The 57,671-nt window shown below is 56.0% G+C and carries 48 protein-coding genes and 3 pseudogenes (1 of these 51 running past the window's edge); 31 read left to right on the top strand and 20 right to left on the bottom strand.

All coding sequences use genetic code 11. The annotated features are described in order from the left end of the window. Both rsmB and trkA read left to right on the top strand, forming a co-directional pair. A protein-coding gene (gene rsmB, locus AFK24_RS08215) for a 16S rRNA (cytosine(967)-C(5))-methyltransferase RsmB (protein ID WP_065832779.1) crosses the window boundary here: on the top strand, positions 1–343 show its end. The gene continues 974 nt to the left of window position 1, outside the view; the window shows 343 of its 1,317 coding nt (coding positions 975–1,317); its start codon lies beyond the left edge, outside the window; its stop codon occupies positions 341–343. Between the two features lie 153 nt (positions 344–496). Further along, entirely contained in the window at positions 497–1,870 is a 1,374-nt protein-coding gene (trkA, locus tag AFK24_RS08210) for a Trk system potassium transporter TrkA (RefSeq protein WP_065832778.1), read from the top strand. A gap of 139 nt (positions 1,871–2,009) precedes the next feature. On the opposite strand, the gene AFK24_RS08205 is transcribed toward trkA, so the two are convergent. Then, positions 2,010–2,897 (bottom strand): lysophospholipid acyltransferase, encoded by an 888-nt coding sequence (locus AFK24_RS08205; protein ID WP_065832777.1) that lies wholly within the window; start codon positions 2,895–2,897, stop codon positions 2,010–2,012. 38 nt (positions 2,898–2,935) lie between these two features. Beyond that, a complete protein-coding gene (locus AFK24_RS08200; RefSeq protein ID WP_065832776.1) occupies positions 2,936–3,487 on the bottom strand; it encodes a DNA-3-methyladenine glycosylase I in 552 nt (183 codons plus the stop codon). 80 nt (positions 3,488–3,567) lie between these two features. Between AFK24_RS08200 and glyQ the strand changes: the two genes are divergently transcribed. The 4 genes from glyQ to AFK24_RS08180 are packed head-to-tail and all read left to right on the top strand — an operon-like array spanning position 3,568 to position 7,960. Then, on the top strand, positions 3,568–4,521 hold the full coding sequence (gene glyQ / locus AFK24_RS08195; protein ID WP_065832775.1) for a glycine--tRNA ligase subunit alpha: 954 nt from the start codon (positions 3,568–3,570) through the stop codon (positions 4,519–4,521). Continuing rightward, positions 4,518–6,572 (top strand): glycine--tRNA ligase subunit beta, encoded by a 2,055-nt coding sequence (glyS, locus tag AFK24_RS08190; RefSeq protein WP_065832774.1) that lies wholly within the window; start codon positions 4,518–4,520, stop codon positions 6,570–6,572. Before glyQ ends, glyS begins: the two co-directional genes overlap by 4 nt. 17 nt (positions 6,573–6,589) lie before the next feature. After that, complete coding sequence (gene gmhB / locus AFK24_RS08185; protein WP_065832773.1) at positions 6,590–7,141, top strand: D-glycero-beta-D-manno-heptose 1,7-bisphosphate 7-phosphatase; 552 nt, start codon at positions 6,590–6,592, stop codon at positions 7,139–7,141. 48 nt (positions 7,142–7,189) lie between these two features. Continuing rightward, positions 7,190–7,960: a lysophospholipid acyltransferase family protein gene (locus tag AFK24_RS08180; protein WP_065832772.1), complete on the top strand. Its 771-nt coding sequence runs from the start codon at positions 7,190–7,192 to the stop codon at positions 7,958–7,960. 193 nt (positions 7,961–8,153) lie between these two features. Here the strand turns inward: AFK24_RS08180 and AFK24_RS08175 are convergent, their stop codons facing one another. The 5 genes from AFK24_RS08175 to dnaA form a co-directional block, all read right to left on the bottom strand. After that, positions 8,154–10,793, bottom strand: coding sequence for an MGH1-like glycoside hydrolase domain-containing protein (locus AFK24_RS08175; protein WP_065832771.1), 2,640 nt, complete (start codon positions 10,791–10,793; stop codon positions 8,154–8,156). A 165-nt stretch (positions 10,794–10,958) separates the two neighbouring features. Further along, on the bottom strand, positions 10,959–13,376 hold the full coding sequence (gene gyrB / locus AFK24_RS08170) for a DNA topoisomerase (ATP-hydrolyzing) subunit B (protein ID WP_065832770.1): 2,418 nt from the start codon (positions 13,374–13,376) through the stop codon (positions 10,959–10,961). 4 nt (positions 13,377–13,380) lie between these two features. After that, positions 13,381–14,484 carry a DNA replication/repair protein RecF gene (recF, locus tag AFK24_RS08165; RefSeq protein WP_065832769.1) on the bottom strand — a complete coding sequence of 368 codons (1,104 nt, stop codon included), beginning with the start codon at positions 14,482–14,484 and terminating at the stop codon, positions 13,381–13,383. 29 nt (positions 14,485–14,513) lie between these two features. Next, a complete protein-coding gene (gene dnaN, locus AFK24_RS08160) occupies positions 14,514–15,617 on the bottom strand; it encodes a DNA polymerase III subunit beta (protein ID WP_065832768.1) in 1,104 nt (367 codons plus the stop codon). 38 nt (positions 15,618–15,655) lie between these two features. Further along, positions 15,656–17,164, bottom strand: a complete 1,509-nt coding sequence (dnaA, locus tag AFK24_RS08155) for a chromosomal replication initiator protein DnaA (RefSeq protein ID WP_065832767.1) — start codon at positions 17,162–17,164, stop codon at positions 15,656–15,658. A 586-nt stretch (positions 17,165–17,750) separates the two neighbouring features. Between dnaA and rpmH the strand changes: the two genes are divergently transcribed. The 5 genes from rpmH (at position 17,751) to mnmE (ending at position 21,676) form a co-directional block, all read left to right on the top strand. Then, positions 17,751–17,885 (top strand): 50S ribosomal protein L34, encoded by a 135-nt coding sequence (gene rpmH / locus AFK24_RS08150; RefSeq protein ID WP_003213577.1) that lies wholly within the window; start codon positions 17,751–17,753, stop codon positions 17,883–17,885. A gap of 16 nt (positions 17,886–17,901) precedes the next feature. Then, complete coding sequence (gene rnpA, locus AFK24_RS08145; RefSeq protein WP_020292030.1) at positions 17,902–18,303, top strand: ribonuclease P protein component; 402 nt, start codon at positions 17,902–17,904, stop codon at positions 18,301–18,303. After that, a complete protein-coding gene (yidD, locus tag AFK24_RS08140) occupies positions 18,296–18,541 on the top strand; it encodes a membrane protein insertion efficiency factor YidD (protein ID WP_020292031.1) in 246 nt (81 codons plus the stop codon). Before rnpA ends, yidD begins: the two co-directional genes overlap by 8 nt. A gap of 2 nt (positions 18,542–18,543) precedes the next feature. Further along, the gene (yidC, locus tag AFK24_RS08135) at positions 18,544–20,226 is read left to right on the top strand and encodes a membrane protein insertase YidC (RefSeq protein ID WP_065832766.1); all 1,683 of its coding nucleotides are present in this window, start codon (positions 18,544–18,546) and stop codon (positions 20,224–20,226) included. A 79-nt stretch (positions 20,227–20,305) separates the two neighbouring features. Further along, a complete protein-coding gene (gene mnmE / locus AFK24_RS08130; RefSeq protein ID WP_065832765.1) occupies positions 20,306–21,676 on the top strand; it encodes a tRNA uridine-5-carboxymethylaminomethyl(34) synthesis GTPase MnmE in 1,371 nt (456 codons plus the stop codon). A 52-nt stretch (positions 21,677–21,728) separates the two neighbouring features. On the opposite strand, the gene AFK24_RS08125 is transcribed toward mnmE, so the two are convergent. The 3 genes from AFK24_RS08125 to AFK24_RS08115 all read right to left on the bottom strand — a co-directional run bounded on the left by AFK24_RS08125 (position 21,729) and on the right by AFK24_RS08115 (position 25,735). Then, entirely contained in the window at positions 21,729–24,104 is a 2,376-nt protein-coding gene (locus tag AFK24_RS08125) for a TonB-dependent siderophore receptor (RefSeq protein ID WP_139110470.1), read from the bottom strand. A 177-nt stretch (positions 24,105–24,281) separates the two neighbouring features. Beyond that, the gene (locus AFK24_RS08120) at positions 24,282–25,229 is read right to left on the bottom strand and encodes a FecR domain-containing protein (RefSeq protein ID WP_065832763.1); all 948 of its coding nucleotides are present in this window, start codon (positions 25,227–25,229) and stop codon (positions 24,282–24,284) included. Beyond that, on the bottom strand, positions 25,226–25,735 hold the full coding sequence (locus AFK24_RS08115; RefSeq protein WP_065832762.1) for a sigma-70 family RNA polymerase sigma factor: 510 nt from the start codon (positions 25,733–25,735) through the stop codon (positions 25,226–25,228). Before AFK24_RS08115 ends, AFK24_RS08120 begins: the two co-directional genes overlap by 4 nt. Before the next feature lie 556 nt (positions 25,736–26,291). On the opposite strand from AFK24_RS08115, the gene mnmG reads away from it, so the two are divergent. The 18 genes from mnmG (at position 26,292) to AFK24_RS08025 (ending at position 44,826) form a co-directional block, all read left to right on the top strand. After that, the gene (gene mnmG, locus AFK24_RS08110; protein WP_065832761.1) at positions 26,292–28,184 is read left to right on the top strand and encodes a tRNA uridine-5-carboxymethylaminomethyl(34) synthesis enzyme MnmG; all 1,893 of its coding nucleotides are present in this window, start codon (positions 26,292–26,294) and stop codon (positions 28,182–28,184) included. A 5-nt stretch (positions 28,185–28,189) separates the two neighbouring features. Beyond that, positions 28,190–28,825: a 16S rRNA (guanine(527)-N(7))-methyltransferase RsmG gene (gene rsmG, locus AFK24_RS08105; RefSeq protein ID WP_080482079.1), complete on the top strand. Its 636-nt coding sequence runs from the start codon at positions 28,190–28,192 to the stop codon at positions 28,823–28,825. 18 nt (positions 28,826–28,843) lie between these two features. Next, positions 28,844–29,635 carry a ParA family protein gene (locus AFK24_RS08100; RefSeq protein WP_020292039.1) on the top strand — a complete coding sequence of 264 codons (792 nt, stop codon included), beginning with the start codon at positions 28,844–28,846 and terminating at the stop codon, positions 29,633–29,635. 9 nt (positions 29,636–29,644) lie between these two features. Beyond that, entirely contained in the window at positions 29,645–30,517 is an 873-nt protein-coding gene (locus AFK24_RS08095) for a ParB/RepB/Spo0J family partition protein (RefSeq protein WP_020292040.1), read from the top strand. A gap of 146 nt (positions 30,518–30,663) precedes the next feature. Next, positions 30,664–31,071: a F0F1 ATP synthase subunit I gene (locus AFK24_RS08090; RefSeq protein ID WP_020292041.1), complete on the top strand. Its 408-nt coding sequence runs from the start codon at positions 30,664–30,666 to the stop codon at positions 31,069–31,071. A gap of 16 nt (positions 31,072–31,087) precedes the next feature. Beyond that, positions 31,088–31,957, top strand: coding sequence for a F0F1 ATP synthase subunit A (gene atpB / locus AFK24_RS08085; RefSeq protein WP_020292042.1), 870 nt, complete (start codon positions 31,088–31,090; stop codon positions 31,955–31,957). Between the two features lie 149 nt (positions 31,958–32,106). Then, the gene (gene atpE / locus AFK24_RS08080) at positions 32,107–32,364 is read left to right on the top strand and encodes a F0F1 ATP synthase subunit C (protein WP_002555987.1); all 258 of its coding nucleotides are present in this window, start codon (positions 32,107–32,109) and stop codon (positions 32,362–32,364) included. A 57-nt stretch (positions 32,365–32,421) separates the two neighbouring features. Next, a complete protein-coding gene (locus AFK24_RS08075; RefSeq protein WP_020292043.1) occupies positions 32,422–32,892 on the top strand; it encodes a F0F1 ATP synthase subunit B in 471 nt (156 codons plus the stop codon). A gap of 12 nt (positions 32,893–32,904) precedes the next feature. Beyond that, positions 32,905–33,441: a F0F1 ATP synthase subunit delta gene (locus AFK24_RS08070; protein ID WP_065832759.1), complete on the top strand. Its 537-nt coding sequence runs from the start codon at positions 32,905–32,907 to the stop codon at positions 33,439–33,441. A 21-nt stretch (positions 33,442–33,462) separates the two neighbouring features. Further along, complete coding sequence (gene atpA / locus AFK24_RS08065) at positions 33,463–35,007, top strand: F0F1 ATP synthase subunit alpha (RefSeq protein WP_065832758.1); 1,545 nt, start codon at positions 33,463–33,465, stop codon at positions 35,005–35,007. A gap of 50 nt (positions 35,008–35,057) precedes the next feature. Then, positions 35,058–35,918 (top strand): F0F1 ATP synthase subunit gamma, encoded by an 861-nt coding sequence (gene atpG, locus AFK24_RS08060; RefSeq protein ID WP_020292046.1) that lies wholly within the window; start codon positions 35,058–35,060, stop codon positions 35,916–35,918. A gap of 27 nt (positions 35,919–35,945) precedes the next feature. Next, on the top strand, positions 35,946–37,325 hold the full coding sequence (gene atpD, locus AFK24_RS08055; protein WP_065832757.1) for a F0F1 ATP synthase subunit beta: 1,380 nt from the start codon (positions 35,946–35,948) through the stop codon (positions 37,323–37,325). Between the two features lie 44 nt (positions 37,326–37,369). Further along, a complete protein-coding gene (locus tag AFK24_RS08050) occupies positions 37,370–37,795 on the top strand; it encodes a F0F1 ATP synthase subunit epsilon (protein ID WP_020292048.1) in 426 nt (141 codons plus the stop codon). A gap of 116 nt (positions 37,796–37,911) precedes the next feature. Then, the gene (glmU, locus tag AFK24_RS08045; protein WP_065832756.1) at positions 37,912–39,279 is read left to right on the top strand and encodes a bifunctional UDP-N-acetylglucosamine diphosphorylase/glucosamine-1-phosphate N-acetyltransferase GlmU; all 1,368 of its coding nucleotides are present in this window, start codon (positions 37,912–37,914) and stop codon (positions 39,277–39,279) included. 156 nt (positions 39,280–39,435) lie between these two features. Beyond that, the gene (locus tag AFK24_RS08040) at positions 39,436–40,203 is read left to right on the top strand and encodes a DeoR family transcriptional regulator (protein ID WP_065832859.1); all 768 of its coding nucleotides are present in this window, start codon (positions 39,436–39,438) and stop codon (positions 40,201–40,203) included. Positions 40,204–40,213: 10 nt separating this feature from the next. Continuing rightward, positions 40,214–42,049: a glutamine--fructose-6-phosphate transaminase (isomerizing) gene (gene glmS / locus AFK24_RS08035; RefSeq protein ID WP_065832755.1), complete on the top strand. Its 1,836-nt coding sequence runs from the start codon at positions 40,214–40,216 to the stop codon at positions 42,047–42,049. Between the two features lie 323 nt (positions 42,050–42,372). Then, a complete protein-coding gene (locus tag AFK24_RS08030) occupies positions 42,373–43,389 on the top strand; it encodes a TniQ family protein (RefSeq protein WP_065832754.1) in 1,017 nt (338 codons plus the stop codon). 459 nt (positions 43,390–43,848) lie between these two features. After that, the gene (locus tag AFK24_RS08025; protein WP_065832753.1) at positions 43,849–44,826 is read left to right on the top strand and encodes a hypothetical protein; all 978 of its coding nucleotides are present in this window, start codon (positions 43,849–43,851) and stop codon (positions 44,824–44,826) included. Between the two features lie 96 nt (positions 44,827–44,922). Here the strand turns inward: AFK24_RS08025 and AFK24_RS08020 are convergent. Further along, positions 44,923–45,822: pseudogene (locus AFK24_RS08020) on the bottom strand (IS3 family transposase); the annotation flags it as partial. A gap of 73 nt (positions 45,823–45,895) precedes the next feature. Here AFK24_RS08020 and AFK24_RS08015 point away from each other — a divergent pair. After that, on the top strand, positions 45,896–46,921 hold the full coding sequence (locus AFK24_RS08015; protein ID WP_065832751.1) for an IS110 family transposase: 1,026 nt from the start codon (positions 45,896–45,898) through the stop codon (positions 46,919–46,921). Between the two features lie 260 nt (positions 46,922–47,181). Here the strand turns inward: AFK24_RS08015 and AFK24_RS08010 are convergent. The 7 genes and pseudogenes from AFK24_RS08010 to AFK24_RS07980 all read right to left on the bottom strand — a co-directional run. Beyond that, positions 47,182–47,442, bottom strand: a pseudogene (locus AFK24_RS08010) (transposase); the annotation flags it as partial. A gap of 344 nt (positions 47,443–47,786) precedes the next feature. Beyond that, a complete protein-coding gene (locus tag AFK24_RS08005; protein WP_065832750.1) occupies positions 47,787–48,830 on the bottom strand; it encodes a hypothetical protein in 1,044 nt (347 codons plus the stop codon). Positions 48,831–49,060: 230 nt separating this feature from the next. Then, complete coding sequence (locus AFK24_RS08000; RefSeq protein WP_065832749.1) at positions 49,061–50,149, bottom strand: caspase family protein; 1,089 nt, start codon at positions 50,147–50,149, stop codon at positions 49,061–49,063. Between the two features lie 26 nt (positions 50,150–50,175). Next, on the bottom strand, positions 50,176–52,662 hold the full coding sequence (locus AFK24_RS07995) for an effector-associated domain EAD1-containing protein (RefSeq protein WP_065832748.1): 2,487 nt from the start codon (positions 52,660–52,662) through the stop codon (positions 50,176–50,178). A gap of 4 nt (positions 52,663–52,666) precedes the next feature. Beyond that, positions 52,667–53,503 (bottom strand): hypothetical protein, encoded by an 837-nt coding sequence (locus AFK24_RS07990; RefSeq protein ID WP_065832858.1) that lies wholly within the window; start codon positions 53,501–53,503, stop codon positions 52,667–52,669. 3 nt (positions 53,504–53,506) lie between these two features. Then, positions 53,507–54,292: a TRAFAC clade GTPase domain-containing protein gene (locus AFK24_RS07985; RefSeq protein WP_080482078.1), complete on the bottom strand. Its 786-nt coding sequence runs from the start codon at positions 54,290–54,292 to the stop codon at positions 53,507–53,509. Between the two features lie 172 nt (positions 54,293–54,464). Next, on the bottom strand, positions 54,465–55,781 hold the full coding sequence (locus tag AFK24_RS07980; protein ID WP_065832746.1) for a GTPase-associated system all-helical protein GASH: 1,317 nt from the start codon (positions 55,779–55,781) through the stop codon (positions 54,465–54,467). Positions 55,782–56,236: 455 nt separating this feature from the next. Between AFK24_RS07980 and AFK24_RS07975 the strand changes: the two genes are divergently transcribed. Beyond that, the gene (locus AFK24_RS07975) at positions 56,237–56,875 is read left to right on the top strand and encodes a LysE family translocator (protein ID WP_065832745.1); all 639 of its coding nucleotides are present in this window, start codon (positions 56,237–56,239) and stop codon (positions 56,873–56,875) included. 240 nt (positions 56,876–57,115) lie between these two features. Here the strand turns inward: AFK24_RS07975 and AFK24_RS29775 are convergent. Continuing rightward, positions 57,116–57,337: pseudogene (locus AFK24_RS29775) on the bottom strand (transposase domain-containing protein); the annotation flags it as partial. A 104-nt stretch (positions 57,338–57,441) separates the two neighbouring features. Continuing rightward, positions 57,442–57,671, bottom strand: a 230-nt coding sequence (locus AFK24_RS07970; RefSeq protein WP_139110465.1) for an HNH endonuclease signature motif containing protein, incomplete at its 5' end; no start/stop codon positions are given.

The following is a 57,671-nucleotide window of genomic DNA, read 5'->3' as shown; positions in this document are numbered from 1 at the left end:
TACTGGCGTGATTCGTCGCCATCCGGACATCAAGCTGACACGTCAGGCCGATGACATTCCGGCCCTTGCGACGCTGCAAGGCGAGCTGCTCGACACGCTGTGGCCGACGTTGCAGGTTGGCGGGGTACTTTTATATGCCACGTGTTCGACGCTGCCGATGGAAAATACCGAAGTTATCGCCGCTTTCCTCGCCCGAACTTCCGGCGCGCGGGAACTGGACATCGCCGGGCAACTCGGCCAACAGCCTCCCGGCCTGAAACAGCCCCACGGCCGCCAGCTATTGGCGCAGGAAGGCGGGCATGACGGGTTTTATTACGCCAAATTGATCAAGATTGCGGCGTGATGCTGCGCTAACAGGCTACGCATCATTTCCGTAGGAGCGGCTTTAGCCGCGAAGAGGCCGGCACATCCGCCGCATTGCGGTCATCTGGCTGCAGCCCTCCCGGCTAAAGCCGGTCCTACGGGTCTTGCGGTAACCGCTTCAAGGAGCAACTGATTGAAAATCATCATCCTCGGCGCAGGGCAGGTCGGCGGGACGCTGGCGGAACATCTGGCCGGTGAAGCCAACGACATCACGGTAGTCGACACCGACGGCGATCGGCTGCGTGATCTGGGCGACCGCCTGGATATCCGCACCGTGCAGGGCCGAGGCTCGTTCCCGACCGTATTGCGTCAGGCCGGCGCCGAGGATGCCGACATGCTGGTCGCCGTGACCAGCAGCGACGAAACCAACATGGTCGCCTGCCAGGTGGCGTACACGCTGTTTCACACGCCAACGAAAATCGCCCGGGTGCGCGAAGCGGCCTACCTGACTCGCGCCGGGCTGTTCGACAACGACGCGATTCCCGTCGACGTGCTGATCAGCCCCGAGCAAGTGGTCACCAATTACATCAAGCGCCTGATCGAATACCCCGGCTCCCTGCAGGTGATCGACTTCGCCGGTGGCAAGGCGCAGCTGGTGGCGGTGAAGGCGTATTACGGCGGGCCGTTGGTAGGTCAGCAACTGCGTCAACTGCGCGAACACATGCCCAACGTCGACATGCGCGTGGCGGCGATCTTTCGTCGCGACCGGCCGATCCTGCCTCAGGGCGATACCGTCATCGAAGCCGACGACGAAGTGTTCTTCATTGCCGCCAAGGCTGACATTCGTGCGGTGATGGGCGAGATGCGCCGGCTGGACGAGAACTACAAGCGCATCGTCATTGCTGGCGGCGGACACATCGGCGAGCGTCTGGCGGAAGCCATCGAAAGTCGCTATCAAGTCAAGATCATCGAGATGAACCCGGCGCGCTGCCGCTACCTGTCGGAAACCCTCAACAGCACCGTGGTCCTGCAAGGCAGCGCCTCTGACCGCGATCTGTTGATGGAAGAGAACATCGCCAACACCGATCTGTTCCTGGCGCTGACCAACGACGACGAAGCCAACATCATGTCGTCGCTGCTGGCCAAGCGCATGGGCGCGCGTAAGGTGATGACCATTATCAACAACCCGGCTTACGTCGATCTGGTACAGGGCGGGGAAATCGATATCGCCGTGAGCCCGCAACTGGCGACCATCGGCACTTTGCTGACCCACGTGCGCCGGGGCGACATCGTCAGCGTCCATTCGCTACGTCGGGGCGCAGCAGAAGCCATCGAGGCCGTGGCTCATGGTGACGCCAAATCCAGCAAGGTCATCGGCAAAGCCATCAAGGACATCGTGCTACCGTCGGGCACCACCATCGGCGCCATCATCCGCGCCGACGAAGTGATCATTGCCCACGACGCCACGGTGATCGCCTCGGGCGACCACGTGATCCTGTTCCTTGTGGATAAAAAATACATCCGCGATGTGGAGCGGCTGTTTCAGGTGGGGTTGAGTTTCTTTTAACGCCCCTGACTTCCGTAGGACCGGCTTTAGCCGGGAGAACGTCATCTGCATGAAGAAGATGCGCCTGATGTGCCGACCCTCTCCCGGCTAAAGCCGGTCCTACGGTTGCTGCGGGTCGCGTTGAGCCGGGCGGCGGCTTTCAATACCAGCGCTTTTCCCCGGCCGGACGCTTCTTGAAGCGTTTCATCGTCCACATGTATTGGCTCGGATACGCCCGCACGTATTTCTCGACGACTTTGCTCATGGCCGCAGCCGAGGTTGCGGCGTCGGTGCTGTACATCGCTTCCGGCGCGGCTTCGAGCACGACTTTGTAACCCGAACCGTCCGGCAGGCGCATGGCATGCAGGAATACGCCGACAGCTTTGCCGCCCGCCAGCATGTTGGGCACGAACTTGCTGGTCAGGGCCTGAGTGGCGAAGAATGGCACGAAGATGCCCGCCGATTCCGCAGGTTCCGGATCAGCCGGAATGCCCACCGAGCCGCCTTTGCGCACTTCCTTGATGACACTGAGAATGCCTTCCTTGGTGGACGCCGCGACGCGGTTGCCCAGTTGCACACGCTGTTTGCGCAGCAGGTCGTCCACCGCCTTGAGCTTTGGCGGCCGATAGAAAATGATCGGTTTGCATTGGCTGCAATAGAAGTGATTGAGCACTTCCCAGTTGCCCAGGTGGCTGGTGATGCCGACCACGCCCTTGCCGGACGCCAGCGCTTCCTTGAGTACGTCGAGACCTTCGACTTCGCGCACCAGATCGATGGATTTCTGAGCAGGCCAGATCCAGGCGCAGGCGCTTTCGGTCAAGGTCTTGCCGATGTCCATCAAACTCTGCCCGACCAGACGCTCGCGTTCGGCGGCGTCCATTTCCGGGAAGCACTTGGCCAGATTGATCCGCGCCACTTCACGGGAGCGGTTCGGCAACTTCCACATCAGCCAGCCGATGCCGGTGCCAACCCACTGCACAACGCGCCATGGCAGCAGGGCAAACAGGCGCAATGCGCCAACCATCAGGGCGCCTTTAAACTTTTCCACAGATCACTCCCTAAATCTCAAGGCGGCCATTGTAACCATCAGCGAGTCAAAACCGCGTAGCGATCACAGTCGATGGTGTGATCCATGACCATGCCGCTGGACTGCATGTAGGCGTAGCAAATGGTCGGTCCGACGAACGTGAAGCCGGCCTTCTTCAAGGCTTTGCTCATGGCTTCGGCCTCTGGCGTGATGGCCGGAACCTGGCTGCGATCCTTGAAGTGATTGACCTTCTGCTGCCCGCCAACGAAGGACCAGAGAAACTCCACCGGATTGTCCAAAGCCAACCAGGCTCTGGCGTTGCGGCGCGCGGCGTTCAGTTTGAGGCGGTTGCGAATAATGCCCGGTTCGAGCATCAGCGCCTCGATATCGGCGTCAGTCATGGCGGCGACACGTTGCACGTCAAAACCGAACATGACCTGACGATAACGCGGGCGTTTCTTCAGAACCGTGATCCATGAAAGGCCCGCCTGGAACCCTTCGAGCAAAAGCAACTCGAAGAGCTTCTGCGCATCGCGCAGCGGTACGCCCCACTCCAGATCGTGATAATCGATGTAAACAGGGTCATCGTTGCACCAAAAGCAGCGTGCCATAGGGCTCCCAAGGGTGGAGGCGCAGCCGAATCGGGTATACTCCCGCTCTTTAAATCGCAGCCCCAGTACAGGTGAATTTCGTGAGCCAGCCTACGCCAGCCGTGCGTACCTTCCAAGACTTGATCCTCGCCCTCCAGCAATACTGGGCCGAGCAAGGTTGTGTGGTACTTCAGCCCTACGATATGGAAGTAGGCGCCGGCACTTTCCACACTGCCACGTTTCTGCGCGCCGTCGGCCCGGAAACCTGGAACGCAGCCTACGTACAGCCAAGCCGTCGTCCTACAGATGGCCGTTATGGCGAAAACCCTAACCGCTTGCAGCATTACTACCAGTTCCAAGTGGTGCTCAAGCCGAACCCGGACAACTTTCAGGAGTTGTACCTGGGCTCGCTGAAGCATGTCGGCCTGGACCCGCTGGTCCACGACGTGCGTTTCGTCGAAGACAACTGGGAATCGCCGACACTCGGCGCCTGGGGTCTGGGCTGGGAAATCTGGCTCAACGGCATGGAAGTCTCGCAGTTCACCTACTTCCAGCAAGCGGGCGGCATCGAATGCTACCCGGTGACCGGCGAAATCACTTACGGCCTGGAACGCCTGGCCATGTACCTGCAGAACGTCGACTCGGTCTATGACCTGGTCTGGGCAGACGGTCCATTCGGTCGCGTGACGTATGGCGACGTGTTCCACCAGAACGAAGTCGAGCAATCGACCTACAACTTCGAGCACGCTAACGTCGAGAAGCTGTTCGAACTGTTCGATTTCTATGAAAGCGAAGCCAAGCGCCTGATCGAACTGGATCAGCCGTTGCCGCTGCCGAGCTATGAAATGGTCCTGAAGGCGTCGCACACCTTCAACCTGCTGGATGCGCGTCGGGCGATTTCCGTCACCGCACGTCAGCAATACATCCTGCGTGTGCGCACCCTGGCCCGTTCGGTTGCGCAAGCTTATCTGATGGCCCGCGCCAAGCTGGGCTTCCCGATGGCACCGCCTGATTTACGTGATGAAGTGTTGGCTAAGCTGGAGGCGCAACAATGAGTGCTCAAGATTTCCTGGTTGAACTGGGCACCGAAGAGCTGCCGCCGAAAGCGCTCAACACCTTGGCCGATGCCTTTCTGGCCGGTATCGAAAAAGGCTTGCTCGCTGCAGGTCTGACGTTCAGCGCCAAGCAGGTGTACGGCGCGCCGCGTCGTCTGGCTGTGCTGATCACCGATCTGTCGACCCAACAACCGGATCGCAGCGTCAATCTCGATGGCCCACCACGTCAGGCCGCCTTCGATGCTGAAGGTAATCCGACCCAGGCTGCATTGGGTTTCGCCAAGAAGTGCGGCGTCGATCTGAGTGAAATCGATCAGAGCGGCCCGAAGTTGCGCTACAGCCAGAGCATCGCTGGCAAAGCGACGGCAAGCCTGCTGCCGACTATCGTTGAAGATTCGCTGAACGACCTGCCGATTCCCAAGCGCATGCGCTGGGGTGCTCGCAAGGAGGAGTTCGTCCGTCCGACCCAATGGCTGGTCATGTTGTTCGGCGATCAAGTGATCGACTGCACGATCCTGGCGCAGACTTCCGGTCGCGAATCCCGTGGTCACCGCTTCCATCACCCGGAAAGCGTGCGTATCACTTCGCCAGCCAGCTACCTGAGCGACCTGCGCGCCGCCTATGTGTTGGCCGACTTCAATGAACGTCGCCTGATCATCACCAAGCGCGTCGAAGAACTGGCAACTCAACACGAAGGCACCGCCATCGTGCCGCCAGCCCTGTTGGACGAAGTGACCTCGCTGGTCGAATGGCCAGTGCCGCTGGTGTGTTCGTTCGAAGAGCGCTTCCTTGAAGTACCGCAGGAAGCCTTGATCACCACCATGCAGGACAACCAGAAGTATTTCTGCCTGCTGGATGCCGACGGTAAATTGCTGCCGCGCTTCATTACGGTCGCGAACATCGAAAGCAAGGATCCGCAGCAAATCGTCCTGGGTAACGAGAAAGTCGTTCGCCCACGCCTGACCGACGCCGAATTCTTCTTCAAGCAGGACAAGAAGCAGAAGCTGGAAACCTTCAACCAGCGCCTGCAAAACGTCGTGTTCCAGGCGCAGTTGGGCAGCGTCTTCGACAAGGCCGAGCGTGTTGCCAAACTGGCGGCATTCATTGCCCCACGCATTGGCGGCGACGCACAACGCGCCGCGCGCGCCGGGCTGCTGTCTAAGTGCGATCTGGCGACCGAAATGGTCGGCGAATTCCCTGAAATGCAGGGTATTGCCGGGTATTACTACGCCAAGGCCGACGGCGAAGCAGAAGACGTCGCTCTGGCGCTGAACGAGCAGTACATGCCGCGTGGCGCGGGTGCAGAGCTGCCGACCACGTTGACGGGCGCTGCGGTTGCCATCGCGGACAAGCTCGACACCCTGGTCGGGATTTTCGGGATCGGCATGTTGCCGACCGGCAGCAAAGACCCGTATGCACTGCGTCGTGCAGCGCTGGGCATCCTGCGCATCCTGATCGAGAAACAACTGGATCTGGATCTGATCGAAACCGTGAAATTCGCGGTTAATCAGTTCGGCACCAAGATCAAACCTGCTGGTCTAGCCGAGCAGGTGCTGGAGTTCATCTTCGACCGTCTGCGTGCCCGTTACGAAGACGAAGGTGTCGAGGTTGCGGTTTACCTGTCGGTGCGTGCCCTGCAACCGGGTTCGGCACTCGACTTCGATCAGCGCGTGCAAGCCGTTCAGGCGTTCCGCAAGTTGCCCGAAGCGGCAGCGTTGGCCTCGGTCAACAAGCGTGTGTCGAATCTGCTGAGCAAAGCCGAAGGCAAGATTGCCCAGACCGTTGAGCCCAAGTATTTCGACAATGCGCATGAGTTCTCCTTGTACTCGGCGATCCAGCAAGCGGACCAGGCCGTTGCGCCAATGGCTGCTGCTCGTCAGTACAGCGAAACCCTCGCGCGTCTGGCTGCCTTGCGTGAGCCGGTCGACGCGTTCTTCGAGGCCGTGATGGTCAACGCCGAAGACGCCAGCGTGCGGGCCAACCGCTATGCGTTGCTGGCACGTCTGCGCGGGCTGTTCCTGGGCGTTGCGGATATCTCGCTGCTGGGTTGATCGCTGAGGGGCGAATCGTGAAGCTGTTGATCCTTGATCGGGACGGAGTCATCAATCATGACTCCGACAGTTACATAAAGTCGGTGCAGGAGTGGATTCCGATCCCCGGATCGATCGAAGCGATTGCACAACTGAGCAAGGCCGGCTGGACGGTGGCAGTGGCCACTAACCAGTCCGGCATCGCCCGGGGCTATTACGACATTGCCACGCTTGAGGCCATGCATGCGCGCTTGCGCGAACTGGTGGCCGGGCAGGGCGGTGAAGTCGGTTTGATCGTTTATTGCCCACATGGTCCGGACGAAGGCTGCGCTTGCCGCAAGCCAAAGCCGGGCATGTTGCAGACCATCGCAAATCACTACGCTGTGGATCTGGCGGGTATATGGTTTGTAGGTGACAGCAGTGGTGACCTGCAGGCCGCGCTGGCCGTCGACTCTCAACCGGTTTTGGTAAAGACCGGCAAGGGCAGTAAGACGCTGGCTGGAACGCTGCCCACGGGTACTTTGGTTTTTGACGATCTGGCGGCAGTTGCCGCAGAACTTATCCACAAGAGCGCTCCGCAGAATCAATAGCGGTACGCTTCATTGAGCGGGCATAAGTCCCGTACGGTAAAAGTAGCTATGTCGATCATGCAGGCAATCAGAACCTTTGTCTTTTACCTGCTGCTGGGCACCAGTTCGCTGCTGTGGTGCACCTTGAGTTTCTTTATCGCGCCGTTCCTGCCGTTTCGCGCACGCTATCGTTTCATCAATGTGTACTGGTGCCGCTGCGCATTGTGGCTCACGCGGGTATTTCTCAACATTCGCGTCGAAGTGATCGGCCAGGAAAACGTCCCGACGACGCCCTGCGTGATCATTTCCAACCACCAGAGCACCTGGGAAACGTTCTTCCTTTCCGCACATTTCGAGCCTCTGAGCCAGGTGCTCAAGCGTGAATTGCTCTACGTACCGTTCTTTGGCTGGGCCATGGCCATGCTGCGACCTATCGCAATTGATCGTGAGAATCCCAAGGCGGCGCTGAAGGAAATCGCGAAGAAGGGTCATGAGCTGCTCAAGGATGGCGTCTGGGTATTGATCTTCCCTGAAGGCACACGTGTGCCGTTTGGTCAGGTCGGCAAGTTCTCCCGAGGCGGCACCGCCTTGGCGGTCAACGCCGATCTGCCGGTGCTGCCAATTGCGCATAACGCCGGCAGGTATTGGCCGAAGGAAGGCTGGGCGAAAAAACCCGGCACGATCCAGGTTGTCATCGGCGCACCGATGTATGCCGAAGGCACAGGGCCGCGTGCCATTGCTGCATTGAATGACCGTGTTCAGGCCTGGAATGAAGCGACACAGGTGGCGATGGGTTCAGTGGCTGCACCGACGACGAGCAACGAAAAAGCGGCGGTGTGATTTTGTGGATAACCTGTGCACCGTTTTCGCAAAAACTGCAAAAAACGCTGGCAACCCCTTAATTTTGCTGCTTATTTCGATTGCTCATTAATGAGCCAAAAACGTGCATAAGTTTTTCTGAGCAGAAAAAACCGACTTCATTAAAGTCGGTTTTTTTATGGCTATTCGGTCAGCTCATAAGCGTCATGCTCAGCTACTTCTTGGGCTGTAAAAGCAGCGCAACCAACGCGCTCCATCCGGTCTGATGGGACGCGCCCAAACCACGTCCGGTTTCGCCATGGAAATATTCGTGGAACAACAGCAGATCGCTGCTTTGCGGATCGGCTTGCAGCTGCGGATAGCCCACCATCGAAGGTCGACTGCCGTTGCTATCCTTGAGAAACAAGCGAGTCAGGCGCGCGCTGAGTTCATCGGCCACTTCATCAAGCGACGCCAGATAGCCTGAATGGGTCGGAAACTCGATGGAGAAGTTCTCGTCGTAATAGCGATGAAATTCACGCAGCGACTCGATCAGCATGTAGTTAATCGGCATCCACAGCGGCCCACGCCAATTGGAATTGCCACCGAACAGCCGCGAGGGTGATTCGGCGGGCTGGTAATCGGCGCACAGCGAGTCGCCATTCATACGCATCTTGAACGGATTGGCGGCATAGGCTTTGGAAACGGAACGCACACCGAACTCGGACAGGAACTCTGACTCGTCGAGCATTCGCTTGAGCAGATCTTTGGTGCGCTGGCCCCTGAGCAACGCCAGCAGCAGGCGATTACCCTTGCCCGGCTCTGTCCAGCGCGAAACCAGCCGGGCGAGGTCCGGACGGTGTTTCAGGAACGCCAGAAGCCGGTCGCGCAGCCCCGGCAAACCTTCATGCTCGCGTTGCTCCAGAACCTGCACTGCGAACAACGGCATCAAGCCAACGATGGAACGAAAGCGCACGGGTTGGCGTTCGCCATTCGGGCAGCGCAACATGTCGTAGAAGAACCCGTCCTGCTCGTCCCAAAGACCTTCGGCATCATCGTCAACCGAGTTGATCGCACCCGCGATATACAGAAAGTGTTCGAAAAACTTCACTGAGATATCCACATACGCCGCGTTGCGCTTGGCCAACTCCAGCGCGATGCGCATCAAGTCCAGCGCATAAGCGGCGATCCACGCGGTACCATCGGCCTGATCCAGCTGGTAGCCCGGCGGCAGCTCGGCAGAGCGGTCGAACAGCGCGATGTTATCCAGCCCAAGAAAACCTCCCTGGAAAAGATTACGGCCTTCGGCGTCTTTTCGGTTCACCCACCAGGAGAAATTCAGCAGCAGCTTGTGGAAAATTCGCTCCAGGAAGTCCGCATCGCCTTCGCCCTTCAACGCTTGTTCCATCTTGTAAACCCGCCAGGTCGCCCAGGCATGCACCGGTGGGTTAGCGTCATCGAAGCGCCATTCATAAGCGGGCAGCTGACCGTTGGGGTGCATGAAACGATCCTGAACCAGCATCAGCAATTGCTGCTTGGCGAACTCGGTATCGATCAGCGCAACAGCAACCGCTTGAAACGCTTGGTCCCAAGAGGCATACCACGGATATTCCCACTTGTCCGGCATGCACACGATGTCGAAATTCGACAGGTGTCGCCAATGCTTGTTGCGCACGTTGACGCGTTCGGGGGAGGGCGGTGATTGCGTGGGATCGCCATTGAGCCAGCAATTCACATCGAAAGAGTACAGCTGCTTTGACCAGAGCAATCCCGCCAAGGCCTGACGCTGCACATTGCGCGCATCGGCATCAGCCAGTTCATGTTGCAGCGCCGCGTAGAAGCTATCCGCCTCGGATTTACGTTGGGTGAATAACGCTTCTGCATCAACCGCATGTGCATCAGTCGGACAGAAACGCAGGTAGATGACCTGACTGGCGTGGCCTTCCACGTCGAGTAAGAAGTGGGCTGCGGCGCGGGTGCCGGTATTGCGGTCGATGGCCTGCTCGTCGCCCGCCAGCAGGTAATCGTTGATCCCGTCCTTGAATGGCCCGGGAGTTGGTTCTCTTCCCAGCTTCACTGTATTGGTGTCGTTGTTGCAGAACAGCCATTCACACGCGGCATCCGCACTCCATGCCTTGGCGACTTTGGCGTGTTGCTCGGGATGCTGAGCCAGTACTTGCTGCGCCTTCAGGCGCAATGAAGGCATCGCAGCGTTCTCGGTCCAGCTCCAGATATTGCGCGCCCAAAGCTGCGGCAACACATGCAGCCGGGCCGGTTGATCACTGCGATTGTGCACAGTGATGCGCATGAAGATATCGTCTGGCTGGCGCTTGGCGTATTCGACGGCTACATCGAAATAGCGGTCATCGTCGAACACGCCGGTATCAAGAATTTCATATTCAGTATCGGCCAGCCCTCGTCGCGCATTCTCGCTGACGAGCTGCTCATAGGGGAAAGCAGCCTGTGGATATTTATAGAGCATGCGCATGTAGGCATGACTCGGCACACCATCGACGTAGAAATACAGCTCCTTGACGTCTTCGCCGTGGTTGCCTTCAGCGTTGTTCAAGCCGAACAAGCGCTCCTTCAGGATCGGGTCGCGCTCATTCCACAATCCAAGCCCCAGGCACCAGTGCTGGGACTTGTCCGAGAAGCCGGCAATCCCGTCTTCACCCCAGCGATACGCCCGACTGCGCGCGTGGTCATGGGGAAAATAATTCCATGCATCGCCATCGGCGCTGTAGTCCTCACGGACCGTGCCCCACTGACGTTCGCTGAGATAAGGCCCCCACTCGCGCCATCGCTCAGCATCAATGTCAGTCAGCCGCTGACCTTCGACGGTGTTCAGAATGCTGGGCGCAGGCTTTGCAGGCATCAGGACTTCCAAAGGTGGAAACAGATGGGGGAAGTGTACGGCGCTCGTAACTGAACGGCACACTGGCTTATTGATTATTCAGGTGCTGTTCAACCTTTTACGCCACCCACAAAAAAGGCCAACGCTGAATCAACGTTGGCCTGATTTGTTTAGTGGTGCAACCTCTTAGAAATCGAGGTTGGACACCGCCAAGGCATTGCTTTCGATGAAGTCACGACGAGGCTCGACCGCATCACCCATCAGGGTGTTGAAGATCTGGTCGGCGCCGATTGCGTCTTCGATGGTGACCTTGAGCATGCGGCGTACCGATGGGTCCATCGTGGTTTCCCACAGCTGATCCGGGTTCATTTCGCCCAGACCTTTGTAGCGCTGGATGGTGTGGCGCTTGGTGCTTTCTGCCATCAGCCAGGCAAGGGCTTCCTTGAACTCGCTGACCGGCTTCTTGCGTTCGCCACGCTGTACGTAGGCGCCTTCTTCCAGCAACGTACTGATCTGCAGACCCAGAGCGGTCACAGTCTTGTAATCGTTGCTGCCGAAGAAGTCACGGTTGAAGGTCACGTAGTTGGACAGGCCGTGGGAGATCAGTTCGACCTCTGGCAGCCAGACGTTACGTTCGCGATCTTCACGCAGGCTGGCTTTGTAAACCAGACCGGACTTCTCGCCAACGCGCAGACGCGCGTCGAGCAGGGCAAGCCAGGCTTGCATGCCTTCGTGATCCGAAAGCTGTTCCAGGCTTACCGGTGGCAGATAAACGAAATGCTCGGTCAGTTCCTGAGGATACAAACGCGACAGGCGCTTGAGGGTCTTCATGACCATGCGGAAATCGTTAACCAGGCGCTCCAGTTGTGGACCGGAAATACCCGGCGCCGACTCGTTCAAGTGCAGGCTGGCATCTTCGAGAGCCGATTGGGTCATGTACTCTTCCATGGCCTCATCGTCTTTGATGTACTGCTCCTGCTTGCCTTTCTTGACCTTGTACAGCGGCGGTTGAGCGATGTAGATGTAGCCACGCTCGATCAGCTCAGGCAACTGACGGAAGAAGAAGGTCAGCAGCAAGGTGCGGATGTGCGAACCGTCGACGTCAGCATCGGTCATGATGATGATGTTGTGGTAGCGCAGTTTGGCGATGTTGTATTCGTCGCGACCAATGCCGCAGCCGAGCGCGGTGATCAAGGTGCCCACTTCCTGCGAAGAGATCATCTTGTCGAAACGAGCTTTCTCGACGTTGAGGATCTTGCCCTTGAGTGGCAGGATCGCCTGGGTTTTACGGTTACGCCCCTGCTTGGCTGAGCCGCCAGCAGAGTCCCCTTCCACCAGATACAGTTCGGAAAGGGCAGGGTCTTTCTCTTGGCAGTCGGCCAGTTTGCCTGGCAAGCCAGCGATGTCCAACGCGCCTTTACGGCGAGTCATCTCACGGGCCTTGCGTGCAGCTTCACGAGCGCGCGCGGCGTCGATCATCTTGCCGACAACGGCTTTGGCTTCGTTCGGGTTTTCCAGCAGGAAGTCAGAGAAGTGTTTGCCCATCTCTTGTTCGACCGCAGTTTTCACTTCGGACGAAACCAGCTTGTCCTTGGTCTGCGAGCTGAACTTAGGATCTGGCACTTTCACCGAAATGATCGCCGTCAGACCTTCACGCGCATCGTCACCGGTGGTCGCGACCTTGTGCTTCTTGGCCAGACCTTCCTGCTCGATGTAGGTGTTCAGGTTACGCGTCAGTGCAGAACGGAAACCCACCAGGTGAGTACCGCCATCACGCTGAGGAATGTTGTTGGTGAAGCACAACAGGTTCTCGTTAAAGCTATCGTTCCACTGCAACGCGATCTCGACACCGATGCCATCTTCGCGCTGAATGTTGAAGTGGAACACCTGGTTGACCGGAGTCTTGTTAGTGTTCAGGTATTCAACGAACGCACGCAAACCGCCTTCGTACTTGAACAGTTCTTCCTTGCCGCTGCGTTCATCTTTAAGGACGATGCCGACACCGGAGTTCAGGAAAGACAGTTCACGAATCCGCTTGGCCAGGATGTCCCAGCTGAAGTGGATGTTCTTGAAGGTGTCAGCCGATGGCTTGAAGTGGATCTCGGTACCGGTGGAATCGCTCTCGCCAACAATGCGCATAGGTTCCTGTGGAACACCATGGATGTAGGTCTGTTCCCAGATCTTGCCGCTGCGACGCACAGTCAACAGCAACAATTCGGAAAGCGCGTTCACAACCGAAACACCTACACCGTGCAGGCCACCGGATACTTTGTAGGAGTTGTCATCGAACTTACCGCCAGCGTGGAGCACGGTCATGATGACCTCTGCCGCCGATACGCCTTCTTCTTTGTGTACGTCTACCGGAATGCCGCGACCGTTGTCACGGACGGTAATCGATTCGTCTGGGTGGATGATGATGCTGATGTCGTCGCAATGGCCAGCCAAAGCTTCGTCGATCGAGTTATCAACCACCTCGAACACCATGTGGTGTAGACCGCTGCCATCGTCAGTGTCACCGATGTACATACCGGGACGCTTGCGTACGGCATCTAGCCCTTTCAGCACTTTAATGCTGGAGGAGTCGTACGTTTGGTTTTCGCTCATGCAATCACTCCCGATGGTCGTGGGTCTGGGTGATACGGCCTTGTTCCACGTGGAACAAAGCAACTGGCGTTTCCGTCTGCCAGCCTTCCCTCAATAATTCGTGGTCTACACAGGTGATAAAAACCTGGCAGCGTAATTCTTCCAGCAAACGGCAAAGTGCCAGGCGGTGACGCTCATCGAGTTCCGACGGCAAGTCATCCACCAGGTAAATACATTGGCCGCGTCGAGCCTGGCTAACGAGATGTCCTTGGGCAATACGCAGCGCACAGACCACTAACTTCTGCTGACCCCGGGACAAAATATCTGCGGCGTTATGTGCACCTAATCTAAGGCGCAAATCAGCGCGTTGTGGTCCGGCCTGTGTATGGCCCATTTGCTGATCCCGATGGAGAGAAGAAGCGAGCACCGTGCTCAGCTCTTTTTCTTTATCCCATCCTCGGTAGTAGCTCAGGGTCAAACCTTCGAGCTCAACCAGCTCGCTCAAGGTTTGTTCAAAGACTGGCTTCAAAGCCTTGATGTATGCTCGGCGAAACTCATCTATTTCATCGCTGGCCAGGCACAGCTCGCGATCCCATGCCGCTTGCGAAGCGACGTCAAGTGTACCATGCCGCAGCCATGAGTTCCGCTGCCTCAAGGCCTTCTGAAGGCGCTGCCACGTCGACATGAAACGAGGTTCCACGTGGAACACTCCCCAGTCGAGGAACTGCCTGCGGATCTTCGGTGCACCTTCGAGCAATCGAAAACTGTCCGGGTTGATCAGCTGCAGCGGTAATGTCTCAGCGAGCTGCGCAGCGCTGCGTGCATTCTGGCCATCGATGCGGATCTGAAAGTCGCCCTGGCGATCCCGTGAAACACCCAAGCTGCTATGTCCGCCTTCGGCCAGTTCGACCTGGCCAAAGACCGTACAAGACGGTTGTTCATACTGGATGACGGGAAGCAAACGAGCGCTGCGAAAGGATCGGGCGAGACCGAGCAAATGGATGGCTTCCAGCACGCTGGTTTTGCCACTGCCATTTTCACCGTGAAGGATGTTGATACGCGGGGAAGGGGAAAAAGTCACCGGGTGCAGATTGCGCACCCCGGTGACCGAGACGCGGCTGAGAGACATCTAGATTCCGCTGAACATGAGCATGCTGATTACAGCCGCATCGGCATGACGACGTAGGCGGAATCGTCGTTGTCCGATTCTTGCACCAAGGCGCTGCTGTTGGAGTCGGACAGAATCAGGCGAACCTGTTCAGTGGTCATCACACCCAGGACGTCCAGCAAGTAGCTGACGTTGAAGCCGATTTCCAGCGAACCGCCGTTGTAGTCAACGCTGATCTCTTCTTCCGCTTCTTCCTGCTCCGGGTTGTTAGCCTGAATTTTCAGCTGGCCAGCGGCCAATTGCAGACGAATACCGCGATACTTCTCGTTGGAAAGAATCGCCGTGCGGCTGAAGGCTTCGCGCAGCGCCTGACGATCGCCGAGTACCAGTTTGTCGCCGCCTTTTGGCAGAACGCGCTCGTAGTCAGGGAATTTGCCGTCGACGAGTTTCGAGGTGAACGTGAACTCGCCGGTAGTGGCGCGAATGTGATGCTGACCCAACACAATGCTGACGATGCCGTCTTGCTCGGTCAGCAGTCGTGCCAGCTCCAGAATACCTTTGCGCGGCACGATGACCTGATGACGATCTGCCTGTTCGATGTCTGCCGTCATCGAGCACATGGCCAGACGGTGACCGTCGGTGGCAACAGCGCGCAGGATCCCGGCGCTGACTTCCAGCAACATACCGTTGAGGTAGTAGCGCACGTCCTGCTGAGCCATGGCAAAACTGGTGCGTTCGATCAGGCGACGCAGTTTGCTCTGCACCAGGTTGAACGTCAGGGAACCCGGACCTTCTTCCACGGTTGGGAAGTCGTTGGCTGGCAGCGTCGACAAGGTGAAGCGGCTGCGACCCGCCTTGACGACCAGCTTGGCATCATCAAGTTTGATATCGATCAGCGCGTCGTTGGGCAAGCTTTTGCAGATATCCATCAGCTTGCGCGCAGGTACGGTGATTTCGCCCGGCTCAGCAGGTTCTTCCAACTGGACGCGGCCGACGAGTTCGACCTCAAGGTCAGTACCGGTCAGCGAAAGCTGTTGGCCTTGAACAACTAGCAACACATTGGAGAGCACCGGCAAGGTCTGGCGGCGTTCAACCACGCCGGCGACCAATTGCAGGGGTTTCAACAGGGCTTCGCGTTGAATGGTGAAATGCATGGTCTAGTCCCTTGCCTTAATAAGCTGCGCTGGTGTCATCAGGTAGTCAGAGTACGCAGCAGGTTCTTGTAGTCCTCGCGGATATCCGCGTCGGATTCCTTAAGCTCGTTGATCTTGCGGCATGCGTGCAAGACCGTTGTATGGTCACGGCCGCCAAACACGTCGCCAATCTCGGGCAAGCTGTGGTTGGTCAGTTCTTTGGACAACGCCATCGCCACCTGGCGCGGACGAGCCACCGATCGGGAACGACGCTTGGACAACAGATCGGAGATCTTGATCTTGTAATACTCGGCCACGGTGCGCTGAATGTTATCCACACTCACCAGCTTGTCTTGCAGCGCCAGCAGGTCTTTCAGCGATTCGCGAATCAGCTCGATGGTGATGTCGCGCCCCATGAAGTGCGAGTGCGCAATGACGCGCTTAAGTGCGCCTTCGAGTTCACGGACGTTGGAACGGATGCGTTGAGCGATGAAGAACGCAGCGTCGTGTGGCAGATCCACTTTCGCCTGATCCGCTTTCTTCATCAGAATCGCAACCCGGGTTTCCAGCTCGGGCGGCTCGACCGCAACGGTCAGGCCCCAGCCGAAACGCGATTTCAGACGTTCTTCAAGGCCTTCGATCTCTTTCGGATAACGATCACTGGTCAGGATGACCTGTTGGCCACCTTCAAGTAACGCGTTGAAAGTATGGAAGAATTCTTCTTGAGAACGCTCTTTGCGGGCAAAGAATTGAATGTCATCGATCAGCAATGCATCCACCGAACGGTAGAAGCGCTTGAACTCGTTGATGGCATTCAGTTGCAGCGCCTTGACCATGTCGGCCACGAAGCGCTCCGAATGCAGGTACACAACCTTGGCATTCGGGTTCTTCTTTAATAGATGGTTACCCACAGCGTGCATCAAGTGGGTTTTACCCAGGCCAACACCGCCATAAAGGAACAGTGGGTTGTAACCGTGCTTGGGGTTGTCCGCGACTTGCCAGGCGGCGGCTCGCGCCAGCTGGTTGGACTTACCTTCGACGAAGTTTTCAAAGGTGAAGGTGCGGTTCAAGTAACTGGTGTGCTTGAGCGCACCTTCAACCTGAACGGTGCGCTGTTCGGCACGCGCTGGTGCCTGCTGGGAACTCGCCCCCGCCATTGGATCAAAGCTGGCCCGCGACGGTTCGTCATGGACAGGCATTGATTGCACAGGGGCTGGGGTCGAGACGTGAGCTGGCGCAGCGGCGGCTACCTGATTGGACGCCATCGCCTGAGAGGCTGCTGCGGCCAAGGGCGCATTGGGTGCCGCCCGAGGAGCAGAACTGCGCTTGCTGCCTATTAATAAGGAAAGGGCAGGTGCCAGACCCTGGCCGTGTTCGCCAAGCAGCTCAAGCAGGCGACTCAGGTATTTTTCATTGACCCAATCGAGAACAAAGCGGTTCGGCGCATACACGCGCAACTCGTCGCCTTCGGCTTCGACCTGTAGCGGACGGATCCAGGTGTTGAATTGCTGGGCAGGCAGCTCATCGCGCAAAAGCTCTACGCAGCGCTGCCAAAGTTCCACTGACACGGATATCCCCTAAGTCGAAAGCCGGTGAGGCAAAAACAAGCGGCCATTGTAACGATCAGAGCGCGACTTATCCACATGTAGCTTGCTTACAAAACGCTTGGAATCAGGCTTTTATGGGAAAATTACGCGACGAACGGCATGTGGATAAGCTCTGTGGATAACCCTACCTCAGCTCATTGCATAAGTCGGGTCGAAAGTCTGTGGATAACCCACCTGTGGATAACAAGGCATTCCATGCACAGCTTTTCCGACAGCGCAGCACAGGCAGAGCACCGTTTCTCGACAGTGTTGTCATTCTCTGTACGCCATGTGTTTACTGGGCTGAGGTCAGTTATCCACAGACAGGTGCCTCCCTAGCTTTAATAAGCTTTATAAAGAAGCTTTAAATACTTTCCTTCTTTATTTCTATATCTAGCGCCGTCATCCATTTCGAATCAATCTGAGGGATCGGCTAAAAAGGCCCTGAAGAAGTAAATGAAGGAAACACTGGTTGGAAATTGACCTAGACGCGCGGTTTCTCTAGAATCCCCGGTCTCTTAAAACGGGGGCCATTCCGGCCCGTTGTGGACGAACCAGGTAACACGACATGAAACGTACTTTCCAACCAAGCACTATCAAACGCGCTCGTACTCACGGTTTCCGTGCTCGCATGGCTACCAAGAACGGCCGTGCCGTCCTGTCGCGTCGCCGCGCCAAAGGTCGTGCGCGTCTGGCAGTTTGATAATCCGGCACTGGAGGTGAGTCAGGACTTCAGTCGGGAAAAGCGTTTGCTTACTCCCCGGCATTTCAAGGCAGTCTTTGACTCCCCTACCGGCAAGGTTCCGGGGAAAAATCTCCTGCTCCTTGCGCGCAATAACGACCTTGATCATCCCCGTCTGGGGCTGGTTATCGGTAAAAAGAGCGTCAAACTCTCCGTTGAGCGCAACCGCTTGAAACGCCTGATGCGCGAATCATTTCGTCAACACCAAGATAATTTGGTCGGTTGGGATATCGTGATTGTCGCGCGCAAAGGGTTGGGTGAAATAGAAAACCCCGAATTGATTCAGCATTTCGGCAAGCTCTGGAAGCGTCTGGCGCGTAGTCAGCCGGCTCCTGCTGCAAAAACCGAAACTGTAGGGGTAGACAGTACCGATGCGTAAGCTGGCGCTCGTTCCGATCCAGTTTTACCGCTACGCCATCAGCCCGCTGATGGCCAGTCACTGTCGTTTCTACCCCAGTTGCTCCTGCTACGCGTATGAAGCCATTGAAAATCATGGCCTTCTACGCGGTGGCTGGCTGACCTTTCGTCGATTAGGTCGCTGTCATCCGTGGAATGCCGGTGGCTATGACCCGGTTCCACCTGTCCCCACCTCCCGTTCTTCTTCGATGGCCGAGTAATCATGGATATTAAACGCACGATCCTGATCGTCGCCCTGGCAATCGTGACCTACGTCGGGGTTCTGAAATGGAACCAAGACTACGGCCAGGCCGCCCTGCCGACTCAGAATGTTGCTGCCAGCACCACCGCACCGGCTATTCCGGATACGGCTGCAGGTACGAATGCTTCTGCAAGTGCCGATGTTCCTAGCGCCAGCGGCGATGCGACTGCTCCAATCGAAACCCCGGTTGCAACCAGCAAAGATCTCATCCAGGTCAAAACGGATGTGCTCAATCTCGAAATCGACCCGGTTGGTGGCGATGTCGTGCAGCTGCGACTGCCGCTTTATCCACGTCGTCAGGACCACCCGGACGTTCCGTTCCAGCTGTTTGATAACGGCGGCGAGCGTATCTTCCTGGCACAAAGTGGTCTGACCGGCGTGAACGGCCCGGACGCTCGTCCAGCCGGTCGCCCTGTTTACTCGACAGCGCAGAAGTCTTATCAGCTGGTTGACGGTCAAGAGCAACTGGTCGTTGATCTGAAATTCACGGATAACGGCGTCAATTACATCAAGCGCTTTACGTTCAAGCGCGGCCTGTATGACCTGGTTGTCAGCTATGTGATCGATAACCAGAGCGCTCAGCCTTGGTCCGGTAACATGTTCGCGCAACTCAAGCGCGACGCCAGTTCCGATCCATCGTCGACCACTGCTACCGGTACCGCGACTTATCTGGGTGCCGCTCTGTGGACACCTTCGGAACCCTACAAAAAGGTGTCGATGAAAGACATCGACAAGGGTTCGATCAAGGAAACCGTACAAGGTGGTTGGGTTGCATGGCTGCAGCACTACTTCGTAACGGCCTGGATTCCTGACAAGAACAACAGCAATGCTGTTACCACTCGTAAGGACAGCCAGGGCAACTACATCATTGGTTTCACTGGCCCGGCGTTGACCGTTGCGCCAGGTGCCAAAGGTGAAGCGACCGCTACGTTGTATGCCGGCCCGAAAAGCCAGGCAGTGCTCAAAGAGTTATCCCCAGGTCTGGAACTGACGGTCGACTACGGCATTCTGTGGTTCATCGCTCAACCGATTTTCTGGCTGCTGCAACACATCCACGCCATTGTGGGTAACTGGGGTTGGTCGATTATCTTCCTGACCATGCTGATCAAAGGGCTTTTCTTCCCTCTGTCGGCAGCCAGTTACAAATCCATGGCTCGTATGCGTGCAGTTGCACCGAAACTCGCCATTCTGAAAGAGCAGCATGGCGATGACCGGCAGAAAATGTCGCAGGCCATGATGGAGTTGTACAAGAAGGAAAAGATCAACCCGCTGGGTGGATGCTTGCCTATCCTTGTACAAATGCCGGTGTTCCTGTCGCTGTACTGGGTTCTGCTTGAAAGCGTTGAAATGCGCCAGGCCCCGTGGCTGTTGTGGATTACCGACCTGTCGATCAAGGATCCGTTCTTCATCCTGCCGATCATCATGGGCGCCACGATGTTCATCCAGCAGCGTTTGAACCCTACACCTCCGGATCCGATGCAGGCCAAGGTCATGAAGCTGATGCCAATCATCTTCACGTTCTTCTTCCTGTGGTTCCCGGCTGGTCTGGTTCTGTACTGGGTTGTGAACAACACCCTGTCCATTACTCAGCAGGCGTACATCACTCGCAAGATCGAAGCGGCGGCCAAGAAAGCCGAAGCCTGATCTAACCTGTGAATAAGTTGTACAAGGCGCCCCCTAGTGGGGCGTTTTGCTATCCGTCATTTGCTCCAGGAGCCGGACCATGAATGTCCCACGTGAAACCATTGCTGCCATCGCCACCGCCCAGGGCCGCGGCGGTGTAGGCATTGTGCGTATATCCGGCCCGTTGGCGAGCAAGGCGGCAGCCGCTATTACCGGCCGCGAACTTAAACCGCGTTTTGCTCATTACGGACCATTTGCCGACGAAGCCGGGCAGGTCATTGACGAAGGCATTGCCCTGTATTTTCCGGGACCTAACTCGTTTACCGGCGAAGACGTCCTCGAATTGCAAGGCCATGGCGGCCCGGTGGTTCTGGATATGCTGCTGCAAAGATGCCTGCAACTGGGCAGTCGCCTGGCGCGTCCGGGTGAATTCAGCGAGCGAGCGTTCCTCAACGACAAGCTGGACCTGGCCCAGGCCGAGGCGATTGCTGACCTGATCGAAGCCAGTTCGGCCCAGGCCGCACGCAATGCTTTGCGCTCGTTGCAGGGCGCTTTTTCCCGGCGTGTGGATAACTTGACCGAGAAATTGATCAGCCTGCGTATCTATGTGGAAGCGGCAATCGACTTTCCAGAGGAAGAAATCGACTTCCTCGCTGATGGCCATGTGCTGAATATGCTGGATGCGGTGCGTGATGAGTTATCCACAGTGCTGCGCGAAGCCGGGCAGGGCGCGCTATTACGGGATGGGATGACCGTGGTCATCGCCGGTCGACCCAACGCCGGTAAATCAAGCCTCTTGAACGCGCTGGCAGGCAAAGAGGCGGCCATCGTCACCGAGATTGCTGGCACCACGCGGGATATCCTGCGCGAACATATCCACATCGATGGCATGCCGCTGCACGTTGTAGACACCGCCGGTTTGCGCGATACCGAGGATCAGGTGGAGAAAATCGGCGTGGAACGTGCGCTCAAGGCGATTGGCGAGGCCGATCGGATTCTGTTGGTGGTGGATTCCACCGCCCCGGAAGCTGTGGATCCTTTTTCACTGTGGCCTGAATTTCTCGAACAGCGGCCCGATCCGGCAAAAGTCACCCTGATTCGCAACAAGGCGGATTTGAGCGGCGATCTGATCGAGATGCAAACCAGCGCCGATGGCCACGTAACGATTAGCCTGAGTGCCAAGGCAGAAGGGCAAGGTCTGGATTTGCTGCGCGAACATCTCAAGGCCTGCATGGGTTACGAGCAGACCTCTGAAAGCAGCTTCAGCGCACGTCGACGCCATTTGGAGGCGCTGCGTCATGCCAGTGGCTCGCTTGAACATGGCAGGGCGCAGCTGACGTTGGCGGGCGCCGGAGAGTTATTGGCCGAAGATCTGCGTCAGGCGCAGCAGTCCCTGGCGGAAATTACCGGTGCATTCAGCTCGGACGACCTGTTGGGTCGAATATTTTCCAGCTTTTGCATCGGCAAATAATTATTTGCGGCCAGGTCAGCGAACTCCGGCCGCCAATAACTTATCCACAGGCTTACCAGTTGTAGCTGACCGAACCCAGCAAAGTTCGGCTGTCCCCCCAATAGCAGCGGCCGGCATCGTTACAGCCCGATACATATTCCTTGTCGAACAGGTTCTTGGCGTTCAGATCCACTGACCAGTTCTTGTCGATCTGATAACCGATAGCCGCATCCACCAGCGTCACGTCACCAGAATCAAGCTTGCCGTACAGCGAACTTGCCGTGTAGGCAAAGGTGCTGTCGAAGTAGCGAATGCCGCCGCCAACGTGTAGTCCGTTCAGATAGCCATCAAGAAAGCGGTATTTGGCCCAGGCCGATGCCTGATTACGCGGCACGCCGGTGATTTGATGACCTTCGATCAACGAGCCGGCGGTGTCCTTGATCACCCGGGCATCGGTGTAGGTGTAGGAAGCCGTCAGATTCAGGTTGCGATTGATGTCACTGTTGACCTCCAGCTCCACGCCCTTGGAGCGGCTTTTGCCCACCTGGCGGTAACTGGCGCTGGTTGAATCGAAATAGGTGTCGTCTTTTTTGCGCAAGTCGAAGACCGACGCGGTCATGGTGGTGTTCCAGCCCGCTGGTTCGTATTTCAAACCCACTTCATATTGCTCGCTGGTAATCGGGTCCAGCGGCGAACCGCCGTTGGAAATCTGTTGCACCGGGACAAATGCGGTGGAATAGCTGACATACGGCGTCAGGCCGTTGTCGAACTGGTACATCACCCCGCCCTGATAGGTGAATTTCTGATCGTTGGAGTTGATATCGCTGGCAGGCGCCAGTTTGTTGCGGAAATCACTCTCGACCCAATCCTGACGCCCGCCCAACAGGAAGATCCAGTTGTCGTACTTACTCTGGATCTGCGCATACAAACCCTGCATCTGCTGTTCGAGCAGGGTGTTCTGCACGGCAATTGAAGTCACCGGGTCCTGTGTATAAATAGGGTTGTAGATATTGATGCGCCCGGCCGAACCGGCATCCCAGTCCTGGCTGAATGAAGTTCGGTCGAAACTGGCGCCGAAGAGCACGGTGTTCTCCAGTCCACCGGCGTTGAATTTGCCTTCGAGCTGGTTATCCAGCGAATACACCATGGACTTGTTGTAACGGTCGTAAGCGGTAACGTTCAGCAAGGTGCCAAAGCCTGCGTTATTCAGATTGCCCGGCCAAGTCTCGTGGCGAGTAATCCGCGACTGCAAATAGCGCGAGTTCTGCCGGAACTGCCAATCGTCGTTGAAGCTGTGGCTGAACTCGTAGCCCGCACTCCAGGTTTCGCGCTCGAAGGTGTTCCAGTCCGGCACGCCGAGCATGGTGTCCTTGTCCAGCTTGCCATTGGGATTGCGCAACAGGGTGCCAGCGGCAGGCAGGCCAAGCTCCATGTTGGTGTGATCTTTCTGGTAGTTGGTCAGTAAGGTCAGCGTGTTGTAGTCGTCGAAGTTCAGAGTCATGGATGGCGCGATGTAAATACGGTCGTCCGGGACATGATCGGTTTGTGTATCGGCCTTACGGCCCATCATGACCACGCGCCCGAGAATATTGCCGCTGTCGTCCAGCGGACCCGAGATATCCACACCCAGCTGACGGCGATTATTCGAGCCATAACTGAGCTGAACTTCGCCTTGGGGAATGGCAGTCGGGCGTTTGCTCACAACATTGACTAGCCCGCCCGGCGCATTTTCCCCGTACAAAATCGACGAAGGCCCACGAAATACTTCGACCCGCTCCAGCCCGTAGGGCTCGGTGGTGGTGTCATAACGATTGCCCTGCACACGCAAACCGTCACGCAACAGGCCGTAGCCATAATCGGTAGCGTTGAAACCACGGATGAAAAACAGATCACCCGCCAAGTTATCCCCAGCCGCAAAGGGTGGCGCGAAAATGCCTGGTACATAGCCGAGGGCTTCGGTGAGGGTTTGGGTTTTCTGATCTTTCATGCGCTGGCCGGTTACCACGGACACCGAGCGCGGCGTTTCCGACAGCGGCGTGTCGGTCTTGGTGCCGATGCGGCTCTTTTCAGCCTTGTAACCCACATCCAGCGTGCGGCCCTGACTGGCCTCATCCGCCTGGAAACTGTTCACATTGGTGGGGCCGAGCACCACTGACCCGTTCTCCGGGACCGGCTGCAGGATGTAACTGCCCGGCGCCTGCGCCACGACTTGCAGCCGGGAACCCTGCAGCAATACGGCGAAACCCTGCTCGACCGAGTAATTACCTTGCAGCCCGGAGCTGCGGCGATTGGCGGTCTGCTCAGGAGAAAACGACAAAATCACATTGGCCGCCGAGGCAAACTGACTCAACGCGCTGTCCAGCGGCCCGGCACTGATATTGAAATTCTGCGTAACGCTGGCGGCAATGGCGCTGTTTGTCGCCAAAGCGAAGCCGACGCCGCTGGCCATCAACAGGCTGTAGCTGAAGCATTGTCGGAAAAGACGCTGGCGAGCACGAAGCGGGAGCGGTGGAAAGCGCATGGTCTTGAAGGCCCTGAAGGATTGAATTTCGCGTTTACCTGTAGGGCCGTGCCATGCAAAAAAAAGATAACCCTGTGGATAGATTTATTTTGAGGCGGGATTCGATCAGGCAGTGCTCTTGACCGAAACCCAATAACGGGTGAAATGGCTGACGCGAATTGGCAGCGTCGCTTGCAGGTTGGCCAGCACCGCATCGACGGCATCGAGACGGAACGCTCCCGATACCCGCAATCGTGCAGCGTGCTCGTCACAGTGCATAACGCCCGGGCGATAGCGACTCAGCTCCTCAATCAGATCCCCGAGGCGGGCGTTGAGCACCACCAGTTGCCCGTCAACCCAGGCCACCTCGGCATGCGTAAAGGAGCGTTCCGGATTGGCGCGATGATCGTCAAAATCTGCGCTTTCCCCTGCTCTGAGTAGAACCGGATTGCCGGTGGGTTCCTTTGGCAGCAGGCTGACCTGGTCTTCCAGTACGCCGACCCGAGTCGTGGTTTTCAGTTGCCGAACCGAGAAACGCGTGCCTAACGCCTGAACGCGGCCCTGGCGGGTTTCGACAAAAAACGGCCGGGTGTCGCCGCGTTTGCCGGTCTGGACAAGGATTTCGCCTTCGCGCAGGCGGATCAGGCGTTGCTGACCGTCAAACACCACGTCGATAGCAGTGTCGGTGTTCAGCTCGATCTGACTGCCATCGGCCAGTTCTATGTGTTGACGCTGGCCGACAGGCGTCCGGTAATCAGCCCAGACATTGCCCAGGCTGGTGTGCTGCTTGATATTCCAGCCCACGTACCCGACGCCGGCGATCACCAGCATCAGTTTGAGAATGTCCCTACGCTGGCGCGGCTCGGACAGCGCGCGCCGCGTCAGATCGGGCGGTAACGCACCAAGCCCGCGTTGCAGTTGCTCCATCTGATTCCAAGCGGCCTGATGGGTCGGATCACTGTTCAGCCATTTCAGCCAGGCGCGTTGCTCGGCAGGCGTCGGCGGTTCCACCTGAAACTGCACGTACCAACTGGCCGCCGCCTGGAAAACCTTGCGATCCGGCACATTGATCATGCCAATCCCGCCAGGAGCATCGAGCATTCCGTGAACGCGCGAATCATGTGCTTCTTCACAGTGGTCAGGGAAACCTGCAACTGCTCGGCTATCTGTTGATAAGTCAGGCCATCGATCTGCGACAGCAGAAAGATGCGATGGACCCGTGGGCCAAGGCTCGCCAGGGTTTTATCCACAGCGACCAGAGTTTCGATGATCAGTGCCTTGTCCTCTTCACTGATGACCGTGAGTTCAGGTCGGGCAGCCAAGGATTGCAGGTAAGCCTGCTCAATGGCGCGTCGTCGATACCGGTCAATGACCAGCCCTCTAGCGACAGTTGCCAGGTAGTCCCGAGGCTCGCGGATCTGCGCCGCATTCGCCGAGCCGAGAATCCTCACGAACGTATCGTGAGCCAGATCGGCGGCATCGCACGCATTGGACAGCTTGCCCTTGAGCCAGCCATGCAACCACGAGTGATGCTGCTCATAAATACGCTGGACTGCGGTCGTGTGGGATTGAGAGGACATAGGCAAGGAGAGCGAGTTAATGATAATGCCTATTATTAGCTTTTGTTTCTGGAACCCACAAGAGCGCCGATACGCGCGTTTTTCAGGATTTATTGACGGCCCTTAATAAAAATCCCGTGATCCATGAGGTCGCCCAGACTGATTTTTTTGGCCAATTTCAAAGAATTTCGCGATTAAGCCCTGTGTATAACGCACCTTTAGCTCGGTTGATAAGCGGGGGTTAAACCTGAGGAAAAACCTGCCTGTGGACAAGTACCGTTTTAATCCACAGGCTCAAGGCAGTTATCCCAACCCCTCATTGGCACATGACCACAGACTTTTGAATCTCTGTACATATTGATATATAAGGCCTGTAGCATTCTATCCACAGAAATGGTGCTCAGTAGAAATAAACATAAAAACAAAGATTCTATAAATCTTCTCTCTTTTAATTTCTATATCTAAGAGTTTTCCACAGCTGGTTAAATTTTGTTCAACGGGTTCCTTTCAGGGGGGTGAAGTCCCTATACTTGTCAGCTATCCCAAATTCCCATCTACAACAGGCACGAGGTGCGTGGTGGATTTCCCTTCCCGTTTTGAAGTGATCGTCATCGGTGGCGGTCATGCCGGTACCGAGGCCGCACTGGCGTCGGCACGTATGGGTGCAAAAACCCTTCTGTTGACCCATAACGTGGAAACGCTGGGTCAGATGAGCTGTAACCCGGCGATCGGTGGCATCGGTAAAAGCCATCTGGTCAAGGAAATCGACGCCCTTGGCGGCGCCATGGCGATGGCTACGGACAAAGGCGGTATTCAATTCCGCGTTTTGAATAGCCGCAAAGGCCCGGCGGTGCGGGCGACCCGTGCTCAGGCAGACCGCGTCCTGTACAAGGCCGCGATCCGTGAAGCCATCGAAAACCAGCCGAACCTGTGGATATTTCAACAAGCCTGTGACGACCTGATCGTCGAGCAGGATCAGGTACGTGGTGTCGTGACCCAAATGGGCCTGCGCATCATGGCCGACTCGGTTGTGCTGACGACCGGCACCTTCCTGGGTGGACTTATCCACATAGGGATGCAGAATTATTCGGGTGGTCGCGCCGGAGATCCGCCGTCGATTGCCCTGGCACAACGCTTACGTGAATTACCGCTACGCGTCGGTCGCCTGAAAACCGGTACGCCGCCGCGCATCGATGGTCGTTCGGTAGATTTCTCGGTGATGACCGAGCAACCGGGTGATACGCCGATTCCGGTCATGTCGTTCATGGGTTCCAAGGAACAGCATCCGGCCCAGGTCAGTTGCTGGATCACCCATACCAACGCTCGTACCCACGAAATCATTGCCGCAAACCTTGATCGTTCGCCGATGTATTCGGGAATCATCGAAGGTGTCGGCCCGCGCTATTGCCCATCGATCGAAGACAAGATCCACCGCTTTGCCGACAAGGAAAGCCATCAGGTCTTCATCGAGCCGGAAGGGCTGAACACGCACGAGCTGTATCCAAACGGCATTTCCACCTCCCTGCCGTTTGACGTTCAGCTGCAAGTGGTGCGCTCGATTCGCGGTATGGAAAACGCCCATATCGTGCGTCCTGGCTATGCCATCGAATACGACTATTTCGACCCTCGTGACCTGAAATACAGCCTGGAAACCAAGGTCATCGGCGGCCTGTTCTTCGCTGGCCAAATCAACGGCACAACCGGTTACGAAGAGGCCGGAGCCCAGGGTTTGCTGGCCGGAGCCAACGCTGCATTGCGCGCTCAGGGCAAGGAAAGCTGGTGTCCGCGACGTGACGAGGCGTACATCGGCGTGCTGGTCGACGACCTGATTACCCTGGGAACCCAGGAACCGTACCGGATGTTTACCTCACGGGCGGAGTACCGTTTGATCCTGCGTGAAGACAACGCCGACCTGCGTCTGACCGAGAAGGGGCGCGAGTTGGGTCTGGTCGATGACCAGCGCTGGGCCGCTTTCTGCACCAAGCGCGAAAGCATTGCCCGCGAAGAGCAGCGTCTGAAAAGTACCTGGGTTCGTCCCGGTACCGAACAGGGCGAAGCCATTGCCAGTCATTTCGGCACGCCGCTGACTCACGAATACAATTTGCTCAACCTGCTGACCCGTCCGGAGATCGACTACGCCAGCCTGGTGTCTATCACCGGTGACGGCTGCCTGGATCCGCAAGTGGCCGAACAGGTCGAGATCAAGGCCAAGTACGCCGGTTACATCGACCGGCAGCAGGATGAAATCGCCCGGTTACGTGCCAGCGAAGACACTAAACTTCCTGAAGATATCGACTACACCGGCATTTCCGGCCTGTCGAAAGAAATTCAGAGCAAGCTGGGGATAACTCGACCGGAAACCCTCGGACAGGCTTCACGCATCCCCGGCGTTACCCCGGCGGCGATTTCCCTGTTGATGATTCATTTGAAAAAACGCGGCGCGGGCCGTCAGTTGGAGCAAAGCGCTTGAGTTCTATGGTCACCCCGCAACACGCCGAAGAGTTATCCCGTGGCGCCCAACAGCTGGGGGTAAACCTCAGCGAAAGCCAGCACACCCAGCTGCTGGCTTACCTGGCACTGCTGATCAAGTGGAACAAGGCCTACAATCTCACTGCGGTGCGTAATCCCGATGAGATGGTTTCGCGGCATTTGCTCGACAGTTTGAGTGTCGTCCCTTTCATCGAAGGCCCGCGTTGGCTCGATGTCGGCAGTGGCGGCGGCATGCCGGGCATTCCATTGGCTATCCTGTTTCCGGAGATGAAAGTCACCGTACTGGACAGCAATGGCAAGAAAACACGATTTCTGACCCAGGTTAAACTTGAGCTCAAGCTCGACAATCTGGAAGTTATCCACAGCCGTGCAGAGTCTTATCAGCCCGCAGTACCGTTTACCGGGATTGTTTCCCGGGCGTTCAGCAGCCTCGAGGACTTTACCGGGTGGACCCGTCATATGGGTGACACCGATACGCGATGGCTGGCGATGAAAGGGCTGCATCCTGCCGATGAGCTGGTAGCATTACCGGCAGATTTTTACCTCGATAGCGCACAAGCCTTGACCGTTCCAGGTTGCCAAGGCCAACGCCATCTGCTGATACTGCGCCGCACGGCATGACTGGGAACACAAGCAAGAATGGCTAAGGTATTCGCGATAGCGAACCAAAAGGGTGGTGTGGGCAAAACCACCACCTGCATCAACCTCGCAGCGTCACTGGTCGCGACCAAGCGCCGCGTCCTGTTGATCGATCTCGACCCGCAAGGCAACGCTACGATGGGTAGCGGTGTGGATAAGCACGGGCTGGAAAACTCCATTTACGATGTACTGATCGGCGAATGCGATCTGGTGCAAGCCATGCAGTTTTCCGAGCATGGCGGTTATCAGCTGCTGCCGGCCAACCGCGACCTCACGGCTGCGGAAGTCAATCTGCTGGAAATGCAGATGAAGGAAAGTCGCCTGCGCAATGCGCTGGCGCCGATCCGCGAGAATTACGACTACATCCTCATCGACTGTCCGCCGTCGCTGTCGATGCTCACATTGAACGCTCTGGTTGCGGCCGATGGGGTAATTATCCCCATGCAATGCGAATACTTTGCCCTCGAAGGGCTCAGTGACCTTGTGGATAACATCAAGCGCATTGGCGAACTGCTCAACCCGCAGCTGAAGATCGAAGGCCTGTTGCGAACCATGTATGACCCTCGCCTGAGCCTGATCAACGACGTTTCTGCCCAGCTCAAGGAACACTTTGGCGAACAGCTGTACGACACGGTGATTCCGCGCAACATCCGTCTGGCCGAGGCGCCGAGTTTCGGCATGCCGGCGCTGGCGTATGACAAGTCATCGCGCGGTGCGCTGGCCTACCTGGCTCTGGCCGGGGAAATGGTTCGTCGTCAACGGCGCACTACGCGCACAGCTCAGCCAACTTAAGGGAATCCCATGGCCGTCAAGAAACGAGGTCTCGGACGTGGGCTGGACGCACTTCTGAGCAGTCCAACCGTCAGTTCGCTGGAAGAACAGGCCGTCAAGGCCGATCAGCGCGAATTGCAGCACGTACCGCTGGATCTGATCCAGCGGGGCAAATATCAACCGCGCCGCGACATGGACCCGCAAGCCCTCGAAGAGCTGGCCCAGTCCATCAAGGCCCAGGGCGTGATGCAGCCCATCGTGGTGCGGCCGCTTGCCGATAACCGTTTTGAAATCATTGCCGGTGAGCGCCGCTGGCGTGCCAGCCAGCAGGCCGGGATGGAGACCATTCCCGCGATGGTGCGCGATGTGCCGGATGAAACGGCTATCGCCATGGCGCTGATCGAGAATATTCAGCGAGAGGATCTCAATCCCATCGAGGAAGCGGTCGCCCTGCAGCGTTTGCAACAGGAATTCCAGCTGACCCAGCAGCAAGTCGCCGACGCGGTGGGTAAGTCCCGCGTCAGCGTGGCCAACCTGCTGCGTCTGATTGCGTTGCCTGAAGTCATCAAGACCATGCTGTCCCATGGCGACCTGGAAATGGGTCATGCTCGCGCGTTGCTCGGTTTGCCCGAAGACAGGCAGGTCGAAGGGGCGCGACACGTTGTCGCACGTGGCCTGACTGTGCGTCAGACAGAAGCCCTGGTTCGCCAGTGGTTGAGCGGAAAACCGGCCGCTGCTGAGCCGGTAAAAACCGATCCCGACATCAGCCGCCTGGAACAGCGATTGGCCGAGCGGCTGGGCTCCGCGGTGCAAATTCGCCATGGGCAGAAGGGAAAAGGTCAATTAGTCATCCGATATAACTCACTGGATGAGCTTCAGGGTGTGCTCGCACACATCCGCTGAAACAATTGCTGTGTAGCGTGTAGTCGGAAATCACTACCTGACGGTTGAATAGGGGCTTAAGCGCCCCTATACTCTGCGCGCATTTTGTCGGCACATTTTATGCCAAGTTATTGATTTTGGCGGCCGACGCACTAGGAGCAGTTGTGATGGAATCTCGCATGCCAAACCGCTTGCCGTTCCATCGCCTGGCGGTTTTCCCGGTATTGCTGGCTCAATTTATTGTCCTGCTGCTGGCAGCCTTGGCGCTGTGGCAGTGGCACGGGGTCGTAGCTGGATATTCAGGGCTGTGCGGAGGCCTGATAGCTTGGCTCCCCAATTTGTATTTCGCTCATAAGGCTTTCCGGTTCACCGGGGCTAGAGCAGCGCAAGCCATTGTCCGGTCTTTCTATGCCGGCGAGGCGGGCAAACTGATTTTAACGGCAGTGCTGTTTGCACTGACGTTCGCAGGTGTGAAGCCATTGGCGCCGCTGGCTGTATTCGGCGTCTTCATGCTGACCCAACTGGTCAGCTGGTTCGCACCGGTGCTTATGAGAACAAGACTTTCGAGACCTTAGGGCGTTTGAGGCAACCATGGCAGAGCAAACAGCTTCGGGCTATATCCAGCACCACTTGCAGAACCTGACCTTTGGTCATTTGCCGGACGGCACTTGGGGCTTCGCCCACGATGCGGCCGCGGCGAAGGAAATGGGTTTTTGGGCTTTCCACGTCGATACTCTCGGCTGGTCGGTCGCACTGGGTCTGATCTTCGTCCTGATTTTCCGCATGGCGGCAAAAAAGGCGACTTCAGGTCAACCAGGTGCACTGCAGAACTTCGTTGAAGTGCTTGTCGAATTCGTCGACGGCAGCGTGAAGGACAGCTTCCACGGTCGTAGCCCGGTGATTGCACCGCTGGCACTGACCATTTTCGTCTGGGTTTTCCTGATGAACGCCGTCGACCTTATCCCGGTCGACTGGATTCCTCAGCTGGCGATCATGATCACCGGGGATTCTCACATTCCGTTCCGTGCGGTATCGACGACTGACCCTAACGCGACCCTGGGCATGGCCCTGTCGGTGTTTGCGTTGATCATCATCTACAGCATCAAGGTCAAGGGCATCGGTGGTTTCATCGGCGAACTGACCCTTCACCCGTTCGGCAGCAAGAACATCTTTGTTCAGGCGCTGTTGATTCCGGTGAACTTCCTGCTTGAATTCGTGACTCTGATTGCCAAACCGATTTCGTTGGCACTGCGTCTGTTCGGCAACATGTACGCTGGCGAGCTGGTGTTCATCCTGATCGCCGTCATGTTCGGCAGCGGCCTGCTCTGGCTCAGCGGCCTGGGCGTGGTTCTGCAATGGGCGTGGGCTGTATTCCACATCCTGATCATTACCTTGCAGGCGTTCATCTTCATGATGCTGACCATCGTTTACTTGTCGATGGCTCACGAAGACAACCATTAAGACTCGCCTGGCGCGTCTGGATGTACCTCTCGTTTCGGCGAGAGGATAGCCGCGAGCGGGTAACCGCAAGGGCTGATGCTGGAAACGATTTGTTTTACCGCTTTAATCTAAAAAACCTAACCAATACGACGTAAAAGTCGGGAGGAAAGATGGAAACTGTAGTTGGTCTAACTGCTATCGCTGTTGCACTGTTGATCGGCCTGGGCGCACTGGGTACTGCAATCGGTTTCGGCCTGCTGGGCGGCAAGTTCCTGGAAGGCGCTGCTCGCCAACCAGAAATGGTTCCAATGCTGCAGGTCAAAATGTTTATCGTTGCCGGTCTGCTCGACGCCGTGACCATGATCGGTGTTGGTATCGCTCTGTTCTTCACCTTTGCGAACCCCTTCGTTGGTCAACTCGCTGGCTAATCTCTCGAATATTCGAGGTGATTGGTGTGATGGACAACGAACGAGCGAGGTGTTGGCGTGAACATTAATGCAACCCTGATTGGCCAGTCCGTTGCGTTCTTCATTTTTGTGCTGTTCTGCATGAAGTACGTTTGGCCTCCGGTCATTACGGCTTTGCACGAACGTCAGAAGAAGATCGCGGATGGACTGGACGCTGCCAGCCGAGCAGCTCGCGACCTGGAGTTGGCCCAAGAGAAAGCGGGTCATCAACTGCGCGATGCAAAAGCTCAGGCAGCTGAAATCATTGAGCAAGCCAAGAAACGCGGTACTCAGATTGTCGACGAAGCCCGGGAACAGGCTCGCGTTGAAGCTGAACGTGTGAAGGCTCAGGCTCAGGCCGAGATCGAGCAGGAACTGAACAGTGTCAAAGATGCGCTGCGCGCCCAATTGGGTAGCCTGGCAGTCAATGGTGCAGAGAAGATCCTGGGTGCCACAATCGATCAAAACGCGCACGCGGAGCTGGTTAATAAACTGGCTGCTGAAATTTAAGCGAGGGCGATCATGGCAGAACTGACCACGTTGGCCCGACCTTACGCTAAGGCAGCCTTCGAGTACGCCCAGGCTCACCAGCAACTGGCCAATTGGTCAGCCATGCTCGGCCTGGCTGCAGCGGTGTCGGAAGACGACACCATGCAGCGCGTACTCAAGGCCCCGCGACTGACGAGCGCAAACAAGGCCACCACTTTTATTGAAGTGTGTGGCGACAAGTTCGATGCCAAGGCACAGAATTTCATCCACATCGTTGCTGAAAACGACCGTCTCCCGCTTTTGCCGGAGATCGCCGAACTGTTCGACCTGTACAAGGCCGAGCAGGAAAAATCAGTCGATGTCGATGTCACCAGTGCTTTTGCATTGAACCAAGAACAGCAAGACAAACTCGCCAAGGTTCTCAGTGCACGGCTCGGCCGGGAAGTGCGCCTGCACGCTGTGGAGGATGCCACCCTTATCGGTGGTGTCGTAATCCGCGCCGGCGACCTGGTTATCGATGGCTCAGTTCGCGGCAAACTCGCGCAACTAGCCGAAGCATTGAAATCTTGAGTTTGAAGGGGCAGCAGAGCAATGCAGCAACTCAATCCTTCCGAAATAAGTGAAATCATCAAGGGTCGCATCGACAAGCTCGATGTAACCTCCCAAGCCCGTAACGAAGGCACAGTCGTCAGCGTATCTGACGGCATCGTGCGGATTCACGGTCTGGCCGACGTAATGTACGGCGAGATGATCGAGTTTCCGGGCGGCGTCTACGGTATGGCGCTGAACCTTGAGCAAGACTCTGTAGGTGCTGTGGTACTGGGCGCTTACACGACTCTGGCTGAAGGCATGAGCGCCAAGTGCACTGGCCGCATCCTTGAAGTTCCGGTTGGTCCGGAACTGCTCGGCCGCGTAGTCGATGCACTGGGTAACCCAGTTGACGGCAAAGGCCCTCTGAACAACGTCATCACTGACGCTGTCGAGAAGGTTGCACCGGGCGTGATCTGGCGTAAGTCGGTCGACCAGCCTGTGCAGACCGGCTACAAAGCCGTCGATGCCATGATTCCAGTCGGCCGTGGCCAGCGTGAGCTGATCATCGGTGACCGTCAGATCGGTAAAACCGCTCTGGCCATCGACGCAATCATCAACCAGAAAGACAGCGGCATCTTCTGCGTCTACGTAGCAATTGGTCAGAAACAATCGACCATCGCCAACGTGGTTCGCAAACTCGAAGAAAACGGCGCGTTGGCTAACACCATCGTCGTTGCTGCCAGTGCTTCCGAATCCGCTGCGCTGCAATTCCTTGCACCGTACTCGGGTTGCACCATGGGCGAGTATTTCCGCGACCGCGGTGAAGACGCGCTGATCGTTTATGACGATCTGTCCAAGCAAGCAGTGGCTTACCGCCAGATTTCCCTGCTGCTGCGCCGTCCACCAGGCCGTGAAGCTTACCCAGGCGACGTGTTCTATCTCCACTCCCGTCTGCTGGAACGCGCATCGCGTGTTTCCGAAGAATACGTAGAGAAGTTCACCAATGGCGCAGTGACCGGCAAAACCGGTTCCCTGACCGCGTTGCCGATCATCGAAACCCAGGCTGGCGACGTTTCCGCGTTCGTTCCGACCAACGTGATTTCCATCACTGACGGTCAGATCTTCCTGGAATCGGCCATGTTCAACTCCGGCATCCGTCCGGCTGTGAACGCCGGTGTTTCGGTATCCCGTGTGGGTGGTGCTGCGCAGACCAAGATCATCAAGAAGCTCTCCGGTGGTATCCGTACCGCTCTGGCTCAGTACCGTGAACTGGCGGCATTCGCCCAGTTCGCTTCTGACCTGGACGAAGCGACCCGTAAGCAACTTGAGCATGGTCAGCGCGTTACCGAGCTGATGAAGCAGAAGCAATATGCACCAATGTCGATTGCTGACATGGCGCTGTCGCTGTATGCCGCTGAGCGTGGGTTCCTGATCGACATCGAAATCGCCAAGATTGGCAGCTTTGAACAAGCGCTGATTGCTTACTTCAACCGCGATCACGCCGATTTGATGGCGAAGATCAACGTGAAGGGTGACTTCAATGACGAAATCGACGCTGGCATGAAAGCTGGTGTCGAGAAGTTCAAGGCCACCCAAACCTGGTAAGCCGCAGCGGGGGCCGAAAGGCTCCCGCTTGCTAACCTGATAGGTGTTACATGGCAGGCGCAAAAGAGATTCGCAGCAAGATTGCGAGCATCAAAAGCACGCAAAAGATCACCAGCGCCATGGAAAAAGTGGCGGTCAGTAAAATGCGCAAGGCTCAAATGCGCATGGCTGCTAGCCGTCCTTACGCGGAGCGCATCCGCCAGGTGATTGGTCATCTGGCCAACGCCAACCCGGAATACCGCCACCCGTTCATGATCGAGCGCGAAGTAAAGCGTGTCGGTTATGTCGTAGTGAGCAGTGACCGTGGTTTGTGCGGTGGCTTGAATACCAACCTGTTCAAGGCTTTGGTCAGGGACATGGCGGTAAACCGTGGAAACGGCGTAGAGATCGATCTGTGTGTGGTCGGCAGCAAAGGTGCGGCATTTTTCCGCAACTTCGGCGGTAACGTCGTCGCTGCGATCAGCCACTTGGGCGAAGAGCCGTCGATCAATGATTTGATCGGCAGCGTCAAGGTGATGCTGGATGCCTACCTGGATGGCCGTATTGATCGCCTGTCCGTGGTATCCAACAAGTTCATCAACACCATGACCCAGCAGCCAACGGTGGAGCAATTGATTCCGCTGGTGGCAACCCCGGATCAGAAACTCAAGCACCACTGGGACTATCTCTACGAACCGGACGCCAAAGAGCTGCTTGACGGCTTGATGGTTCGCTACGTTGAGTCGCAGGTGTACCAGGCGGTGGTCGAGAACAACGCAGCTGAACAAGCAGCGCGGATGATCGCGATGAAGAACGCCACAGACAACGCCGGTGATTTGATCAGCGATTTGCAGCTGATCTACAACAAGGCGCGTCAGGCAGCGATCACCCAAGAGATCTCGGAAATCGTCGGCGGCGCTGCCGCGGTTTAACGGTTCAAATATTAGAGGAACCAGCTAATGAGTAGCGGACGTATCGTTCAAATCATCGGCGCCGTGATCGACGTGGAATTCCCACGCGATAGCGTACCGAGCATCTACAACGCGCTGTTGGTTCAAAGCGCGGCAGCGACCACCCTGGAAGTTCAGCAGCAGCTGGGCGACGGCGTGGTTCGCACCATTGCGATGGGCTCCACCGAGGGCTTGAAGCGTGGTCTGGAAGTTACAGACTCTGGCGCAGCCATCTCCGTACCGGTCGGTAAAGCGACTCTGGGCCGGATCATGGACGTGCTGGGCAACCCGATCGACGAAGCCGGTCCAATCGACACCGAAGAACGCTGGGGCATTCACCGTCCTGCGCCAACCTTCGCTGAGCAGGCGGGCGGCAACGATCTGCTGGAAACAGGCATCAAGGTTATCGACCTGGTTTGCCCGTTCGCCAAAGGCGGTAAAGTCGGTCTGTTCGGTGGTGCCGGTGTAGGCAAAACCGTAAACATGATGGAACTGATCCGTAACATCGCCATCGAGCACAGCGGTTATTCCGTGTTCGCCGGTGTGGGTGAGCGTACCCGTGAGGGTAACGACTTCTACCACGAGATGAAGGACTCCAACGTTCTGGACAAAGTGGCACTGGTTTACGGTCAGATGAACGAGCCGCCGGGTAACCGTCTGCGCGTAGCATTGACCGGCCTGACCATGGCCGAGAAATTCCGTGACGAAGGTAACGACGTTCTGCTGTTCGTCGACAACATCTATCGTTACACGCTGGCCGGTACTGAAGTATCCGCACTGCTGGGCCGTATGCCTTCCGCAGTAGGTTACCAGCCGACCCTGGCCGAAGAGATGGGTACTCTGCAAGAGCGCATCACTTCGACCAAAAACGGTTCGATCACTTCCATCCAGGCGGTATACGTACCAGCGGATGACTTGACTGACCCGTCGCCAGCGACCACGTTTGCCCACTTGGATGCAACCGTCGTACTGTCCCGTGACATCGCTTCCCTGGGTATCTACCCAGCGGTAGATCCACTGGATTCGACTTCGCGCCAATTGGACCCGAACGTAATCGGCCAGGAACACTACGACACCGCTCGCGGCGTACAGTACGTGTTGCAGCGCTACAAAGAACTGAAGGACATCATTGCGATCCTGGGTATGGACGAGCTGTCGGAGACCGACAAACAGTTGGTTAACCGTGCTCGTAAGATCCAGCGCTTCCTGTCGCAACCGTTCTTCGTGGCTGAAGTCTTCACTGGTGCATCGGGTAAATACGTTTCCCTGAAAGACACCATTGCCGGCTTCAAAGGCATCCTCAACGGTGACTACGACCACCTGCCAGAACAAGCGTTCTACATGGTCGGCGGCATCGAAGAAGCGATCGAGAAAGCCAAGAAACTGTAATCCCAGCGCCCGGCAACGGGCGCTAATCAGGTCGAGGCAAGCAAATGGCTATGACAGTCCATTGCGATATCGTCAGCGCGGAAGGAGAAATTTTCTCCGGTCTGGTCGAGATGGTGATTGCGCACGGCAACCTGGGTGATATCGGTATCGCTCCAGGCCACGCGCCGCTGATCACTGATCTGAAACCAGGTCCGATCCGCTTGATCAAGCAGGGCGGAGCAGCCGAGGTGTATTACATCTCGGGTGGTTTCCTCGAGGTTCAACCGAACATGGTCAAGGTGCTTGCCGACACTGTGCAACGCGCTGATGACCTGGACGAAGCCTCTGCTCAGGCAGCCGTAAAGGCAGCCGAGAAAGCTCTGCACGAAAAGGGCGCAGATTTCGATTACGGATCTGCAACCGCTCGTCTGGCCGAGGCCGCAGCCCAGCTGCGTACCGTTCAGCAAATTCGCAAGAAATACGGCGGCTAACCCCGCCATCATTCTGCGCGATTGAGTAAAAGGGTAGCCTCGGCTACCCTTTTTCTTTTTTCAGGATCAGCCCACCCGGATTCACGGGTTCGCGGCTCGCTCAGTTGGAAGCCCCCATGTCTCTCGATATCGTTATTCTCGCCGCTGGCCAAGGCACTCGCATGCGTTCGGCCCTGCCCAAGGTCCTTCATCCGGTCGCCGGCGATTCCATGCTTGGGCATGTTATCCACAGCGCCCGCCAGCTTTCGCCGCAACGCATCCATGTAGTGATCGGACATGGCGCGGATGTCGTGCGTGAGCGTCTGGCTGCAGATGATCTGAATTTCGTCATGCAGGACAAGCAACTGGGTACCGGCCATGCGGTTGCACAAGCGCTGCCGGAACTGACTGCCGAGAACGTGCTGATCCTTTACGGCGATGTACCCCTCATCGAAGTCGAAACCCTTCAACGTCTGCTGAAAAAGGTCAACGCCGAGCAACTGGGTTTGTTGACCGTCAATCTCAACGATCCGACGGGTTACGGCCGCATCGTGCGGGACGAACAGAATCGTGTCTGTGCCATCGTCGAGCATAAAGACGCAACTGAAGCTCAGAAAGCCATTACCGAAGGCAACACCGGAATTCTTGCTGTGCCGGGCAAGCGTCTGGCGGAATGGTTGGGACGGCTGTCGAACAACAACTCCCAAGGCGAGTATTACCTGACGGACGTGATCGCCATGGCGGTCGGCGACGGCCTGGTGGTGGCGACCGAGCAGCCTCACGACGCCATGGAAGTGCAGGGCGCCAATGACCGCAAGCAACTGGCGGAACTGGAACGTCACTATCAATTGCGCGAAGCCCGCCGCTTGATGGCTCAAGGCGTTACGTTGCGTGATCCGGCGCGCTTTGACGTGCGCGGCGAGGTGACCGTGGGTCGCGACGTGCTGATTGATATCAACGTGATCCTCGAAGGCCGGGTGATTATCGAAGACGACGTGGTGATCGGGCCTAACTGCGTGGTTAAGGACAGCACCTTGCGCAAAGGCGTTGTCATCAAAGCTAACAGCCATATCGACGGCGCGATCATGGGTGAGGGCAGCGATGCCGGTCCGTTTGCCCGTCTGCGTCCGGGAAGCGTGCTGGAAGCCAGGGCGCATGTGGGTAACTTCGTCGAGCTGAAAAATGCTCATCTGGGTGAAGGTGTGAAAGCGGGCCATCTGACCTACCTTGGCGATACCGTGATTGGTGCACGCACCAACATCGGCGCTGGCACCATCACGGTCAACTACGATGGAGCCAACAAGCACCAGACCCTGATTGGCGAAGATGTATTCATCGGCTCCAACAATTCACTGATTGCGCCTGTGAGTATCGGCGATGGCTCGAACACCGCCGCCGGTTCGACCATCACCCAGGATGTGGATAAGTCGCAACTCGCCGTCGCCCGCGCTCGCCAGCGCAACATCGAAGGCTGGAAGCGTCCGGTGAAGATCAAGAAGCCGTAGGACCGGATTTATCCGGGAGGGCGCCGGGGAAATTGGCAAATCCCGGCGCCTGATCGTAACCCCTCGCGGATAAATCCGCTCCTACAGCTTGTTTTTTTCCGCTCAATAGGTTTTGATTGCCTTCGTTATCTTTCGAAACGAAACAAAACCGTGTCCATATCGAAACGCAACACCCCCCAGCGTCGCCACAACATCATCGCCTTACTCAATGAGCAGGGCGAAGTCAGTGTGGATGAACTGGCGAAACGCTTCGAAACTTCCGAGGTTACGATTCGCAAGGATTTGACCGCACTCGAAAGCAACGGCTTGCTGCTGCGCCGTTATGGCGGTGCGGTCACGTTACCTCAGGAGCTGATCACCGAAGGCGGTCAGCCGGTCTCGAAATACAAGCAGGCTATCGCTCGTGCTGCCGTTGCCAGGATTCGCGAACACGCGCGAATCATCATCGACAGCGGCAGCACCACCGCCGCGATGATTCCGGAACTGGGTCAGCAGCCAGGACTGGTGGTGATGACCAACTCGCTGCATGTTGCCAGCGCCTTGTCCGAGCTGGAACACGAGCCGGTGTTGTTGATGACTGGCGGAACCTGGGACCCGCATTCCGAGTCCTTTCAGGGCCAGGTCGCCGAGCAGGTGCTGCGATCCTACGACTTCGACCAGTTATTCATCGGTGCCGATGGCATCGATCTGAATCGTGGTACTACCACCTTCAACGAATTACTGGGCTTGAGCCGGGTGATGGCTGAAGTGGCCCGAGAAGTGGTGGTGATGGTCGAAGCCGACAAAGTCGGTCGCAAGATACCCAATCTGGAGCTGCCCTGGAGCAGTGTCCACACCCTGATTACCGATGATCGCCTGCCCATTGAGGCACGCGAACAGATTGAAGCCCGCGGCATAACGTTGATTTGCGCCGCCGTCAGCTAGGAGAAAACTTATGTGTGGAATCGTTGGTGCCGTCGCGGAACGTAATATCACCGCCATCTTGCTCGAAGGCCTCAAGCGTCTGGAATACCGCGGCTATGACAGCGCCGGTGTAGCCGTTTTCAGCAATGCCGGTGTGCTTGAACGCCGTCGCCGCTCGGGGAAAGTCAGCGAACTGGAACAGGCCTTGGCCGGTGAGCCGCTGGTGGGCCGTCTCGGCATCGCGCACACCCGTTGGGCGACTCATGGCGCGCCATGCGAACGCAACGCCCACCCGCATTTCTCCGGCGAGGAACTGGCGGTTGTCCACAACGGCATCATCGAAAATCACGAAGCCCTGCGTGAGCGCCTCAAAGGTCTCGGCTATGTGTTCGCTTCTGATACCGATACCGAAGTCATCGTCCACTTGCTGCACCACAAGCTCAAGGACACGCCGGACCTGACTGTCGCCCTGAAAGCGGCAGTCAAGGAATTGCACGGCGCTTACGGTCTGGCTGTGGTCAGTGCGAAACAACCGGATCGTCTGGTCGCCGCTCGCAGTGGCAGCCCGTTGGTGATTGGCCTGGGTCTTGGGGAAAACTTCCTCGCCTCCGATCAAATGGCCCTGCGTCAGGTCACTGACCGTTTCATCTACATGGAAGAGGGCGACATTGCCGAGATTCGTCGCGACAGCGTACAGATCTGGGCGGTAGACGGCCTGCCGGTAGAGCGCGAAACCGTGCAGTATCGCGAAGGTGCGGAAGCGGCCGACAAGGGCGCGTTCCGTCACTTCATGCTCAAGGAAATCCACGAGCAGCCAAAAGTCGTGCAACGCACGCTTGAAGGTCGCCTCGGACAGCAGCAAGTATTGGTCCAGGCCTTTGGCCCGCTGGCCGCCGAGTTGTTCGCCAAAGTTCGCAATGTGCAGATCGTCGCCTGTGGCACCAGTTACCACGCTGGCATGGTGGCGCGTTACTGGCTGGAAGGGTTGGCCGGCATCCCGTGTCAGGTCGAAGTCGCCAGCGAGTTCCGCTACCGCAAGGTCGTGGTCCAGCCGGACACGCTGTTCGTCTCCATCTCGCAGTCCGGCGAAACCGCCGACACCCTGGCTGCGCTGCGCAATGCCAAAGAGCTGGGCTTCCTCGCCAGCCTGGCGATCTGCAACGTCAGCATCAGCTCGCTGGTGCGCGAGTCGGACCTGACGTTGCTGACCCAGGCCGGGCCGGAAATCGGTGTCGCTTCCACCAAAGCCTTCACCACCCAATTGGTCGGCCTGCTGCTGCTGACGCTGTCGCTGGGTCAGGTGCAGGGCACATTAGGTGAAGGTGTCGAAGCCGAGCTGGTTGAAGAGCTGCGCCGTCTGCCGACTCGTCTGGGTGAAGCGCTGGCCATGGATAACACCATCGAGAAAGTTGCCGAGCTGTTTGCCGAGAAGAATCACACCCTGTTTCTCGGCCGTGGCGCGCAATTCCCGGTGGCGATGGAAGGCGCGCTCAAGCTTAAGGAGATTTCCTACATCCACGCTGAAGCCTACCCGGCTGGCGAGCTCAAGCATGGTCCGTTGGCGCTGGTTGACAGCGACATGCCAGTGGTGACCGTTGCGCCGAACAACGAGCTGCTGGAAAAACTCAAATCCAACCTGCAGGAAGTCCGCGCCCGTGGCGGTGAGTTGATCGTGTTTGCTGACGAACAAGCCGGCATGACCAATGGCGAAGGCACTCACGTGATTGCCATGCCGCACATCATCGATGCGCTGGCACCGATCCTCTACACCATCCCGCTGCAACTGCTCTCGTACTACGTGGCAGTGCTCAAGGGGACGGACGTCGATCAGCCGCGCAACCTGGCCAAGTCGGTGACTGTAGAATAAGTTATCCACAGAGAACAAAACTCTGGTCTTTGAGAATTAAAGCTGTCGCTTGTGAATTAAAACGGTCGCAAGCGGCCGCTTTCCCCCTTCGCGTTTTCATGACGCCGCNTGGTCTTTGAGAATTAAAGCTGTCGCTTGTGAATTAAAACGGTCGCAAGCGGCCGCTTTCCCCCTTCGCGTTTTCATGACGCCGCGAACGTCGCTAGCTGAGGCTCCCAAGAAGCACTGGTTCGCAGTGAGAGGTCGGAAGCGATCTGTCACCGCATCACGTTGCCGGTTTCGAGTCGTTCAAACCAGGATCTGAACCGAGTTGATGCTTATCTATGCTTTTACGTATACAGCAGGACGAGACTATTCGCTCCTACATCGAGCGCAGCACGTTTCTTTCAGAGCAGCATCTTTTCAAAAAATCCTATGCTATTGATGAGCTGACCATCTCTGATTTCAGAGACGTAGCATCTATGTTGGGATGGCATGGATGCTATGGATTCAACCGGCTCTTGCATAATCACACCATCCAACCATTGTTGTCGGTATTCAAAAACCCTCAAGACATGGCTTATTCAGGCACCAAGTATATTTCCCAGAGCGCCGAATATGGAATTGGGTTCGAACCAAACCCTAAATTTTGCCCAGAGTGTGTAAGGTCTGATATTTCTTCGCTGGGTTACTCTTATTGGCGTAGAAACGCAATCGGCGGCTTGACGGTGTGCCCGGTACATAACGTCGTGCTGGAAGCCAAATGTCCTATGTGCAGCAAGCGGTTTGATTCGCCGGGCCACGGCCTTGATGTGATGTGGAAAGGATGTAAAGGTGAATATCTGCAAGGGTGCGCATCACGACTAAACCCTGATAGTTCTGCGCTAAAACGCTCGATTGTCTTCGAGGAAATTTGCAGCTATCCATTCCATATCCCTTTGTTGCCTGCTTTGGAAACATTGTCGTTAAGACTTTGCTCAGGTGTGGCGAAGAAACGAATGAAGGCTTCTCAGGTTGAACTTTTTGAGGTCTTATCTAAGATAATCAATGAGCAGTTGACGCGGTTTAAAAAGCTTTCTGGTGATAATGTCGGATATTATTTCGAATCAGTAGATTTTGACGCGATGTTCAACGCTCTAGCGCTTTTGTATGTTGATTTTGAGGAGTTCATCAGAGACTTGGTCAGATCAGAAGAAGGTATGCGCGACATCACTTCGTTATGGTCGACATTTCGCGCTGGAGGGCATGAGTCAGCTTTCTATATCCGAGAGGATTACACTTCAGGTGTGGGTGAATGGTATTGTCCATTCCCTTCGTCCCGATCTCCAGAGTTCGGTAGCGGTGATTATGTGAGAATATAGTCTACCCCTGCTGCCGGATTGATTATCCTAAAGAGCCTGGTGTTGAACGGTCTCCAATGTGGGTTGATCCACACAATCCAGCTATCCCTTGTTTAGGCTCATAGCGCTCGTATGAGCAGTGGCTATAGAAGAGCCATGATAGTATTTCCGCGTTGGGTACACCCCCTCGGGAGGGGGTGGAGGTCTCACTCTGCGCTGGCGTCCCAACCGCCGACGGAGTTCCTACGCCAGTCAACACCGCTGGGAGGCGACTGGTTTCGCGCTCAGATCTAAAGTCCCGCACGCCGAGGCCGCTGTCAAACAAGCCCGATCGCCGGTAGCTTACCGCAGGGACCTCAAGGCAGATGGCAGACAGCAGCACCAGCTCACCGTTTTTAGGCATGAGCTAGACGGTTCTCCAACCTTACACAGGGTCGTGCGTGTCGGCTTGAAGACCCTAAGCTCTATAGTCGTGAAGCTTTGATCAGTGAGCGTTCGCGTGAAGTCTCCCGTATTCAAACCTTAATTAACGGGGTTGATACTGTCCAATTCAAGCCGGACATCATTCGGGAAATCGAACAGATCAGCGCATTTTCAGCTGCGCTTGGACTTAAGTTCGACCCAGCGGCTGGGTTAAATTATCGACGCGCATTGGAAACCAATGATATCCAGCAAGAAATCAGCACTCTGCGATTACAGCTGCAGCTCGAACAGTTACGCCGCGATGCAGAATTGATTCGCGCCAAGATGCAGGTGCAAACAGACCCGATAAATTCAAATTTAAATCTGATTGACGACGGTGAGCCAGTTGCAGCCACCAGCGGAGTTACGGCAAGTTCAATCGATCAGTTGAAAGTGCAGATTGACCGAATGCTCAGCGCCATGGTAGCCGCACCAGGCAGCGAAGCCAAACCAATCTCAGCTACTTCCATTTCTACGAGCCCTTTCGACGATTTTCGAGACCGGCAGGCCTATTTAGATATGCTTCGCAGCGCGCGCAATGCCGCAGGTCTTGATGAATTACACGATCTAGGTAATTCGGCGCTTATACGTCTGAATTTCCAAGCTACAGTTATCCCAGACTCCAAAAACCCTCGCTCGTTAGGTGCGGTGCAGGTAAAAGTTGATGCGAGCAGCTTCGATGAAGATGCTAAATCATCCTTCCTGTCTGAGTGGCTGGATCACATCAATACGAAGGCAGGCACAAGGACTAGTGGAAAATTCAATCCTAATTCAGATGTGCACGAGCTGCAGCGTTTGGGGCTCCTTTCTATCGTTCCCGTGGCTTCCTTCCAAGTGGCATTACCAGCCGCTGCGCCAACAGGTGCCAAGGGAGGGGTAGCAAACTCGCTCCAAGAAGCTGAATGGAATCAGAACAAAAGCTTCAGTCGATCATTGGGGCTGCTGTCCTCTATCGATACTAAAAAAAAAGCTGCGCGGTTACCAGTACTGGCCTAAGGATGGGGAGTCCGTACGAGCTTGGAAAATGTCTAGAGAATCCAGGGCGATTCAGTCCGCCCAGTCCTCCACCACCCCTTTGAATCCATGTAGTGGTCAACTGATCCCGGACACGACGTTAAGTCTTTTTTCGGACTGAGCTGGCGCCAGTCCGTTATTGAACTGGTGTGGCCGAATCCAGTTGTATCGATGCATCAAATAATGACTGATGTCTCGCTGTGCCTCTTGGGCCGTCATGTAGCCAACGGTCGGTATCCACTCAGTTTTTAGACTCCGGAAAACACGCTCCATCGGCGAGTTATCGTAGCAATTACCTCGACGACTCATGCTCTGACGTATGCGATATCGCCAGAGCCGTTGGCGAAACTGTCGGCTGCCGTATTGCGAGCCCTGATCCGAGTGAAACAGCAGGCCCTGAGGCTTACCGCGTTGTTCATAGGCCATATCCAGCGCCGTGATCACCAGATCCGTATCCGGTTTGCTCGACAATGCCCAGCCCACCACTCGGCGCGCGAAGAGATCCATAACCACAGCCAGGTAATGCCATTTCCCTTGTGCCCAGATGTAAGTGATGTCGCCACACCACACCTGATTGGGCGCAGGAACATCGAACTCTCGATTCAAAATATTCGGAATATCTGGTCGCTCCACCGTCGCTTTTTTATAAGCATGCGAGCCCGGTTGCTTACTGATCAATCCCAGCTCCCGCATCAGGCCACGTACCTTGAACCGGCCAATCTGCTCGCCATCTTCCTGCATCATCGACACGATGCTGCGGCTGCCGGCAGCGCTTCGACTTTGCGTGAACAATTCGTTGACGCGACTGCGTAATCGAATCCGCTCAACATCTGGAGCGCGGCGTCGCAGGCAATGGTCGTAGTAGCAGGAGCGCGGTACTTCAAAGGCTTCGCACAGCAACTCAACTGACTCACGCGCACTTAGCTGATCAATTAGCGCATGCGCTCGTGTTCTTCCGACATCAAGAGCGCGGTAGCCTAATGAGATGGTCACCCCCACACCTTGAGAGAGCTAGGCTTTCCCAGGGGGTTACGTTTCGGAGGCCATCATCATGAGCGAGTTAGCAATGGTCGGGATTGATCTCGGCAAACACAGCTTTCATCTGCACGGTCAGGACAAGACAGGCCGGGGGGTGTTTCGTAAGAAACTCTCACGTCAGCAGATGATGCAGTTCTTCAGCAACCTTCCGGTATGTACCGTAGTGATGGAGGCCTGTGCTGGAGCGCATTTCGTTGCTCGCCAGTTGATGGTCATGGGGCATGAAGCCAAGCTGATTTCCCCTCAGTTCGTTCGCCCTTACGTCAAGGGTAACAAAAACGATTTTGTCGATGCCGAAGCCATCTGCGAAGCGGCATCACGTCCGTCCATGCGTTTCGTTTCGCCTAAGACCGAAGCCCAGCAGACGCTTTCGGTTTTGCATCGTCTACGAGAGTCACTGGTGCGAGACCGCACCAAAACCGTCAACCAGATGCATGGTTTCCTGTTGGAGTTCGGGATTAGCCTACCCAGAGGGTTGGCTATCATGAAGCGCCTGCCGGTCATCCTGACTCAGCATGAGCTGCCCACTCGTCTCATGACACTCTTGGATCGTTTGCGCGAACACTTCAACTACCTAGACGGCCAAATCAGGGATTTGGATAAGGAGCTGGCCCGCCAACTGGCTGACGATGATCTTGGCAGTCGTTTACTGAGCATTCCATGTGTCGGCCCGATCACCGCCAGCCTGTTGGCTGTGGAAATGGGCGATGGCAAGCAGTATGCGTGTAGTCGTGACTTCGCTGCATCTATTGGCTTGGTGCCAAGGCAATACAGCACCGGGGGTAAGGCCACTTTGCTGGGAATCAGCAAGCGCGGTGACAAAAATCTCAGGCGATTATTGGTTCAGTGTGCTCGAGTTTATCTTCAGCAATTGAAAATCCAGCATGGTGCGTTGGCAGATTGGGTTCGCTCGCTGCTGATACGACGGCACTCGAACGTGGTGGCCTGTGCCTTGGCCAACAAACTGGCTCGGATCGCTTGGGCGATCTCAGCTGGTCATGGAGTATTTAATGCAGGGCCAGATGCCGTGGCTATCTGACCCAGCTGTTGTTCTAGTGCCACGAACCACTTTCAGGTTTTGCGATAGCTGAACAATGGATGACGTGAACGGCCCACCGGCCTGGCGAAGAACCTGCTTTAAAAATCGGCTCTGCAAGAAGCCGTTAGCCTTTTCAGGATCGTCAGGCGCGACTCTCATCATGGCGCGGGTGACTCACCCAATAGACGCCGGATAGATTTAAGCAAGCCAAGCACTTCGCCCAATAATCAGCATTGCAAAAACGGGGGTGACCATAGATTTTTTAAAATGGATTTCTCCCGCTCAAGACGGGCAATCCGGGCTTCCAGCTCCTGAATTTTCTGCTGCTCGGGCGTCAGGGCTTTGCTCTGTGGAGTTACACCGTTGCGCTCCTGTTGAAGCTGGTTGACCCAGCGACGCAATGCAGACTCGACCACTCCGAGCGAGCGACAGGCTTCGATATGGCTATAGCCTTGATCGAGCACGAGGCCTGCGGCCTCGCGTTTGAATTCAGCGGAAAAGGTACGGCGTTGTTTGGTCATCAGACACCTCTATCTGGCGAGCATTCTCGCCTAAATGGGTGTCCGGTTTCATTAGACCACTACACCACTTGATAGGGAGACGAGCAAAATCAGGCTTGTGAGGAGTGCTCATAAATCAGCTCCGCTTTAGACATGCCACTGCATCAGTTTGATGAAGATACTAGGGCCACTCGATGAATTATCGCGTTTCTATGTCCAACGTAACGTCATCCCGCCAATGGCATTTCGTCTAATGTCGAAATACGCAAGTCCGTCCATGCGGGCTTGCGCTTCACAAGTATCTCGAAAAATGCATATTTTTTGAAGCCTAACCACTAGTTCCTGAAACTCCGTAGGGGAACGTATTAAAATATGGCTTTCTCAGCGAAACGCATATCTCCAGCCTCATCCCAGAGGTAGAGAAAGCCACCTAAGGTCACTTTCTTCTCCTGCCCAAAGATAGTCGACCATGCGAGGGTAATCGCAAAACCAATTGAATTTACAGAAAGCATGGGTAGAAAAATAGAAGGGTCATTCTGGCGGATTCGTTGCGTGACGTCGTCAGGGATATTGGGGTGCAATCCAACGCCCACTAGGCGCCACGGATTCAGATCTCTGCTGAGCTTTTGGTGAGCTTCTGATACAGATGCGAAAGGTATTAGCTGGCTTTTTCCTGCAGAAATAGAATAGTTAGGTATGGCATTAATGTTAATACATTGGCTGGGAGTGAAGTCTACAATCACAGCTTGGCCATCCACTACTGGCAAATGAATATCAAGCTTTATGTTCTGTGCGGTGAGCTTGCTCATGTTCTCAACTTGGAGTGTAAGAAATTGTTCGCTATCTCCTAGGAAGGACTCTATTCTAAGGTCTTGCACTTCGAGGATAGTTGGATTTTCTTCTACCAGTAGAGCTTCCTTCTTCTTAGCGAGAGTATCTGTACTGAACATGTTTGGATAATATTTTCTCGCAATCGCCTCATGCTCATCCAACATTAGAAGGATCTCACCCCAGCCCAAGATTGTCACACTAAACAGGTTGTTTGCTGTATTTTCAAGCGTGATGGTTCTTGCTAATGCTTGAAGAGGTCCATCACTCGGTGATGTTGTCGCGATGATTAAATGCTGCAAGGCTGGCTGAAATTTCTTGGCTTCTTCAACCTCTTCTAGAACTTCTTTTTCGGTGAGCTTTGAGCCCAGTGCGTTGGACCTGCGTTTGCACTGAACTCCATGAAAACGCATCTCGCCGCTCGGAACCCCGTAAACATCAACACCTTGTTGCGCCTGCCCCTTTCGACCGTGCTTCTGAGTTGTAGGGGAGCGCCAGGTTGCCTTCCAGAGATCACAACAAAAATCTTCGAATTTATCGGCATCATTGATTGGCATTACGTCATAAGACGAGATTTTCATTTAACAAGGCATCCTGAACGTTTTGAATTTTGTGGAAGTCGTGGAGGTCGCATGCTCGCGCATATGGATTGCGTACCCACCCTTTGCTGCCGGGTGACGACTATTGAAGCGGGTCACTGAAAGTCTCGATCTGGCACGCTCGCAATTAACAGTGCGACTCAAGCCCGTATCTGCAGCCATGCTGCAGCACAGTGAACCGCGTGCCAGTGATGATGCGACCCTTAATGCATCTACAGTGCCGTCAACTGCGGATTGTTTGAAAAATCTTCCCTCGCTGTACTTAGCAAGCTGCCGAAGCTGATGCCGCCGCCGCCGCCCTGCTTAAGGGTGCGAAGCGCCGCATGCCAAGCAGCCTGACCTGAAGGATGGAGTTGGAGACGGGACAGGTCACCGCCAGCGCGACTCCATACTTCTTGGTCCCGAGGTCCGAATGGATAAATCTCGATCAAGATCTTCTCTAGTACCGACCACGCTGGCTCCCCTTGCACCGGTCGCGTTGCATCAGGATTGTACGGGGACTTCTTTCCGCCCAGGCTTAGCGCAACAGCAAAATTAACCTCAAGATTGTCAGCCTTAAAAGTTGGGTGCTGTTCATCCGGGATGAGCTTAGGCACTTCTTCGGAGATATAGTTAAACAAGTCAAAAACCTTGATGAAGCCGCTTGCGCTCTTGTCGGCAGAACCGCGTAAACCTGCCAGCAGCGTAGTCGTGAACACACTGTTCCTCGCACCAACAAACACAGACGACTCTTCGTTAGCACGGCAAGATGCCATTAATGCACGTCCGCTACCAACTGCCAGCTTCGCGAACGTATTTTGGCTATAGCCTGACTTGAGCTCGTGGCCCTTGTCATCAGTCAAATATTTCGAGATCGCAGCCCCTCCCGCATGACAAGCATCGATGAAGACCAAAAGTCGCTTCGCCTTGATCTGCGCAAGCGCAGCAGCTAACTCATTCGAGCTGATGGACGTGTTTTCAATGTCAGCAAGATCGCTATCCACAGTGGCCAGCACGCTGTCTTCATTGGCTGGGTTGCCTACGACGCCACCATGGCCGGAGAAGAACACGATAGCGGTATCATCAGTCCCGGCCCGGGTAGCCAGTTCGTCTAGCCCTTTCAGTACCGCTGCCCGAGTAGCGTTAGCGTCTATCAGAGTGACGACATTAGCAGGGTGATAACCACAGTGATCCGGCGATGTTAGCGTAGCGGCGACGTCGTTGACGTCATTCAGAATCGCGGTAGGCAGCTTGGAGATATGCTGATAGTTCGCCACACCAATAAGAAGGGCGTGGCCTTGCGGGTAGCCAGTTGAGTTCATGATTCATGCCATGTGTAGGGGGAGGTTTAACGCCAGCCAACAATATCCGTATCGCCAGCAAAGAGGCGCAGCTTCTCGTTCATGGGAAAGTCTTGGGACATTATTTTAAGTAGATCACGTGCTGTCGGACGGCCGCCGGAGCGGACTGAATTCAATGCAGTGTGCCAACGGGCTGCCCCGTTTTGATACCCTCCAGGCAAGTCTGAATTCTTGCCACCAGCGCGAGACCAGAGTTCTTCACTATCCGGACCGCTTTGATAGAGATCACAGACCTCAGCTTCAAATGCTTTCCACTTCTCGGCAGCGCTTAGCTTTGCGATACCAAGCATCCAGCGCTTATAAATGCTAAGCAAGTTTGCGCACAACCTTAGCCCTGGCTTGATATCAGGCCGGTTGGCAAGCCGATCCGAAAGATACCTAGCCGCGCGGTCCCAATGTCGGGCGACGACTAGCGTCCCCAGCTGCTCAGATGCCGCGTGAGACAGCATTTGAGGGCCTTTCAAGACGTTGTTCAGCCACCCAATAAACTGCTCTTCGGAAAACGACTGGAGGCCACTGACGATTGCTAGACGCGTATCAACCGGCACCGAAGACCTTTCAAGCATTGATCGCAGATTCGCGCTCGCCATTATTGCTTGTTCAAGTGGAGCTTCAGGGGTAGTTACTACTGAGCCTTTCTCCCCGGCTTCCAGCCAGCCGATTGCGGTCGCTTGAAGGTAGTGCTCTCGTTGCGAAGCGGGCAGGAGTGACCAGAGCCGCGCCCGCTCCGAGGTGGCTGATAGGTCAGCCAAGGGGGTCTTAGCCATCGCCTTGAGTAAGCCGGTGTCGACGGATACTCCCTCGATGAGCTGAGCAAAAACAGTGTCACGCGCACCGATGGCGTTGCTAGGTGCGTTCCACAGCGAAGCGTCCTTGACTATCGCCATGCCCCACAGCTGTTGCTCTGTGATGTCTTTGCAGAGGATGTGAGAAAGAATCTCAGGATGGACAGCAGCCTGCTCTGCGCATAGTCCGACCAGCCGCAAATCCTTATGCACGAGCGCACAGTCTAAAGCTTCAATAGGGCTCGCAAATCGAAGGACCGACCGCAAACCAGCGATGTGATCTAGGTTTTTATCTACCTTAAGCTGTTGGCCAGTTGCGTCAATGGGGGGAAGCGTAGCCGCTAGCACGGCGCCGTGCGCGGTGAGCCAGCGCTTCTTCAGCAGCGGCGAGAGCAAAGTGTCTGATGAGGTGGCAGTGAGCTTTCTGGGTACTTGGCCTGCCAGCCTCTGCTCAACTGTTTCAGTAGCCGGTAAGTTATCTACCGCTGTGGAAAACGCGCTCTGGTTATGTGCGGCCCATCTCCAAATTGCGAGGTAAATGGCGTTTTTGTCTCGAAGAGCGGCAGTCGATAAGCCGTTTTTCACTGCAGCGCACCAGAGCGGTAATGCGAGATCTTCATCAATTGAGGCAGCGATCATCTGCGTTAAGACGCTGTCGTCTGCAGGCGCAAACTCAAGGTTACTCACGAGTAGCTCAACCGCCGACCACAACGGCCGCGTGCTGGTAAAGCCAGGGAGCGCCAAGTTCCTCATTAGCATTAACTGCCTGCAGCCTGCGTCAGGAATCAAGGCTGTGAACCGACTGATCAATCTGTCCTTTATGCATGCACCGAACGTCGGTTGATTTGACAGTCCGTCTGCTAAGCGTATTGCAGCCAGCAATTCATCGAAGCTTTCTCCGCCAGAGAGGAGAGCTTGTAGCCGCTCAAGTCGGCTCAACTCCCTGAGCGTATGAACTTCAAGGCCTAGGTCCTCGGCGAGGTCCAGAGTTGGCTGCACATCGCGCTGGCCGCAAAGAATGCCGGCGGATTCAGAGTTAGGATTCTTATCATCAGAGCTGACGATTTGGTGCTTTGTCCAGCGAGCTTGGAGCTGCTCAGGCGTGCATACAAGTGCCGGCGTCGGTTTCTCTACCAGGTCGTTCGGACCGAAGCTCAGTCGGAACGCGAAGGTGCGTCTTAAGGCCGGCCAGAGGTTCTTCCATAGGGAATCGACGAGTTGCTCAAATCCTTCGACACTTAGTCGTACAACTGGAGTGAGTCCCGAAGCTGTCAATGCGTTGGCCGTGCCTATCAAGTCAGCTGCCAGCACGGAACTGCTGGGGGCATTCTCAAGCTCAAGCGTTACCACTGATGCAGGGCACTCTGTCACCGAGGCTGCCAGCCGCCCAAATAGCGCGGCTAAACTTCCTACCTCGCACATATCTTCCAAGCTGACGATTAGCGCATGAGTCAGCACCATTCCACCGCGCGACGCGCTCGAATCCAGAAACGTGCGAGCGACAACGTAATGGCCGTCTATAGGAAAACCGCGAACAAACGGCGACCAAGCTTGCACGCCGGGGGGCACTACATCTGGCAAGTCGAGCTTTGATGCAATAGCAGCAGCTACCGGTGCATTTGTACTCGATGTTCTCAATCCGTGACCACGGCCAAGGATCTCGCCATAAACGGCCTGCTCAACTCGCATGCACTTATGTCTCGCCTGCCATCAATTGTTGGATCGGTAGGGTAATATCGGGGTTCTTCCCACCGTTGGGTAGCACCACGTAACCGAACTCTTCAGGGCCACGGATTGCGTACTCTTGGTCTGCATCCGTCATGCTTAGCGCTCGCTCCAGAGCTGATAGGCCAAGAACAGTAGGCGATACCCAATTGCTGCGTACGAACGACCACAGCATCGGCAGTCGAGACGCCAAGAGATCAGCCGGCATCTCCGTAGTTTCAAGCTCATCCCAGCAGCTCAGCAAGAGCGTTAAGCGCGGTTTGGCAAGAGGCCGATCCAAGTTGAACTGCGCCAAGTAGAGCAGCATTTGAAGGAGTTCCACTGTCCTTGCTTGATCTGACAGCTCGTGTGTTGCCGTCTCGCCCTGTGGCTCAACTGCAGCGAACGACTGCAGCGGTCGCGAGAACAAGTCGTCTTCGGACCGAAGAGAATGCAGTCTAATGAGCACTACCCAGTCTGTGGCTTCGACCACGCGATCACGCCAGGCTGCCGGGATCCGGCGTTGCGCCACAAGACTACGAACCTGTTCGCCGCCGTAGTCTGGCCAAACCAATTCGGCATACCGGCCAGCATGGTCCGTAATCGGCCATACGCTTTCGGTATAGATATTAGCCGGCGTGTGGTCGGTAGCCTTCCCCTCAGTCAGGCAACTGAGAGCCGTAGTGAATGCTTCAAGGTTTGTTGGAGCTCCTGTCATCTTGAGCTTGCAAGACTTCACCATGAGCCGTTTCAAAAACTGGGCCCCGTAGTGAGTCTTGCCGACGTTTGACTCACCGACTAACAAGATGGTGTGTTGTGCAGCCACCAACTATCTCCTACCAAATCGAAAAAGTGGATCGTGACCAATGACTTCAGTCATGGGTAAATCAACCCCCGCGCGTTTAGTGCGGAGAACCCAGTCAAATACCTCGCGGAAGCCCTCTGCAGCATCGGCCTTGCCGCTAGCTGATACGCTGACTACGAACTCTGGAACGCTAGATGAGTGCGAGGCCACTGCTTTTCTGATCTGCGCCTCCATCGCCTCTGCCACATCTACATCCCCCTTCGTCCAGACGAGTGCCAAGCGTCGCCCGCGAGACTCGGCTACTGCACGCTGAGCAAGCAGTTGAAAGTCGTTTCTAGCGGTCCCCATTTTGGGGCCAGCAAGAGCCTGACGGTCAGCAATCAGTAGCGTGACGTCTGCGTGCCGAGCAATCCAGCGGGCTCCATCCGCGTCGGCAGCCTGCTCGTTGATCGCCCACTTCTGAAACCACTCTCCAGGTGCATCGGCAAAAAGAAAGTCGCGTAGCGAACCGTCTTCACGGCGAAAGGCAAGATGAAGCATGCCGGGTGCTCGAGCCGCTCCGCTAGGTGTATGGGGCGGAAAGCTTGGGGGCTGCCCTGGCTTCCAACGCAAATACGTCGCCACCGCCTCCCACCCTGCCAGCGTGTAGGAGTTGCTGAATAAATTGGCATCATCAGTCAGTGCACCTTGCCCCAGCAGCAGATAGAACGCACCGAGAAGTGTCGTCTTGCCTGCGCTTTCGGGGCCGACGATACCGACAGTGATGGGTTTGATCTTACCGTTGACAAAGTTGAGGTCAGACTCACCCATCGCCAAACCGCTCCATGGGAGCAGCAAATGGTCGTCATCATCCGAAGCGGTTACTTCACCTTTGCTTCCACGTTTCCAGTCGGGGCAGACGTCGCGCCGGATGTGACCCAGCGTGCAAGTCGTGTTGTCATCAGCGAAACAGTTGGGGTGAGGACATCTGTCCATAGGCGTCTTAATTCTTCTTGAGCCTTTTGGTTGGGCTTTGACTTATGGCGCGTGCACTCTGAAGCTCACGGAATAAGTATGTTCCCCACTCGGATGGGGTCATCTTGGTGGAAGCATCAACGCCACCAAGGGTACGCAGAGTTGTCGCTTCGATTGCACCTGAATTCCTCAGATGTCCAATCAACGACAGCAGAGGTCCTCGCCCAACTGGTTCAGGTGTGTACTTAGCAGCCAGCGCGCGGAAAGGCTGCATGAATGCGATTGTCCTGGCGTCGCACACTAGGCTGGCGACGTCACGCTCACCGTTGTTCTGTCCTCCATCTATAACCGGAAGACAGCGAATCGCCTCCCGCAGGAAGGCCGAAACGCTCGCCGGAGAATAGGTGGGGACTTGCTCGTGCAGGTCGAGGGCCATCAACGCAGAGGCCTCGAAAGGCGGCAGGTCGAGGTAGCTCGCGTGAGCGCTCGGGGAATACAGCGCCTCTTTCCACCAAAGCAGATTGGTACGGCGCTGTAGACCTGCAGTGGCGCTGCTGAAACTGGATAAAGCATTCTCAACGTGAGCGGTGACCGCATCCGCCAGCGTAGATAGGGGGCCGGATAAGTCGACAGGTACCGGCGCAAGCCCCTCGGCCAGTTTATTCATAGCTTCTGCGATGGCGACGCTCATCTTGGTTGCAAATGATGCAGCCCACTGTTGAGGCTGGTTCGACCCATACTGATTTGGACTGTGAGGACCCCATGGTCCCGCGGCCGAATGGATGTATTCTCGGAGCTCAGCCTGATCAACTGTGGGTGCCTCATAGTCTATAGCCACAGGCGCTGGAGACTTGAACTGCAACGCATCCACCGTAATCATCTCCGGCGTAGCCCACTCTGCCTCGGCTCGCGCATCAACCTTTGTCTCTATTTCGCTAACAGCTTCGCGCCAAATCTCAGCTTCGTCGGAGGTTTCGGCGTGAGACAGCGCATTACGCGCCGTATTGACGAAGGCAACGGCAATCGCATCATCTGCGCGAGCTGCCTGCATGATCGCGTCCAGAAGAACGGCACGTAAAATGCTTATAGGACGCGTGGAAAACGCATATGAAACAGTTTCCCATTGCTTACGAAGGTGGGCCATCGCCTCTTCTACGGTCGGGTCCGTAGCTGGAATATTGGGGTCGGCCGCCACCATCGTGTATCTGATTGTCTTTGAGGGGGCCTTTCGAACACTGGCTGCCAGATCTTTAGCCGTGGATCGAAGCTTTTCCAGTTTGGTGTCATCGCCTTTAAGGTCGATAGCTCCAATTTCAAGAAACTTCAACAGAAATTCTTCTTCCATTCCCTTGTCTCCCGACCTCTGTCTATTTGGTGGAGCTAATTGGTCCTGACTCTGCTCGCAGATGATAACACTCCAATGGTGGCGATATAGCGGCAACCGTACACCATGCGCACGTCCATCTCCGGTAGCCACCAGCTCTCGATGGTAACCAAAGCTCGACCGTTCGTTGGCGACTCTTGGTATCTCCTATGTAAGCGACCAGCAAACTCACCTTGCGCGGTTTACCGATAACGAATTTCGGCAGTGATTTTTCATTGCTTCTCACGAGTCGCATCGTATGCATGCGGCCAAGTCGTCCACACGACAACGCAGCACGGCGACGTCATAACAAGAAGTGTTGTGATGTTTAGGTACCTCCCCCAACCTCATTTCGTCAGATGAGGCTTGATGCCTGGTCGCGCTGATGTGCATGAAAATTGCTTAGTATTGGTATTCTTTGCTACGGGAAGCGTGTAATGGACGTATGGATCTCCATCATTTCAATTATGGCCGCGCTATTGCTAGGGGCCATGAGTCCAGGCCCCAGCTTCGTAATTGTAGCGCGTAACAGCGTTTTATTATCCCGTGCGGATGGTGCTGCTACTGCGCTCGGCATGGGAGTCGGCGGCGTAGTTTTTTGTGGCATGGCACTGGCTGGGTTCTATTCGTTATTGGCATCAGTTGAGTGGCTATACGTAACGGTGAAGGTTGCAGGTGCGCTTTACCTGTTTCACATCGCCAGTCAGATATGGAGCGGAGCCTCAAAGCCACTCGATCTGGTCACCGAGCCGGTAGACAGAGAGCGTGATTTTTTGAAATCTTTTTGGATGGGTTTCAGCACACAGCTCAGCAACCCAAAAACGGCACTTGTCTATGGAGGTATTTTTGTAGCACTCCTGCCTCAGAACGTCCCGTTTTGGTGCTATCCCGTCCTCATTGTCATGACCTTTTTAGTCGAGGCGGGGTGGTATGCAATTGTGGCGCTAGCTTTCTCAAGCTCCCGACCGAAAGAAATTTACTTAAACGCCAAATCAATTATTGATCGCGCCGCTGCGCTGACGATTGGCGCATTGGGCGTAAAGCTAATTTTGACCTCAAGTGAACTTGGATCGTAGAAATCATTAAGTTACTCCAGCAGCCATTTAGGAGAAAACAGTTCGGTGATCTCACCTGATTGCTGCATCGAAATTCCCGTCAGAACGTCCCTCAAATAACTATTAGGGCGTAACCGATGAGTTTGGCCGAGCCTGCAATAGGTTCAGCAACGCCGGCGTGGTGTTGCCACTGCGCCACAATTTTGTGAAGGCCCAATTCTTGCGTCCAAGAGCCCATGGTCGGCATCATGCTTTACTTGATTAAACCGATTTCCACTTATGCGGCAGCAACTCATCGATCTCACTCGCCCGCTGCGTCGGTAGCCGCGTCAGGACATCCTTGAGATAGGCGTACGGGTCATGACCATTTAGCCGCGCTGAGTGGATCAAACTCATGATCGCCGCAGCCCGTTTTCCGCTGCGTAGCGATCCTGCGAAGAGCCAGTTCTTGCGCCCAAGAGCCCATGGCCTGATCTGGTTGTCGGGTAGTCAGACGCGGTTACCCGCGTCCAACCCCCTAAGAACCGTGCATGCGAGTTTCCCAGCACACGGCTCAAGCCTCTACAAAGGCACTGTTAAGTACCCGGTTATACCTCTTTAACATTGGCGTACTGCTGATCTCTGGGGCAACGCAGGTGATAGATCTCAAGATTGACTGCGGCGTCCGTTCCCCCGTCGGCCAACTTTACGATGTGGCGACTATGCCACGGCGTATCTTTGGTAACGGGCTTATGACAAACAGAACATAGGCCGCCTTGCTGTCGCCAGACGCGATAAAGCTTCGCTCGTCCCTTCGTTGATTTGAGCATTTTCTTGT

Origin of the sequence: Pseudomonas syringae, assembly GCF_001698815.1 — a bacterium.
GTDB classification, from domain to species: domain Bacteria; phylum Pseudomonadota; class Gammaproteobacteria; order Pseudomonadales; family Pseudomonadaceae; genus Aquipseudomonas; species Aquipseudomonas syringae_A.
The sequence above is the reverse complement of the archived record's forward strand: the minus strand, read 5'-3'. Positions and strand labels throughout refer to the sequence as shown.

What these genes read in the sequence shown, in the direction of transcription:
- AFK24_RS08200 (WP_065832776.1), bottom strand. Translation starts at nt 3,487, where the DNA reads ATGGCACGCTGCTTTTGGTGCAACGATGACCCTGTTTACATCGATTAT.
- glyS (WP_065832774.1), top strand. Translation starts at nt 4,518, where the DNA reads ATGAGTGCTCAAGATTTCCTGGTTGAACTGGGCACCGAAGAGCTGCCG.
- AFK24_RS08180 (WP_065832772.1), top strand. Translation starts at nt 7,190, where the DNA reads ATGTCGATCATGCAGGCAATCAGAACCTTTGTCTTTTACCTGCTGCTG.
- AFK24_RS08175 (WP_065832771.1), bottom strand. Translation starts at nt 10,793, where the DNA reads ATGCCTGCAAAGCCTGCGCCCAGCATTCTGAACACCGTCGAAGGTCAG.
- gyrB (WP_065832770.1), bottom strand. Translation starts at nt 13,376, where the DNA reads ATGAGCGAAAACCAAACGTACGACTCCTCCAGCATTAAAGTGCTGAAA.
- recF (WP_065832769.1), bottom strand. Translation starts at nt 14,484, where the DNA reads ATGTCTCTCAGCCGCGTCTCGGTCACCGGGGTGCGCAATCTGCACCCG.
- dnaN (WP_065832768.1), bottom strand. Translation starts at nt 15,617, where the DNA reads ATGCATTTCACCATTCAACGCGAAGCCCTGTTGAAACCCCTGCAATTG.
- rpmH (WP_003213577.1), top strand. Translation starts at nt 17,751, where the DNA reads ATGAAACGTACTTTCCAACCAAGCACTATCAAACGCGCTCGTACTCAC.
- yidD (WP_020292031.1), top strand. Translation starts at nt 18,296, where the DNA reads ATGCGTAAGCTGGCGCTCGTTCCGATCCAGTTTTACCGCTACGCCATC.
- yidC (WP_065832766.1), top strand. Translation starts at nt 18,544, where the DNA reads ATGGATATTAAACGCACGATCCTGATCGTCGCCCTGGCAATCGTGACC.
- mnmE (WP_065832765.1), top strand. Translation starts at nt 20,306, where the DNA reads ATGAATGTCCCACGTGAAACCATTGCTGCCATCGCCACCGCCCAGGGC.
- AFK24_RS08125 (WP_139110470.1), bottom strand. Translation starts at nt 24,104, where the DNA reads ATGGCCAGCGGCGTCGGCTTCGCTTTGGCGACAAACAGCGCCATTGCC.
- AFK24_RS08120 (WP_065832763.1), bottom strand. Translation starts at nt 25,229, where the DNA reads ATGATCAATGTGCCGGATCGCAAGGTTTTCCAGGCGGCGGCCAGTTGG.
- AFK24_RS08115 (WP_065832762.1), bottom strand. Translation starts at nt 25,735, where the DNA reads ATGTCCTCTCAATCCCACACGACCGCAGTCCAGCGTATTTATGAGCAG.
- rsmG (WP_080482079.1), top strand. Translation starts at nt 28,190, where the DNA reads ATGGTCACCCCGCAACACGCCGAAGAGTTATCCCGTGGCGCCCAACAG.
- AFK24_RS08100 (WP_020292039.1), top strand. Translation starts at nt 28,844, where the DNA reads ATGGCTAAGGTATTCGCGATAGCGAACCAAAAGGGTGGTGTGGGCAAA.
- AFK24_RS08095 (WP_020292040.1), top strand. Translation starts at nt 29,645, where the DNA reads ATGGCCGTCAAGAAACGAGGTCTCGGACGTGGGCTGGACGCACTTCTG.
- AFK24_RS08090 (WP_020292041.1), top strand. Translation starts at nt 30,664, where the DNA reads ATGGAATCTCGCATGCCAAACCGCTTGCCGTTCCATCGCCTGGCGGTT.
- atpB (WP_020292042.1), top strand. Translation starts at nt 31,088, where the DNA reads ATGGCAGAGCAAACAGCTTCGGGCTATATCCAGCACCACTTGCAGAAC.
- atpE (WP_002555987.1), top strand. Translation starts at nt 32,107, where the DNA reads ATGGAAACTGTAGTTGGTCTAACTGCTATCGCTGTTGCACTGTTGATC.
- AFK24_RS08070 (WP_065832759.1), top strand. Translation starts at nt 32,905, where the DNA reads ATGGCAGAACTGACCACGTTGGCCCGACCTTACGCTAAGGCAGCCTTC.
- atpA (WP_065832758.1), top strand. Translation starts at nt 33,463, where the DNA reads ATGCAGCAACTCAATCCTTCCGAAATAAGTGAAATCATCAAGGGTCGC.
- atpG (WP_020292046.1), top strand. Translation starts at nt 35,058, where the DNA reads ATGGCAGGCGCAAAAGAGATTCGCAGCAAGATTGCGAGCATCAAAAGC.
- atpD (WP_065832757.1), top strand. Translation starts at nt 35,946, where the DNA reads ATGAGTAGCGGACGTATCGTTCAAATCATCGGCGCCGTGATCGACGTG.
- AFK24_RS08050 (WP_020292048.1), top strand. Translation starts at nt 37,370, where the DNA reads ATGGCTATGACAGTCCATTGCGATATCGTCAGCGCGGAAGGAGAAATT.
- glmU (WP_065832756.1), top strand. Translation starts at nt 37,912, where the DNA reads ATGTCTCTCGATATCGTTATTCTCGCCGCTGGCCAAGGCACTCGCATG.
- glmS (WP_065832755.1), top strand. Translation starts at nt 40,214, where the DNA reads ATGTGTGGAATCGTTGGTGCCGTCGCGGAACGTAATATCACCGCCATC.
- AFK24_RS08030 (WP_065832754.1), top strand. Translation starts at nt 42,373, where the DNA reads ATGCTTTTACGTATACAGCAGGACGAGACTATTCGCTCCTACATCGAG.
- AFK24_RS08015 (WP_065832751.1), top strand. Translation starts at nt 45,896, where the DNA reads ATGAGCGAGTTAGCAATGGTCGGGATTGATCTCGGCAAACACAGCTTT.
- AFK24_RS08005 (WP_065832750.1), bottom strand. Translation starts at nt 48,830, where the DNA reads ATGAAAATCTCGTCTTATGACGTAATGCCAATCAATGATGCCGATAAA.
- AFK24_RS08000 (WP_065832749.1), bottom strand. Translation starts at nt 50,149, where the DNA reads ATGAACTCAACTGGCTACCCGCAAGGCCACGCCCTTCTTATTGGTGTG.
- AFK24_RS07995 (WP_065832748.1), bottom strand. Translation starts at nt 52,662, where the DNA reads ATGCGAGTTGAGCAGGCCGTTTATGGCGAGATCCTTGGCCGTGGTCAC.
- AFK24_RS07985 (WP_080482078.1), bottom strand. Translation starts at nt 54,292, where the DNA reads ATGGGTGAGTCTGACCTCAACTTTGTCAACGGTAAGATCAAACCCATC.
- AFK24_RS07980 (WP_065832746.1), bottom strand. Translation starts at nt 55,781, where the DNA reads ATGGAAGAAGAATTTCTGTTGAAGTTTCTTGAAATTGGAGCTATCGAC.
- AFK24_RS07975 (WP_065832745.1), top strand. Translation starts at nt 56,237, where the DNA reads ATGGACGTATGGATCTCCATCATTTCAATTATGGCCGCGCTATTGCTA.